A 56836-nucleotide genomic window follows, 5' to 3' on the forward strand; every position below is an offset into this window, starting at 1 on the left:
CCGGCGGCGAGCGCGGTCAGCAGCACGGTGGCGGCGGCGAGGGGGCGGCGCCAGCGTCGGATCGGGCCGGGCATCAGCGTCCTCCCGTCGGCAGGTACGGCTGGAGCAGTCCGCTCACGTACGAGTCGAACCAGCGGCCGTTGCCGACCACGTTGGCGAAGGCGGTCACGAAGGGCGCCATCCGCCGTACGGTCTGCTCCAGCTCGTCGCGGTTGCGTTGTAGGACGGCGACGACGTCGCGCAGCTTGCGCAGCGCCGGTTCGAGCTGCGCGCGGTTGTCGGCGACCAGCCCGGACAGCTCGGTGGCCAGCTCGTCGGTGCCGACGAGCAGCCGGTGGATGGCGTCGCGGCGGCGGCTGACCTCGGCCAGCAGCGCCTCCCCGTCGGCGACCAGCCTGCGGAACTCCTCGTCCCGGGTGGCGAGCACGTCGGTGACCCGGCGGGCCCGGTCGAGCAGGGACCGCAGCTCCGCGTCCCGCTCGGCGACGGTCCTCGACAGTCGGGAGAGGCCGACCAGGGAGGAGTTGACGCTGACCGGGGTGTCGGCGAACGTCTCGGTGAGGGTGCGGAACGCGTCGGCGAGCTGGTCGGTGTCGACGTGGTCGAGGGTGTCGGCCAAACCGGTGACCGCCTGCACCACGTCGAACGGCGCGGCGGTGCGGTCCAGCGGTATCCGGCCGCCCTCCGGCAGTCGGTCCGGTCCGGCCGGGGCCAGCGCGAGGTACTTCTGGCCGAGGACCGTCTTGATGCGGATCGTGGCGCCGGTCTCCCGACCGAGCCGGACGCCGTCGTCGTCGACCCGGAACCGCACCCGCACGTACGGTTGGGGCCCCCGGGCCAGCTCCACCGCGGTCACCGCGCCGACCCGGACGCCGGCGACCCGGACCTCGTTGCCGGCGGCGAGGCCGCTGGCGTCGGAGAAGGCCGCCTCGTACGACCGCCCGGTGAGGGCGGCCAGCCGGTCCAGTTGAAACGCGCCGAGCAGGGTCGCGACGATCACGACCAGCCCGACCGCGCCGACGGCGACGGGGTTGCGTTCGCGGAAGGGTTTCACTGGCTTCCTCCGGTGGCGCAGCGGGCGGCCGGGGCGCTGAGCGTCGCCGGGTTGAGTGGGGCGTGGCCGGCGACGGCGACCCGCCCGTCGAAGTCGCAGAGGTAGAAGTTGAACCAGGAGCCGTAGGAGGCGACCCGGGTCAGCGACTCGTACCGCTCGGGCAGCCGGCCGAGCGTGCCGTCGATGACGGCGGCGTTGCGGTCGAGGGTGCCGGCGAGGTCACCGAGGGCCCGGACGTCGGCGGCGAGCGACGGCCGCGCGTCGTGCAGCAGCCCGGCGGTGACGTCGGTGAGTTCGCCGAGGCTGGTCAGCGCGTCACCGATGGCGGTGCGGTCCGCGGCGAGGCCGGAGACGAACTGCTGCAACTGGCTGATCGTCCGGTCGAGTTCGGCGTCCCGACCGGCGAGCGTGGCGAGCACCTCGTTGAGGTTGGTGACGACCCGGCCGATGACGGCGTCCCGGTCGGCGAGGGTGTTGGTCAGCGAGGCGGTCCGTTCCAGCAGGCTCGTCACCGTGCCGCCCTCACCCTGGAACACCTGGATGATCTCGTACGCGAGCGTGTTGACGTCCTGCGGACTGAGCGCGGTGAACAGGGGCCGGAACCCGTTGAACAGGGTGGTGAGGTCGAGCGCCGGGGTGGTCTGCGCGAGCGGGATCAGGCCGTCCGGCCGCAGTGGACGGCCGTCGCCCGGCCCCTCGGTCAGCGCCAGGTAACGCTGGCCCACCAGGTTCCGGTAACGGATCTTGGCTTGCACGCTGGTGGCCAGCGGCAGGTCGGCGGTGACCGTGAACGCGACCTCGGCGACGGTGTCGCCGACGACCCGGATGTCCTTCACCTTGCCGACTCGGACGCCGGCCACCCGGACGTCGTCGCCGGCGAGCAACCCGGTCACGTCGGTGAACCGGGCCCGGTAGGTGACCCCGCCGGGTCCGAAGGCGCCGAGGGTCTGCGCGAGCAGCGCCGTGAGCAGCACCGTCACCGCCGCGAAGGTGAGCAGCTTGACCAGTGGCGCGGCGCTCCTGCGGGTCATCGGGCGTTCACCACCCCGCCGCGTAGCAGCGGCCCCCAGAGCAGAACCGCGATGTCCGGCACCTCCGCCGGCAGGATGCCGGTGAGCGCGCCGACGAGCGGCTTGACCAGGGCCTGCTCCTCCCCGGTGGCGGCCTGTCCCATCTCGGCGGGGACCCCGTCGCCGGGCGGCGCGGCGCCTCCCGCCGGCTGCTTCACGGGCGCCGCCGGCACCCCGACCGGCAGCAGCGGCCGCGGCCGGTCGCCGGAGTAGTCGTAGCCGTCGTCGATCGGGTGCTCGGGCGCGGGCACCGACGGGTGCGGCAGGCCGTGACACTGCGGGCCGTTCTTCGCGGCGTACACCGGCTCGTCGCGGCCGGGCTCGTAGGCGCCGCCGTCCCGGGTCACTTCGAGGGTGATGTGCATCCGCCCACCGGCGAAGACCTTCTCGACCTGCGGTTGCAGGGTGACCAGGCCGGTCATCAGGCAGGGGTACTCGGGGGCATAGGTGGCGAGCAGCTCCAGCACCGGCCGGCTCACCGTGCCGAGCCGGATGAGCTGGTCGCCGTGCCGGTCGAGGAAACCCTCGGCCGTCTCGGCGGTGCCGGTGGTGTCGGCGAGGAACGCGGCGAGCTGGGTGCGCTGGTCGGTGACCGTACGGGCGGTCGTCGTGACGTCCCGCAGCAGGGCGAGCAGGTCCGGCAGCGCGGCGTCGTAGCTGTCCAGCACGGTGGCGAGCCGCCGCACGTCCTCTTCGATGGTGGGCATCGCCGGGTTGAGTTCCCGCAGGTACGCCCCCAACCGCTCGACGTTCGCCCCCAGCCGCTCCCCCCGCCCGTCCAGCGCGGCGGCGAGCGCGCCCAGCGTCGCGGCGAGCTGGTCGGGGCGGATCGACTGGAGCAGCGGCAACGCCTCGTCGAGCACCCGTTCCAACTCGACGGCGGTGCTGCTGCGGTCCTGGTCGATGACGGCGCCGTCCCGGATCGGTCCGGTGCCACCGCCCGCGGGCGGGACCAGCTCGACGTAGCGCTCCCCGAAGAGGGTCTTCGGCAGCAGGCGCGCGGTCACGTCGGCGGGGATCCGGCCGGTGCGCTCCGGGTTCAGGGCCAGGCGGAGCAGCGCGCCGTCGCCGCCGCTGCGCACCGAGCGCACCTCGCCGACCGGCACGCCACGTACCTTCACGTCGGCGCCCTCGGTGAGGTGCAGGCTGGCGCGGTCGGCGCGCAGCGTGACCCAGGTGACCGGGGTGAACGCCTTGCGGTAGTGCAGCACGGAGCCGGTCAGCGCCGCCGTCAGGACGACGACGAAGGCGATGCCGAGGAGCCGTTGTCTCATGGTCACCCCGCGATCCGGACGGTGGTGGTCGCGCCCCAGATGGCCAGCGACAGGAAGAAGTCGACGATGTTGACCGCGACGATGGCCAACCGGACGGCCCGCCCGACGGCCACGCCGACGCCGGCCGGGCCGCCGCCGGCGGTGTAGCCGTACCAGCAGTGGACGAGCACCACGATCACGCTGAACACCAGCACCTTGCCGAACGACCACAGCACGTCGCCCGGCGGCAGGAACAGGTGGAAGTAGTAGTCGTAGGTGCCCGCGGACTGGCCGAAGTAGAAGACGGCGATGGTGCGGGTGGCCAGGTAGCTGGCGAGCAGGCCGACCACGTACAGCGGGACGACCGCGATGAGGCCGGCGATCATCCGGGTGGTGACCAGGAACGGCAGCGACGGCACGCCCATCACCTCGAGCGCGTCCACCTCCTCGGAGATCCGCATGGCGCCGAGCTGGGCGGTGAACCCGCAGCCCACGGTCGCCGAGAGGGCCAGCGCGGCCACCAGCGGCGAGATCTCCCGGGTGTTGAAGTACGCCGACACGAAGCCGGTGAACGCGCTGCTGCCGATCTGGTTGAGCGCCTGGTAGCCCTGCAACCCCACCTCGGTGCCGGTGAAGAAGGTGAGGAAGCAGATCACGCCGACGGTCCCGCCGAGCACGGCGAGCGGCCCGGTGCCGAAGCTGATCTCGGCGAGCAGCCGCACCACCTCGCGCCGGTAGCGGCGCAGCGTACGCGGGGTCCAGGCGAACGCCCGCAGGTAGAACGCGAGCTGGGCGCCGAGGGCGTCGAGGAGTCGCAGCACCGCCACGTCAGCTTCCCTTCTGCGGTACGACCTGGAAGTACACGGCCGTGACGAGGAAGTTCAGCGCGAACAGCAGCATGAAGGTGATCACCACGCTCTGGTTGACCGCGTCGCCGACCCCCTTCGGCCCGCCCTTCGCGGTCATCCCCTTGTACGAGGCCACCAGCGCCGCCGCCGCGCCGAACAGCAGCGCCTTGACCTCGCCGACCAGCAGGTCGGGCAGTTGGCCGAGGGCCTGGAAGCTGGCCAGGTACGCGCCCGGCGTGCCGCCCTGCAACACCACGTTGAAGGCGTAGCCGCCACTGACACCGACCACGCTGACCAGTCCGTTGAGCAGCACGGCGACCAGCATCGACGCGAGCAGCCGGGGCACCACGAGGCGCTGGATCGGGTCGATGCCGAACACCTGCATCGCGTCCAACTCCTCGCGGATCTTGCGGGAGCCCAGGTCGGCGCAGATGGCCGAGCCGCCCGCCCCGGCGATGATCAGGGCGGTGACGATGGGGCCCGCCTCCCGCACGACGGCGAGCACCGAGGCGGCGCCGGTGAACGACTGCGCGCCGAGCTGGCGGACCAGCGAGCCGAGTTGGAGGGCGATGACCGCGCCGAACGGGATGGACACCAGCGCGGCGGGCAGGATGGACACCGAGCTGATGAACCAGGCCTGCTGGACGAACTCGCGGACCTGCACCGGCCGCCGGCCCAGCGCCCGCAGGGTGTCCAGGCAGAACGCGAAGAACTCGCCGGAGCGGCGCAACGCGGCGACCGGCGCGCTCATCGGGACCGCCCGTCCTGGTCGCCGGACGACGCCGGCTTCGCGAGCGGTCGCGCCGCCGGCTCCGGGAGCGGTCGCGTCGTCGTCTCCGGGAGCGGTCGCGCCGTCGTCTCCGGGAGCGGTCGGTCCGGAGTGTCCGGGCGCGACCAGTCCGGCGCCGACGGACGCGGTCGGTCCGGTGCCGTCCTGGCCCGGCCCTCGAAGGAGCCCGGCGGCGGGAGGACACCGTGGTCGCGGCACCACTGCCCGGGCGGCCGCTCGGCCCGCCGGGGCCGGCCGTCGGACGGCGGCAACTGCGGCGGGATGGGCGGCAGCGGCGGGAGGTCCACGCCGGCCTGCGCCTCCGCCGCCAACTCCTCAGCGTCCTTCTCCTCGGCCATGCCGATCGGGCCGACCCGCTGCGCGTTGAGGAACTGCCGCACCACCGGTTCGGTGCTGGAGAGCAGCATCTCGCGCGGCCCGAACATGGCCAGGTGGCCGTGGTAGATCAGGCCGATGTTGTCCGGCACCGTGCGGGCGGTGTTGATGTCGTGGGTGACGATCAGGAACGTCGCCTCGGTGCGCTGGTTGAGATCGATGATGAGCTGGTTCAGGTACGCGGTGCGGACCGGGTCGAGGCCGGAGTCCGGCTCGTCGAAGAGGATGATCTGCGGGTCGAGCACGAGCGCCCGGGCCAGCCCGGCCCGCTTGCGCATGCCGCCGGAGATCTCACCGGGCAGCTTCCGTTCCGCGCCGACGAGCCCGACCATGTCGAGCTTCTCGGTGACCACCGCACGGATCTCCGCCTCGCTCTTGCGGGTGTGCTCGCGCAGCGGGAAGGCGACGTTGTCGTAGATGGTCATCGAGCCGAACAGGGCGCCGTCCTGGAACAGCACGCCGAACAGCTTGCGGACCTCATACAGGTCGCGTTCGGAGAGTCGGGGCAGGTCGCGGCCCTCGATGACGATCGAGCCGCGGTCGGGCCGGAGCAGCCCGACCAGCGTCTTGAGGAACACCGACTTGCCGGTGCCGGACGGGCCGAGCAGCACGGAGATCTCCCCGGCCGGGAGGTCGAGGCTGATGTCGGACCAGACCGGCTGGCCACCGAAGGACTTGGTGAGCCCCCGCACGGCCACCTCGACGCCCATGGTCCCCTCCTTCCGGTCGCTACTGGGGACATCGCGGCGGACCGTCCGGACGCAACACACTTCTTTCCGGCACGAGGCAGTGACGGACAGTGAGCTAGGCAAAGTGGCGCGTGGCTCGATAGCGTGCCGGTTAACCGGCCGGTAACGAAGGTGCCCCTCCACGCGATGACGACCACCATCGAGCCCCAGCTCGTCCGCCGGGCCGCCCAGGGCGACCGGACGGCCGTCGCGATGCTGCTCGCCGACGTTCGCCCCGGGTTGGTCCGCTACTGCCGGGCGAGACTCGGGCGGATCGGTGGCGCGTACACGACGGCCGACGACGTCGCGCAGGAGATCTGCCTGGCGGTGTTGGGCGCGCTGCCGCGCTACCGCGAGCAGGGCGCGCCGTTCACCGCGTTCGTCTACGCCATCGCCGGCAACAAGGTGGCGGACGCGCAGCGGGCGGCGGTGCGGGCGGCCTCGGTCACCGCCGACGACCCGCTCCCGGAGACCCCGGACGCCGAGCCGGGGCCGGAGCAGCGGGCGGTCGCCACCGACCTCGCCCGCCGGCTGTCCGGCCTGCTGGACCGGCTGCCCGACGCGCAGCGGGAGATCGTCGTGCTCCGGGTGGCGGTGGGTCTGACCGCCGAGGAGGTCGGGACCATCCTCGGCATGTCCGCCGCCGCGGTGCGGGTGGCCCAGTCCCGCGCGTTGGCCCGGCTCCGTACCCTGGCCGGCGACACACTGGACGAGGTGGCGGCATGACCGAGCACGCCCGCGACGGCGGCGACGAGCTGGACCTGGCGACGATCGCCCGGGACGACCAGCTCCTCGACGCGCTCGGCCGGGCCGAGCCCGCGCCGGCGGACGACGACGTCGCGGCGGTCCTGGCCGCCTGGCGCGCCGACCTCGAGGGCGACGACGAACAGCGGCTGCTCCGCGCCGCCACCCAGCCGCCCGCACCGGCGACGGCGGCCGGACCCAGGCCGGTCAGCCGAGGCGTGCTGCGTCTCGCCGCCGCCGTCGTCGCCGTGCTGACGCTCGCCACCGGTCTCGGCGTGGGCAGCCGCGCCGCCGACCCGACCAGTCCCCTGTGGTCGCTGACCCGGGTGCTCCACCCGGAGCAGGCCCAGGTGCGCGGCGTCGAGCACGACATCGCGCGGGCCCGGGCGGCGGTGACGGCCGGCCGGCCCGACGAGGCACGGGACCTGATCGCGCGGGCCCGCCGGGACCTCGCCGAGGTGGCCGATCCGACCACCGCCGCCCGGTTGCGCGCCGACCTCGACGAGGTGGACCGCCTGCTGGCCGCCCTGGTGTCGGCGTCGACGGCATCCCCGGCCGCGCCGACGGACGGCGCACCGGGCGCAGCGACACCGGGCGCGCCGACGGACGGCCCGGTGCCGGGCGGCTCCGCCCCGGCGCCCGACCCCGCGCCGGCCACCCCCGCGCCGGCTCCGACGTCGAACGCGCCGGGGCTGCCCGACCTCCTGCCGTCGCTGCCGCCACTGCTACCCGGTCCGAGCCGCACCGGCGCGGCGCCCGGCCTGCCGTTGCCGTCCCTGCCCGGTCTGCCCCTGCCCACCCTCGTCCCGCTGGGCTGACTCCGGTTCCTTGATGTCGGGGTGTCCGGGGTCCCGGACACCCCGACGTCAGGGAGCGCGTGGGGAGCAAGCTCGGACCGGCGGCGCCGGGGCACGGGACCGGGCGGGCGGCGGTCAGCTCGGCCGGTGGAACAGCCGGTGCCACTCCGCCTTGACGGTGCTGACCACCGACTCCTCGACGACGTCCTCCGCGATCGTGAAGAAGGCCGGGTCGCCGGAGAACTCCGCCTTCATGGTCTGGACGACCTGGTCGCGCACCACGTGCGGCGGGATGAGCGGCACGTCGGCGTCGACCACGGCGTCGATGACGAAGGGCCGGTCCGTGGCGAACGCCTGCTCCACGACATCGGAGATCTGCTCGGGCGAGTCGATGCGGGCGCCGTCGAGGCCGAGCAGGCGGGCCCAGCCGGCGTACGGGACGTCCGGCAGGGACGCCGAGGCCGGGTCGGGTTTCTTGCCGAGCGTCCCGCGGGTCTCCCACGAGACGTACGCCAGGTCGCGGTTGTTGAGCACCAGCACGATGAACCGCGGGTCGGGCCAGTTCCGCCAGTAGCGGGACACCGTGATCAGCTCGTTGACGCCGTTCATCTGCATGGCGCCGTCACCGATGAGGGCCAGCAGCGGGCGGTCCGGGTGGGCGGTCTTGGCGGCGATGGCGTACGGCATGCCGGCGCCCATGGAGAGCAGCAGACCGGCGAGGCTGCCGAGCTGACTGGGCCGCATCTGCAGGTCGCGGGCGTACCAACTGGTGGCGGTGCCGCAGTCGGCGGCCACCATCACGTCGTCGGGGAGCCGTTCGGAGAGCGCCCGCACCACGGCCTCCGGGTTGACCGGATGGGCGCGGGCCCGGGCGCGTTCCGTGGAGTACCGCTCCCAGCGGGACTTCCAGCCGGCGACGTCGTCGCGCCAGGCCGTGCTCGTCCGGGGGTTGAGCAGGGGCAGCAGCGCCGCGAGGGTCGCGCCGGTGTCACCGACGAGGTTGACCTCGGTCGGATAGCGCAGGCCGCACCGGCTCCCGTCCCGGTCGATCTGCACCGCCCGCGCCTGCCCGGGCGTCGGGTAGTACTCCGAGTACGGCATGTTCGAGCCGATGATCAGCAGGGTGTCGCAGCGGCGCATGAGTTCCCAGCTCGCCGTGGTGCCGAGCAGGCCGATCGAGCCGGTCACCCAGGGCAGCCGGTCGTCGAGCACCGTCTTGCCGAGCAGCGCCTTCGCCGCCCCGGCGCCGAGCCGGTCGGCGACCTGCTCCACCAGATCGCTGCGCCCGAGCGCTCCCGCGCCGACGAGGAGGGCCACCCGGGACCCGGCGTTGAGCACCTCGGCGGCCCGGGCCACGTCGGCCTCGGGCGGGGCGCCCGGCGCGCTGCTCGGGGCGGTGCTCGTGTGGTAATAGCCGTGCGCGTCGGGCGACTGCGTCATGGCCGGCCGGTCCTGCACGTCGCTCGGCACGATCAGCACCGTGGGCGCGCGTTCGGCGAGGGCGGTGCGGCACGCGCGGTCGACCATGTGGGTGACCTGCGCGGCGTCCGCGATGGTCTGGATGTACGCCTGCCCGACGTCCTTGTAGACGCTGTGCAGGTCGACCTCCTGGTAGTAGTTGCCGCCGAGCGCGGTCAGCGCGGTCTGCCCGAGGACGGCGACGACCGGCACGTGGTCGAGCAGCGCGTCGTAGACACCGTTGAGCGCGTGCAGGGCGCCGGGGCCGCTGGTGACCACGCAGCAGCCGATCGGGCTGCCGCCGAACTTGACGTCGGCGGTGGCGGCGAAGCCGGCCGTCTCCTCGTGGCGTACCTGGATGAACTCCACGTCGTTGCGGTCGCCGATCGCGGCGATGACACCGCCGATGCCGTCGCCCGGGTAGCCGTAGACGCGGTGCACGCCCCAGTGGCGCAGCCGGTCCACGATGTGTTCGGCGACGTTCACGACACAGCCCTCCGGCGCCGACGACAGGTGCGGCGACGCGACGGTTCGTACCGGTGCGTGCCTGGATCGACCGTAGGACGTGGTTACGGCGCGAGGGGCGACGACGGCGGCATTCACGAGATGGGGTGAACGGGCCCGCCACCGCCGCGGCGGCTCAGCGCGCCGGGGCCCCTTCCCCGGCGGGCTCGCCGGCCACCGCCGCCGCGGTCGGGGGCAGCACCCCGTAGAGCAGGCGCAGGGTCGCGTCGGTGAGGGCGTCCAGCAGCTCGTCGTCGGACTGCTCCTCCGGGTGGCTGTAGGCCTGCGCGAACATCGTCAGCCGCAGGTTGACCGCCATCAGGGAGAGCAGTTTCGGGTCGACGGCGACGGTGCGGTCCGCCCGCGCGTCGCGCTCGATCCGCCGTGAGATCACGGTGCACCCGCTGCCGATGATCTTTTCCCGGACGGTCAGGACCTCGGGCCCCGGGTCCGGGTTCAGGAAGGCCTCCGCGAGCCAGCGACCGTCGGTCTTCCACCGCCGCAGGCCACGGGCGAGGCCCCGGCGCAGGGCGGCGCGGTCGAGGTCCTCGGACTCCACCCACTCGATCATCTCCTGCTCGGAGGTCCCGAGCGTCTCCGCGTAGAGCTGGGCGAGCAGAGCCTGCTTGGACTCGAAGTAGAAGTAGAAGCCGGAGCGGGTGATGCCGGCGGCGGCCGCCACCTCGTCGATGGTGAGCTGCGCCAGGGGCTTGTGCCGCAGCAGTTCGCGCGCGGCGTCGAGGAGGGCCTGCTCGCGTTGATCACCCTTGGTCGGCCGGCGTCGTCCGGTGGAGGCTGCCATGCCGCAAGCATACTCCGCGTCAAGAGTAGTCGACGTCACGTCGAGTTTTTTTGACGCCACGTCGAAAGTGGGCCTAGCTTTGGCGCGTCACCGACCCGAAAGTGAGTCCACCCATGTCCCAATCGGTCGCAGACCGGCCCGCCTCCCGACTGCTGTTGCCGGTCGCCGCCTACGGGGTGCTCCTGCTCACCGCCCTGCAGTCGCTGGTCGTGCCGCTCCTCAACCAGATCCAGACGACCCTGCACTCCACGCCCGGCGCCATCAGCTGGGTGATGACCGCCAACCTGCTGGCCGCCGCCGTCTTCACCCCGATCCTGGCGCGGCTCGGTGACCTGCGCGGCCGACGTACCGTCCTGCTCGGCGTGACCGTCGTCGTGCTGGTCGGATCCGTGCTCGCCGCCACCACGGAGAACCTGCCGCTGCTGCTGGTCGCCCGCGCGATGCAGGGCACCAGCTACGCGCTCCTCCCGCTCGCCATCGGTGTCCTGCGGGACGAACTGCCTCCGGCCCGGCTCACCGGGGCGACGGCCATCGTCAGCGGCACCGTCGCGATCGGCGCCGGGTTCGGCCTGGTCGCCACCGGCCTGCTGGTCGGCGACGGCGGTGACTACCACCGGGTGTTCTGGCTCGCGACGGCGATGGCCGTGATCGCGCTGGTCGCCATCGGACTGGTCGTACCCCGACGGCAGCCTTCCGCCCACGGCCGCGTCGACTGGGCGGGCGCCGCGCTGCTCGGCAGCGCGCTCGTGCTCCTGCTCCTACCCCTGGAGAAGGGGAACGCGTGGGGGTGGGGCTCGGCCCGGGTGGGCGGCCTCTTCCTGGCGGCCGCCGTCGCCTTCGCCGCCTTCGTCGTGGTGGAGCGGCGGGTCGCCCAGCCGCTGGTCAGCCTGCGGATGTTCAGTCACCGGCCGCTGGCCATCGCCAACGTCGCCGGCCTGCTGCTCGGCGCCGCCATGTTCGTCGGGTTCCTCACCGTGTCCGCGTTCGTGCAGACGCCACCGGCCCTCGCCGGGTACGGCTTCCACGCCACGGTCCTCGCCGCGAGCATCGTCTACCTCCTGCCCGGGGCGATCAGCGGCGTCGTCACCGCGCCCCTCGGGGGACGGCTCGTCGCCCGGTACGGCGCGAAGGCGACCCTGGCGCTCGCCCTGGTCGTCTCGGCGGTCGGATTCGCCCTCCTGGCGGTCGCGCACAGCACCAGCTGGCAGGTCATCCTGAGCTCGTTCCTCGTCACCAACGGCGTGACGCTGGGCTACGCGGCCCTGCCCGCGCTGCTGATCGAGAACGTCACCCCGGCCGAGACCGGCGTCGCCAACAGCGTCAACTCGATCGCCCGCTCGGTCGGGAGCGCCATCGCCACCGCCCTGGTGGTGACCATGCTCAGCCGCAACCCGGTGCCCGGGCTTCCGGTGTCGCTGCCCCAGGTGACCCAGTACACCGTCATCGCCGCCATCACCGCCGCCGGCATGCTGCTGGTCGCGCTGCTCGTCGTCGTGGGCCTGCCCCGCCGGTCGCCCGCCAGGCTGACGCCGGCCCAGGTCGAGGCCGACGACGTGTTCGGCGCCGCCGGGCTGGACATCCCCGCCACACTGCGCCCCGCATCGGGGCACTGAGCGACGACGCGTCCGGACGGGACCGGGGCGGCTGCGGCCACCCCGGTCCCGTCGTGCTTCCTGCCGTACGCGGAAAGACCGGCGAGAACACGAAGACCGTTGGCTTTCCCGCGGCGTCGGCCTATGGTGGGCGGATGCTCCCGGCCGTTCAGCGCACCGTCACCGTCACGACACTGACGGCACTGGCGGCTGCCCTCCGGCCGGCGCACACCTGCCCGCCCGGCATCCCGGTCCGGGTGGCCACCCGGGGAGTCCCCTCCCCCGCGGGCCGCGGCCCACCGGCATCCGTCACATCCCAGACGGACGCCAAGGGCGAAGCACACCGCTTCGGCCCTTTTTCTTTTTCCCGGACAAGGAGACCCACCATGAGCACCGGCATGCACCAGCACGCCGAGCAGGACCGGCTCGGCGACCTGCGCACATCCCTCACCAAGCAGTTCGAGGCGCACCAGGCGAGACTGACCGAACTCACCGCGGACACCGGCGACCCGGGCCAGGCGCTCACCCAGGACGCGCTCGTCGCCGCCACCCGGCAGAGCATGGCGCAGATCGGTGACGCGCTGCGGCGCATCGCCGACGGCGGCTACGGGGTCTGCGAGCGGTGCGGCGGCGACATCCCGGCGGAGCGGCTGGAGATCCTGCCGCACGCCCGGTTCTGCGTCCCCTGCCAGCAGAAGCAGAACCGCTGAGGCATCGGCACGCGCTGGTCCCGGTCGTCGGTCGCCACCCGGTCGGTGACCATCGACGTCAATCACCGCGTCGCGAAGATTTTCTTCATGCGCGACGCGGTATGAGCCAGCTGGTATAGAGACATCTCGATTGGGCGCGCGTAGGTTGTCGCTGACCTGCCGCGGCGTATCCACCCGTGTCGCGGCCATCCGTAAGGAGGCACGGATGAGACGAAGCCTGGCCGCCGCGGCAGCAGCGATCCTGCTGCCCGTCGGCGCCCTCACCGTCGCGGCCGCACCCGCCGCCGCGGCGCCGACCAACCCGGGGGTCGCACCCGCGCCCGACGCGGCACCGTCCGCGATGGTCACCGCGATGCAACGCGACCTGGGCCTGACCGCCGAACAGGTCCGCACCCGGATCGCGAAGGACGAGAAGGGCAGCCGTACGGACGCGGCCCTGCGCCGGTCGCTCGGCGCCACGTACGCCGGTGGTTGGCTGACCGACGGCACCCTCGTCGTCGCGGTCACCGACCGGTCGGCGGCCGACCGGGTACGCGCCGCCGGTGCGCGGCCCACCATCGTCGCGCGCAGCGGTGCGACGTTGGACCGGATCAAGTCCACGCTCGACCGGCACGCCGCGAAGGCCCCCGCGGCCAGCGTCCCCGGCTGGTACGTCGACGTCACCAGCAACACGGTGGTGGTCCTCGCCCGCGGCGACGCCCGCGCGGCCACCGCGTTCGTCCGCGCCAGCGGTGTCGACGCCGCCGCCGTCCGCGTCGTACGCACCGCCGAAGCCCCCCGCACCTACTACGACGTGCGCGGCGGCGACGCCTACTACATGGGTGGCCGCTGCTCCGTCGGCTTCTCGGTGACCGGTGGCTTCGTCACCGCCGGGCACTGCGGAACCACCGGCACCGCGACCCAGGGCTACAACCAGGTCGCCCAGGGAACCTTCCGCGGGTCCTCGTTCCCCGGCAACGACTACGCCTGGGTGCAGACCAACTCCAACTGGACCCCGCAGCCCTGGGTGAACAACTACTCCGGTGGCAACGTCACCGTGGCCGGCTCGACCGAGGCGGCGGTCGGCGCGGCGGTCTGCCGCTCCGGCTCGACCACCGGCTGGCGCTGCGGCACCATCCAGGCCAAGAACCAGACCGTCAACTACGCCCAGGGCTCGGTCGGCGGCCTGACCCGCACCAACGCCTGCGCCGAGCCGGGTGACTCGGGCGGGTCGTGGCTCTCGGGTCAGCAGGCGCAGGGGGTGACCTCCGGCGGCTCAGGCAACTGCACCTCCGGCGGCACCACCTACTTCCAGCCGGTCAACGAGATCCTCTCCGCGTACGGCCTGACGCTGCGCACCGGTGGCGGTGGCGGCGAGCCCCCGCCGCCGACCGGGTGCAGCGGCTACGAGGCCACCTACACGGGCTCGGTGTCGTCCGGTCAGAGCGTGTTCCAGCCGAACGGCAGCTACTACTACTCGTCGGTCTCCGGCACCCACCGCGGCTGCCTCGACGGCCCGACCGGCGTCGACTTCGACCTGTACCTGCAGAAGTGGAACGGCTCGAGCTGGGTGGACGTCGCCGGGGCGTACACCCCGTCGCCCGACGAGACGTTGAGCTACAACGGCACCGCCGGCTACTACCGGTTCGAGGTGTACGCCTACAGCGGCTCCGGCAGCTACTCGCTCGGCATCACCAACCCGTGAGACCCCGGTCCGCCGGCCCGTCACCGTACGGGCCGGCGGACCTCGGCGTCGGCGTCGGCGTCGGCGCACCCCCGGACGACCGGGGGTGCGCCGCGCCGGGCGGGCGCTCCGGCCGCGATCTGTCAGACCCGTGCGGCAGGCTGGTGGCCGATCGCGGACGGGCGATCCGCGCGGACGGAAGGACCTGCCATGCCATACGGCTTCGTCGGCTCGATGAGGGCCCGTCCGGGTCAGCGCGGCGAGGTGGTCGCCATCCTGCTCGAGGGCGCCGACGGCCTGCGCTCGGCCGGATGCCGCCTCTACGCGGTGGGCGTCCCGGAGGGCGACCCCGACCTGATCACGGTGACCGAGATCTGGGAGTCCAAGCAGCACCATGACGATTCGCTCCAGCTGCCGGAAACGAAGGCCGCCATCGCCCGGGCCATGCCGATGCTCACCGGCGAGTTCAGCAGCCAGGAGATGACCGTGCTGGGTGGCCTCGGCGTCTGACCCGAGCACCAGGAGATCGTGGTAGGAAAGCGCCCCTCCAGGGGCCGATTTCTACCACAATCGGCTCTTGGTCCCGGCGGGACGGCGGAGCCGCGGGGGCGGTGCCATGATCCATTCGTGACGAGCACGGATCAGTCGAACCACGCCCCAACGCGGCCCGCCACGATCGTACGCGCCGGCCGGCGGGCACGTGCCGTCGTCCTCGCCCTCGCCGGGCTGGTGATGCTCGGCGCCGCGTACGGGCGGCCCTGGGTGGAGGTGCGCGAAGGACGGGACAACGTCGAGCTTCTCCTGGGTCGTCCCCCGTCGGGCGAGGTGCGCACCTTCGCGCTGATCGACCTTCCCGGCTCCCTGATCGCGCTCTGCGTCGGGTGGCTCGCGCTGCTGGCACTCTTCGCCGTCGCCTGGGCGCGTCCACAGTGGCGCGACGTCCTGCGGTTGGCGCTCGGCGCGGCGACCCTCGTGGTGATCGCGCTGACCTTCCTGCCCAACGGCGCCGCGTTGAGCGCGAGCGGTTTCCCGACGAAGGACTATCCGAGCACGCACTACCTCCAGGGGACCTGGCTCGGGTTGTCCGGGCTCCTGCTGCTCTCCGGCGCCGTCTCCGCCCTCCTGGCCGCGCCCCACCGGAGCGCCGTCTCCGCGCCGGGGAAGCCACACACGACGGAGCCACGCACGCCGGAGACGCAGACGGCGGAGACGCAGGCGGCCGAGGTACGCGCGGCGGAGGCACCGACGACGCAGGCACCGACGGCGGACGCCGCGCTCGCGCCGCCCGCCCAGGATGACGACACTCCCCGCACCGACCGCGAGCCCTCCCCCACGTCCGGCCCGGAGGCCACGACGTCCGGCCCGGAGGCCACGCCTCATCACGAACCGGACAGCTCGGTGGCGAGCGAGCCGGAGCTGATCCTGCCGTCCGTGCCGGGGTTGGCACGCCGACAGGCGCCGCCGCCCCGCTGGCACCGGCCGGCGCGCATCACCGCGGTCACCCTCGCGCTGGTCGGCGCGGTGGCCCTGATCGCGGTGGTGAGCTGGAAGATCGCCCACTCACCCGCTCCGGAGGCCGGCCAGGAGAACACCCTGGTCGCGCGGATCGTCGCACCACCGGAGGACGCCACGCCGATCACGGTTCCCGACGCGAACGGCCGGGCCGCGTTCGCGGACATCGTCGCCCTCGACAGCAGCCCGCAGGCACTGCTGGCCGCTATGCAACTCGCCGGAGTGCAGCAGTCCGCCAGGTCCGCCTGGGCGGAGCCGGACTCCGCGTCGATGCGGGTCGTGCTGCTCCAGTTCGAGTCGGCGGAGCCCGCCGAGGAGTTCGTGCGGCTGTACACCGACGCCGAGCGGAGCGTCCGCACCCCGGGTGGGGAGGTCGGCCTGGCGTCGGTTCCCGGCGGGACGGCGTTCATCGGTCCGGCCGGTAACGGATCCGCCCTGCCCGAGGTGCACGCGGTCGCCCAGCACGACGACGTCGTCCTGCTCGTCACGGCCGGCGGCGAGGCGTCGGACGACGTCACGGCGGCGGAGTCCCTCCTGCGACAGCAGTACGAGCGGCTGTGAGCGGCTCCGGTCACGGCGGGTGATCTTCACCATGTCGAGCCGTCGGCGTCGGCGCGCCGCGTAAATTCGGTGCCACCGGAGCCGGCTCACGCGCGGGCGCCGGCCGGAACTGGGGAGGATGGCATGGCGGGGACGAGTCAGGCGCCGTTGCGGGTCGGTCTACTGGGCTACGGCCTGGCCGGTCGGGTCTTCCACGCACCGCTGATCGCCGCGACGCCCGGCCTGCGCCTGCACGCCGTGGTGACCCGCGATCCCGAGCGGCGGCAGCAGGTCCGGCACGACCACCCGGACGCCCGGCTGGTGGAGGACGTGGACGTGCTGTGGCGTACGCCCGACGCCCTGGACCTGGTCGTGGTGGCGACGCCCAACCGGCTGCACGTGCCGATGGCCCGGGCGGCGATCGCCGCCGGCATCGCGGTGGTCGTCGACAAGCCGCTCGCCGCGACCGGGGCCGAGGCCCGGCAGGTGGTCGACGAGGCGGCGGATCGCGGGGTGCCGCTGACGGTGTTCCAGAACCGCCGCTGGGACGGTGACTTCCTGACCGCGCGCCGCCTGGTGGAGGGGGGCGAGCTGGGGCGGGTGACCCGGTTCGAGTCCCGCTTCGAGCGCTGGCGGCCGGAGATCAAGCCGGGCTGGCGGGAGAAGGCCGGCGCGGACGAGGCCGGCGGCGCCCTCTTCGACCTGGGTGCCCACCTCGTCGACCAGGCCGTCCAGCTGTTCGGTCCGGTGCGGAGCGTCTACGCGGAGGTCGACCGACGTCGGCCGGGCGCCGAGGTGGACGACGACGCGTTCGTGGCGCTGACCCACGCCGACGGCGTCCGCTCCCACCTGTGGATGAGCGCGGTGACCCCGCAGCTCGGCCCCCGGCTGCGCGTCCTCGGGGACCAGGCGGGCTACACCACCTACGGGCTGGACCCGCAGGAGGCGGCGCTGCGCGACGGCGGTCGACCGGGCACCCCGGGCTGGGGCGAGGTCTCGCCCGACCGGTACGGCCTGCTCGGTGTCGACGGCGACCTGCGGCGGGTGCCCACCGAGCCGGGGCGCTACGAGAGCTTCTACGCCCAGGTGGCGGCCTCGCTGCGCGGGGACGGCCCGATGCCGGTCGACGCCCGCGACGCCGTGGACACCGTCACGCTGATCGAGCTGGCGCACCGGTCCTCCGTCGAGGGCGTGGTGCTTCCCGTTCCGCCGACGCCGGCGCGCTGACCCACGGGCGCGCCCGGCCCGGGTTACCGTGCCGGGGACGCGCAGGTCAGGTGGTGAGGGAGGCCGGGTGACGATCGGGACGCGGCCCGCCGGGGTGGTGGCGACCGCCGGTCGGTGGGAGCCACCGCTGGACTACTACCTGATCCACGGGCCGCACGCCGGGCCGCGGCCGGCCGCCGGCGTCGAGGCGCTGGTCGTCGAGGAGTTCGTGCGGGCCGCCGACTGGACCACGATCGGCCTGCGAGGCGCGGTCTGGACGCCCTCCGAGCCGGCCTGGTGGAGCGACGCCGCCCATCACCGGGCGCTGCGTGCCGATCCGGGACTGCGCGCCCGGGTGGTGCCGGTCGACCGGGCCGGCGCGGAGGCCACCCACCGGCGGCTCGGCGGCGGGCCGCTGCCCGACGAGGCGTCGCTGCGGGCCCGGTTCGACGACGAGCAGGCGTTCCCGGTCGCGGCCCCGCTGCGGCTCGGCCCCGTCGAGGTGCCCGACGGGTTCGCCGAGCGGCGGGTCTACCGGGTGCTGTTCGCCGGGGAGCCGCCCGCGCGCCGGGTGCCCGACGTGACGGCCACCCAGGGCCGGCGGCAGGTCGGCGAGGACCGGTTCGACTGGACACTGCGGCGCGTCGGGCGGGGTCTCGCCTGGTCCCTCGACCTGACCGTGCTGCTGGCCACCGCCGCCGATCGCGCCGTCGGCCCCGTGCTGCACGAGCTGACCTCGACCGTCCGGCTGTGCGGGCTGGTGCCGGTCACGACCGAACGGTTCGACTGACCGCCCGGGGCGCTCAGGAGGTGAAGGAGTACGGGCCGAACCGGCCCCAGACGAGCACCGCCGACAGCACGAGCAGCACCACGTTGAAGAGCACCTGCGGGTACTCCCGGCGGCGGGCGTGCACCACGACCGCGCCGATCATGATGATCAGCAGGCCGAGCGCGGCGAGCGGCACGAGCACGGGCGCGATGTCGAGCAGCGCCGGCAGCACCAACCCGACGGCGGCGAGCACCTCCAGCGCGCCGATGAGCTTCACCGAGCCGTCGGACCAGCTCTCCGCCCAGCCCAGCCCGGATTCGATCAGCTTCTCCTTGGGCCGCGTGAGCTTCATCAGGCCGGCGCCGAGGAAGGCGACGGCCAAGACGGCCGCGATGATCCACAAGACGATGTTCATTGAGGTCTCCACCCTGTCATCACTTCAAGCGTGAAGGGACGCTACGCGGCAATGACTTCAAGCTGCAAGTGAAGCGTGACCGGCCTCACTTCAATGGTGAAGTTATCCTGGTCGCATGGAGACGTCGGAGGAACCGCGCTGGCTCAACGCCGAGGAGCGAGAGACCTGGCTGTCGCTGGTCAGCCTCCTGATCAAGTTGCCGGGCGCGCTCGACGCCCAACTGCAGCGCGACGCCGGCCTCAGCCACTTCGAGTACCAGGTGCTGGCCGGCCTCTCCGAGTCCCCCGACCGCACGCGGCGGATGAGCGAGCTGGCAGCGCTCGCCGAGGGCTCGCTCTCCCGCCTGTCCCAGGTGGTCAGCCGGCTGGAGCGACGCGGCTGGGTCCGGCGCACCCCCGACCCGACGGACGGCCGCTACACCCTGGCCGTCCTCACCGAGGAGGGCTGGGCCAAGGTGGTCGCGACCGCGCCCGGGCACGTGGCGGCGGTCCGCGCGTACGTGTTCGACCCGCTGACGAAGGCCCAGCAGCGCCGGCTTCGCGAGATCGGCACCCGGGTGACCCGGGCCGTCGACCCCGACGACTCCTGCCCCGGCGGCCGCTCCCGCTGAGGCCGAGGGCACCGGGTCAGTCGGCTCGGAGTGCGCCGAACGCGCGCCGGATCAGGTCGTTCGCGTCCTCCTGCTCGAGGCCGGTGGCCACGATGAGGTCGCTCGCGGTCGTCCGGACCTGCGCCACCACCACCGCCCCGGAGAAGCCCACACCCTCCCGGTACGCGCGACCCGCCGCCGCCACCGCCCGCACCGCCTGCTCCCGGGCCTGGCAAGGGTCGTCCGCGCCGGTGAACTCCCGCTGAAGCGTCCGCACCGCCTTCGCGAGCCCGGCGATCGCCTCCGGCAGCGGGCCGGGCACCGGTTCCCCGTCCTCGATCAGCGTCACCGTCCGCCGGATCAGCGTGCCGCTGTTGCGCATGGCGCGATCGACCGGCTCGACCGCCCGCGCGTACCGGCCGACCGGGCCCTGCCGGTTCTCCCAGCGCACCGGGGACAGGGTGCTCGCCTCCCGGGCCGCCTGCGCCGCCTCCGAGAACGCGTCCATCTCCTGCTTGTTGTCCCGGAGCCGGTCGAGCGCCGCCTGGGCCGCGGGAGCGTCGTGGCGCCGCAGGGCCTCCGCGGTCACCTCCAACTGCTCGACCAGCAGCTCCAGCGCGGGGGTCGCCGCCCGGTTGATCACCCGTAGCGGGTTCAGCGGCAGCAGCACCGCGGTGACCGCCAGCGACACCCCGCCACCGACCAGGGCGGCGAGGAACCTCGGGATCTCCACGTTCTCCACCGCGGGGCTGAGCGTGGCGATGAGCACGGCGGTCGCCGCCGCCTGCACGATCACCGCCGGACTGCGGCTGATGAGCACCGCCACGACGATCGCCAGCACCACGATCGCGCCGAGCTGCCACAGCCCGTTGCCGAAGAGGTACATGAGCACATCTCCGACGAGCACGCCGAGCGACACCCCGACGACCATCTCGATGGTGCGACGCAACCGCTGGCCCACCGACGCGGCCAGCGCGATGACCGCGGAGATCGGCGCGAACAGCGGCTGCGGGATGTGCAGCAGGCCGTCGGCGACCCACCAGGAGAGGCCGGCGGCGAGCCCGGCCTGCACGGCCAGCACCCCGCCGGCGCGTACCCGCCGCAGCCGGTCGCGGAGGGTGTGGGTGGAGCGGCGGCGCAGACCCGCGAGGAGGCGCGCCGCGCGCCCCGGTGGCGCGGCGGCGACCGACTCCCCTCTGCCCCGCGCTCCGGCGTCGACCACGGCCGCACCTACCCGGTCAGGGCGGGATGATTCATGCCCGGCGCCGCCGCGCACCCGGCCGGCGCTGCCTGAGCGACAATCGACGCCGTGCGGTTCGGCATCCTGGGCACGACCCAGGTGTACCCCGCCGACGGCCACCGACTCGCCGTCGGCGGGCCCCGACTGCGCGCGCTGCTGGTGTTGCTCCTGCTCGACGCCGGGCGGATCGTGCCGCGGGACCGGCTGGTCGACGGCCTGTACGGCGACGAACCGCCGACCGGGGTGGCGAACGCACTGCAGTCGCAGGTGTCGCGCCTGCGTCAGGTGCTGTCGGCGGCGGGAGCGGAGCCGGTCGAGTTCCACCCGGCCGGCTACCGGCTGGCGGTGGAGCCGGCGGACGTCGACGTCCACCGGTTCGGCCGGCTCGCCGACGCCGGACGGGCCGCGCTCACCGCCGGTGACCCACGCCGCGCCGCCGACCTGCTGCGGGAGGCCCTCGCGCTGTGGCGCGGAGAACCCCTCGCGGATGTCACGGACGCGCCGTTCGCCGCCGGGCAGGCGGCCCGGTTGCGGGACCGCCGGCTGGCGGCGACCGAGGACCGGATCGAGGCGGAGCTGTCCCTGGCGGCGGCGAAGCCGGGGGAGGTGGCCACCGCGCCGCTGGTGGCGGAGCTGCGGGAGCTGGTCGCCGCCCACCCCCTGCGGGAACGACTGCACGGCCAGTTGATGCGCGCGCTGCACGCCGACGGCCGGCGGAGCGAGGCGCATGCCGTCTTCGCCGAGCTGCGCCGCCTGCTCGCCGAGGAGCTGGGCAGCGACCCGTCCGCCGAGCTGGTCGCCCTGCACACGGGTCTGCTGCGCGACCCGGGGACGCCCGCCGCCGACGCCGCTCCCCGTCCGACCCCACCGCCCAGCCAGCTGACCAGCTTCGTCGGGCGCGAGCAGGAGCTGCGTCGGCTCGGCAAGCAGCTCGGGGAGGCCCGCCTGGTCACGCTGCACGGCCCGGGAGGCGCCGGCAAGACCCGACTGGCGCTGGAGGCCGCCGAACGACACGGTGGCCCGGTCTGCCTGGTCGAGTTGGCCGCCGTGCCGACCGGCGGCGCGGTGGCACCGGCGGTGCTCGCCGCGCTCGGCTTGCGCGACGGCGGCCTGCGCGTGCCGGGCGGCCCGCCGGACGGCACCGAGCGGCTGGTGGCGGCGCTCGCCGACCGCCGCATCCTCCTGGTGCTGGACAACTGCGAGCACGTGGTCGCCGAGGCCGCCGGGCTCGCCGCGCGCCTGCTCGGTGCCGCCCCGGCACTGCGCATCCTGGCCACCAGCCGGGAACCGCTCGGTGTCACCGGGGAGGCGCTCTGTCCCGTGCAGGGCCTGCCGGTGCCGCCGGAGGCGGTCCCGGCCGAGGTGGCCCGGGGCTATCCGGCGGTCCGGCTCTTCGCGGACCGGGCGGCCGACGTCGCACCGGGGTTCGCCGTCGACGCCGGCACCGTCGAGGCCGTGCTGCGCATCTGCCGTACGCTCGACGGCCTCCCCCTCGCCATCGAGCTGGCCGCCGCCCGGCTGCGGGCGTTGCCGGTCGGCGAGGTGGCGGCCCGGCTCGACGACCGGTTCCGGTTGCTCAACCGCGGCAGTCGGGTCGCCGAGCCCCGCCACCAGACCCTGCGCGCGGTGGTCCGATGGAGCTGGGACCTGCTGGACGAGCCGGAGCGGCGGCTGGCCCGCCGGCTGAGCGTCTTCGCCGGGACCCCCGACCTGGCCGCTGTGGAGCGGGTCTGCGGGCTCGGGGCCGACGTGCTCGACGCGGTCACCGGCCTGGCGGAGAAGTCCCTGGTGGACGCCGCCGACGGGCGCTTCCGGATGTTGGAGACGGTCCGCGCCTTCGCGGCCGAGCAGCTCACCGAGTCCGGCGAGACCGACCTGCTGCGCGCGGCGCACGCCGCGTACTTCCTCGATCTCGCCCGCGCGGGGGACGTGGGCCTGCGGGGCGCCGCGCAGCTGGACTGGCTGCGGCGGCTGGACGCCGACCGCGACGACCTGCACGCCGCCCTGCGCCGGGCGGTCGCCGACGACGAGGTGGACACCGCGCTGCGGCTGGTCGCCGCCCTGTCGTTCTACTGGTGGCTGCGGGGCCTTCGGGGTGAGGGCGCCGCGCTGGCCGGGCAGCTCGTCGACCGGCTCGGCGGGCCGCCGCCGGGCCTCGCCGAGGAGTACGCGCTCTGCCTGTTGATCGCCGGCGTGAACGGGGCCGGCGGGTCGGGCGCACGGGACGTCACCCCGGCCAGCGACATCCTCTGGGGCCTCGGTCGGCCCGCCGCGTACCCGTTCCTGCTCTACCTGTCCGGGATGACTGCCGGTCCCCCGTCGCCGGAGCGGATCTCGCTGCTGCACGACCCGGGAACCCGGGCGGTGATGCTCGGCGCCGACCCGTGGAGCCAGGCGCTGGGTTCGCTCGGCATGGGCATGGTGGGCCTGTTCGACGGCCGGTACGACGAGGCCCGCGCCGAACTGGCGGCGAGCCTCGACGGTTTCCGCGCCATCGGCGAACGGTGGGGCATGATCCTGGTCCTCGCCACGATCGTCGAGGGCGCCTACCGGGTCGGGGATCCGCGGGCGGCGGTCGAGCCGATGGCCGAGGCGCTGCGGTTGGCGCAGGAGCTCGGCTCGGCGATCGACATGGCGGAGCTGCTGCGCACCCGGGCGGACGGGCGGATCGGGGTGGGTGACCTGGCCGGGGCCGCCGCCGACTATCGGCGGGTGGTGGAGGTCGCGCAGCCGGCCGGCGCGCCGGAGCTGGTGGCCGCGGCGCACTCGGGGCTGGGCGAGATCGCCCGCCGGCAGGGCGACCCGGAGCGGGCGCGGCTGCTGTGCGAGCAGGCCGTGGCCGAGTGCCCCACCGGGTGGTTCGGCGCCGAGGTGGTCCGCCTGTCGGCGATGGTGACGCTGGGACGGATCGCGGAGGCGGTCGGCGACGCCGAGGTCGCCCGGGCGCACTACCGCCGGGTGCTGGGCGCCACCCTCGGTGTCTGGGACGTGCCGACGGCCGGCGCGGCCGTGGAGGGACTGGTCGGGCCGGTGCTGCGGCGGGGCGACGGCGAGCGGGCCGCGTTGCTGCTCGGTGCCGCGGCGGCGCTGCTGCGGGACACCGGGGCCGGCGGCGCGGCCGAGGTCGCGCCGGTGGCGGCGGCGACCCGGGCGACGATCGGCGACAGCGCGTTCGACCGGGCCTTCGCGCGGGGCGCCGGCCTGGGTCGGGCACAGGCGGCGGAGCTGCTGGACGTCGGCTGACGGCCGCCGTCAGCGCACGGTGCGCGTTCGGTCAGCGCCGCCGGCCACGCTGCCCGCATGAGAGACGAGACGTCGGCCGTGGTGGCCGAGGGACTACGCAAGAGGTACGGGCGGACCACCGCCCTCGCCGGCTTCGACCTGAGAGTGCCCGCCGGCACGATCTGCGGGCTGCTCGGCCCCAACGGCGCCGGCAAGACCACGGCGGTGCGGATCCTGGCGACGCTGCTGCGCTTCGACGCCGGTCACGCCCGGGTGGCCGGGTACGACGTGGCCCGCCGCCCCGACCGGGTCCGCACCCTGATCGGGCTGACCGGTCAGTACGCCGCGGTCGACGAGACGCTGAGCGGGCGGCAGAACCTCGTGCTCTTCGGTCGCCTGCGGCACCTGCCGACCCGGAGGGCCCGCCGACGGGCCGACGAGCTGCTCGACCAGTTCGGGCTGACCGAGATGGCGGACCGGTCGGCCGGCGGCTACTCGGGCGGGCTGCGTCGCCGCCTCGACCTGGCCGCCAGCCTGATCACCACGCCCCGGGTGCTGTTCCTGGACGAGCCGACCACGGGTCTGGACCCGCGCAGTCGCAACGGCCTGTGGGACGCCGTCCGGTCCGTCGTCGCCGAGGGCACGACGGTGTTGCTGACCACCCAGTACCTGGAGGAGGCCGATCAGCTCGCCGACCGGATCGCGGTGGTCGACGCGGGTCGGGTGGTGGCCGAGGGCACGTCGACCGAGTTGAAGGCCCGCATCGGGGCGGACCGGATCGAGCTGGTGGTCCGCGACGCGGCGCAGCTGCCGGTGGCGGCCGGGATCGTCGAGCGGATCACGGGTGCGACGGTGACCGTGGACACGGGGGTGCGGCAGCTGCGGGCGCCGGTCGCCGACCGGATCACGGTGCTCGCCGACGTTCTGCGGGCCCTGCAGGACGCCGCCGTCGCGGTGGAGGACGTGGTGCTGCGCCGCCCCACCCTCGACGAGGCGTTCCTGCGGCTGACCGGGCATGCCGCACAGCCGGCCGAGCGGGCGGAGGGGGCGGCGTGACCGCGACCATCGACACGCGCCGCGCGGCGGGCGACGCGGCGGTGGACCCGGGTCCGGGGGGCCCGCTGGACCGGCTGCGCTGGGCGGTGGCGGACGGCTGGGTGATGACCGGACGCAACATGCGGCACGTGATCCGCTCGCCCGAGGAGATCGTCCTCTACTTCTCCCTGCCGATCATGTTCGTGCTGGTCTTCGGCTACGTCTTCGGCAGCGGCATGGCGGTGCCCGGCGACGGCAGCTACCGCGAGTTCCTGTTGCCCGGTGTGTTCGTGATGACCATGCTGTACGGGCTCGGCGCCACCGCCTCTCAGATCTCCCTGGACGCCGGCCGAGGCGTGGTGGACCGGTTCCGCTCGCTGCCGATGGCCCGCTCCGCCCCGCTGACCGGGCGGGCCGGCGCGGACCTGGTCCGGGCCGTGCTGGAGCTCGCCACCCTGGTGGTCTGCGGCCTGCTGGTCGGGTGGCGGTGGCGCAACGGGCTGGGCGACGCCCTCGCCGCGGCGGGCCTGATCCTGCTGCTGCGGCTGGCGTTCACCTGGGTCGGGATCCTGCTGGGGCTCGCCGTGCCGAACCCGGATACGGTCAGCGTGATCGTCTTCCCGCTGGCCTTCCCGCTCACCGCGCTGTCCAACGTCTTCGTCGCCCCCGACCTGCTGCCCGACTGGCTCGGCGCGGTCGCCGCCTGGAACCCGCTCTCCGCAACCGTGGCGGCGGCCCGGGAGCTGTTCGGCAATCCCGGGATCGGCGGTGAGTCGTGGGCGGCGCAGCACCCGCTGCCGCTCGCGGTGGGCTGGCCACTGCTGATCATCGCGGTGGCCGCGCCGCTCGCCGTACGCCGGTACCGCCGGCTGAGCCGGTGACGCGTCGCCGCGTTCCCGGCCCGGTAGCCGCCGCGGCGGCTACCGGGCCGGCGGGCCGACCGGCGCGAAGGCGACGTCGAGCTGGGTGTCGAGCGCGGCCAGGGCCCGCTCGGCGTCGTACTGGCCGCTGAGCAGGTAGAGGCCGAGGCCCTCCATCAGCGCGAGCAGGGCGGCCGCACGCTCTTCCGGCTGGGGCCCGGGGAGGAGGCCGGCGACGAAGGCCGACAGCTGTCGGGTGTCCTCGCTCAGGCCGGCGGCGACGTCGGGGCGTACGGCGGCGTAGGCGAGGAACGCCAGCGCGACCCGTCCGTCCGCACGGGACTCCTCGGTCAGCGGCAACACCGCGCCGATCAGCGCCCGCAGCACCGACCGCGGCGGCGGCTCCTCGCCCAGCCGGGTGATCGCCTCGGTGACCCTGACCTGGTTGCGCTCCCGCACGACGGCCATGGCGAAGGCCATCATCTCGTCCTTCGTCCGGAAGTAGTGCTGCACCATGCCCGGGGAGACGCCGGCCTCGGCCGCGACGTGACGCAGGCTCACCGCCTCCAGACCCTGCCGAGCGGCGACCCTCATCAGCGCGTCGGCGATGAGGGTTCGCCGCTCGTGGCGGTCGACCTTCTTGGGCATGGCCTCCATGCTGTCACGAGAGGCTCCGGCCGCCGCTCGCCGCGGCCGGTGGGGAGCGGTGGATCCCGGTCAGGCCGCCACGGTCACGGTACCGGCGGCGGCGTCCACGGTGACGATGTCGCCGGTGCGGATCGCACGGGTGGCGTCGGGCACGCAGATGACGGCGGGGATGCCGTACTCCCGGGCCACCGTAGGGCCGTGCGCCATCACGGCGCCGGTCTCGGTGACCAGCCCGGCGGCGGTGAGGAACAGGGGCGTCCAGCCGGGATCGGTGGTGGACGCGACGAGGATCTCGCCCGGCTCCAGGTGGGCGGTGGCCGGGTCGTGAACCACGCGCGCCGGGCCGGTCACCACACCCGCCGCCGCGCCCACCCCGCGCAGGGCCCCGGCGGGGTCGGACGGCGTCGACCGGACCGCCTCCAGGTCGGTGCCGTCGGAGAGCACGGCGACCGGCACGGTCCGACGGCGCAGCTCCCGCCGGTGCACCGCCCGGCGCTCGGTCACCGTGGACCGGTGGTCGACCCGGTCGTCGACGGCCGCTGCCACCTCCTCCAGCGTCAGGAACATGATGTCGTCCGGTCGAGCCAGCAGACCGTGGTCGGTCAGGTCGGCGCCGATCAGCAGCAACTGGCGCCGCATCTCGCGCAGCCGGTACAGGCCGCCGAACTTGCCGGCCTCGCGCAGGCCCGCCAGCGAGCGGGCCCGGCGCAGCAGGAACCCCGCGAGCCGGCCCCGGATCGGCCGCCGGCGGCGGGCCCGCGCCACGAGGTCGTCGAGCGCGGCCTCGGCGGTGGCGGCGGCACGGGCGAAGCGTCGGTCGGGCGCCTGCTCGGGGTCGGTCACCCGCAGGTAGTTGGCGATCGTGGCGAAGACGGGGGTCGGGTCCTCCGCCCAGCGCGGCACGCCGAGGTCGACCTCGGCGACGGCGCGGTGGCCGTACCGGTCGAGGAAGCCCGCGAGCCCGATCTCCGGCAGCGTCCCCCGGTGGTAGCGGCGGGCGAGTTCCGCCGGCGGGGTGGTGAGCAGCAGGTCACGGTGGTCGCGGGCCCGGGTGGTGAGCTGCCACAGTGCGAGGTCCATCTCGATGGTGACGTTGTGCGGCATCCCCCCGAGCACGGTGTTGATCTCGTCGCGGCTGGCCACCCCCTTGAGCAGGTGCGGTGGGAGGGCCGCCGCGAGCATGCCGGCGACGATCGGCCAGACGATGGCGTCCGGGCTCGTCGACGCGTCCTGGGCCCGGACGAACCGGAGCCGGTCGGCGGCGGCCGTGAGTCCGGCCGGCGCGGCGGCGTCCGCCTCCAGCCGGCGGAGCTCCGCGAACAGTCGGGTGCGGGCGGCCTCCGGCCGGGCCAGCGCCCGGGTGACGCCGGTCAGCGCGCGGACGGCGGTCCTCGCGCTCGGCGCGGCACCCCCGCGGCCACGACCACGGCCGGGACGTGGGGCGAACCGCGGATCGTCGAGCACCTGCTGCACCGCCGCCTGGGCGCGCGGTCCGAAGTCGACCGCGAGCAGGTTGACCACGCGCTTGCGGGCGGACCGGTCGCGGACGAGGTCGGTCAGGTCGCCGTACAGCCGGCCACCGATGTCGGTGACCTCGACCCGGAGGCCGAAGCCCGCCAGCATGGCCGAGACGAGCGACTTGAGGGTCGACATGCCCATGGGGGTGACCGGCTGCAGCATGCCCTGCACGTGGCCGAACTCCAGGTAGAGGCGAGGGTCGGCGTCGTCGGCGGCCGGCGGGAGGGGGAACAGGGTGGTGATCGGTCGGGACTGCAGGAGCCAGAGGACGCCGTCCCGGTCGTACGCCCACTCGATGTCCTGCGGGCCACCGCGCTGGTGTTGGAGTCGCTCACCCGTCCGGTGCAGCTCCTCGAGCTGGGCGGCGGTGAGCAGGCCGGCCCCTGCCTGCGGCGTCCCGTCGAGGACGTGCCGCTCGACGTCGCCGGTCCCGTCCACCACGGCCGTGCCCAGACCGGCCGCGGCCTCCACGACCATCTCCGTCCGGCGACCAGTCACCGGGTTGGCCGTGAACAGGACCCCGGCGACCGTGGGGGCCACCATGCGCTGCACCACCACGGCCATCTCGTCGGAACCGTCGGCGAGGTCGCGCGCCTCCCGGTAGGCGAGCGCGCGGGCCGTGTGCAGCGACTGCCGGCACTTCTCGATCGCGGTCAGCAGGTCGGCTTCGCCGGTGACGTCGAGGATGGTGTCCCGCATCCCGGCGAAACTGGCGTCCGGAAGGTCCTCGGCGGTCGCGCTGGAACGGACCGCGACGGGCCCGCCGCCGAGATCCCGGTACGCGGCCGCGATCTCGGCCACTGGCAGGTCACCCGGGCGGAGTGCGGTGGTGGTGACGCAGAACCCGTCGGGCACCCGCTCGCCCAGACGGACCAGCTCGCCCAGCCCGGCGGCCTTGCCGCCGACCAGGGGCGTCATCTCCCTGCTCACCTCGGACAAACCGATCACCCGCACGCCGCTCTCCCCTTTTGCAATACAACTGCATTGCCAACCACCGTACGCGTTTCGCAATACGGGTGCAATGCCAAGGGGGATCAGCGGGCCGGCTGGGGCCTCGACCGGCAGTAGACGTCACCAGAGTTGGCTTCGTGGGGCAGCGACCGCAGGTGCGCGCCCATGCGCGACGCGGACGTCCACTGCGGGAACACGAACCCCATCGCGTCACCGAGTGCGACGTTGAAGGCGTGGAAGCCGAGCGCGGTGAGCCGGCCCAGGCAGCGCTGCGCCACCTCCCGGCCGATCGTCGTGAACTCGAAGGAGAGCGCGGCCAGCGGCCGGGTCAGGCCCGACAGCACCGCGTCCTCGAAGCCCTCGACGTCGATCTTCACGAAGGCCGGTACGCCGTGCGCGGCGATCAGGCCGTCGAGCGTGACCGAGGCGACGTCGATCCGCTCGTCCCACCGCTCGTGCGCCCACCCGGCCGCCCCGCCCGCCGCCGCGATGAACTGCGGGGACGCCGTGGAGATCGTGGGGTTGGCGGTGTTGACGTTGAACGCGACCCGGCCTCCGCGTGCCCCGCAGACCGCCTCGACCACCGTCACGCCGGGGTCCGCCGCGTAGATCGTGTGCAACGCCCGGACGCAGGGCGGCTGCGGCTCGACGGCGACCACGCGGGCGCCGAGCCGGCGGAAGCTGCCGACCCGGTCGCCCACGTGGGCGCCGACGTCGAAGACGAGGTCACCGGGCTGCACGAAGCGCGCGTAGAACGCGTCCATGGCTGCCTCGCGCGCCGGGTCGCCGTAGTAGACCTCCAGCGAGCGCCGGACCGAGACGGTGGCCGGGTCCGCCTTCAGCGCCTCGATCACACCGGTTCGGGCATCCACTGCAAAAATCTAGCCCGCCCGACACCGAGGAATGTTCACTTTCGCGCACCCGGTCAGGGGGCGATGCGCAGCCGCCGGATCCGACCGCCGTCGTACTCCTCGAAGCGGAAGCGCAGGCCGGCGAAGGGGCTGCCGGGGAAGTCGCCGGTGATCGTCGCGGTGACGACCGTGCCCTCCGGCGTCTCCTCGACGTCGGTGATCTCGTACGAGACCAGCGGCACGTCCGCGCGCCAGGCACGGATCTCCTGGATGCCCCGGTAGGTCTTGCCCTCGTCCTGCACGACCGCGTCGTCGGCGAAGAGCGCGAAGTAGTCGTCCTTGTCCGGCTGGCCGGCCAGCTCGAAGTAGCGGCGGATGAGGTCGGGCGTGGTGTTCATGCTGGTGCTCCTTGGCTCGATGCGGGTACGGGCCAGACGGTCGGGATGGTGCCGCCATTCGTACCGCCGGTGACGAGGGCCCGCCGACCGGCGAGCGAGTCCCGGTCGGGCAGGTTCCGCGTCATCACATGTCCTCTCCACGGGCAGCACGAGACGGACGCGCGGCGGCGTCGTATTGTTACTGCTGAACTAGAAGTGAGTCACTTCGACATTAGCACCCACTGGTCGAGGAGCAACATGGCCGGCAAGATCCGCCTGGAGGACCGCGAGTGCCCCCTCTCCGCCACGCTCGGCGTGGTCGGCGAATGGTGGACCCTCCTGATCCTTCACGATGCGTTTGACGGTTACACCCGGTTCGAGCAGTTCCAGGAGAACCTGAAGATCTCGTCGAGCATCCTCACCAGCCGGCTGCGCACCCTGACCGCGAACGGCCTGCTGGAGCGCCGGCGCTACCAGACCCACCCCGACCGCCACGAGTACGTCCTCACCGAACTGGGCCGCAGCCTCCGGCCGGTGATCGTCGCGCTCGCGGCGTGGGGCAACTCCCGGCTGGCGCCCGACCAGCGCAGCATGATCCTCATCGACCGGGAGACCGGCGCCGAGGTCGAGCCGGTCGTGGTCGACCGGGCCACCGGTCGGCAGCTCGACCCGGAGAACTTCGTCTTCGCCGCCGGGCCCGCGGCGAGCGAGATCATGCGCGCCCGGTACGCGGACGTCGTCCCCGAACAGTCCACCTCCGCCCCCCAGCGGTAGCGCGGCCGGGGGAGGCCGACGGCGCACAAGGCGGGGATCGAAATTCGGCACCCCCGACGGTGGCGTGCCGGCGTTTTACAGGGTAGAAACATGTCGATCCCTTTATTCACGGCGTAATACCAGCTCGCAGGCTCAGAGAGCGCTCTCACCTCACACCTCCCCCACCACGTCGCCGCGCCGGAATGCCGTCCGGCGTGGCGGAGAGGACGATCCGGATGAGACAGTCCCTCGGCGTTCGGCGACTCGGCCGGGCGCTCACCGTCGGCCTCGTGCTCACCACCGCGGCGAGCACCACGAGCGCGGCGGCCGTCGCCGGTCCGCCCCGGCCCGGTACGCAGAGCCTCGGGCCGCGCGTCACCGTCTTCGACCCGAGCATGCCGGTCAGCGAGATCCAGGCGACCCTGGACGCGACGTACGCCCGGCAGGTCGGCAACGAGATGGGCACCGACCGGTACGCGTTCCTGTTCAAACCGGGCAGCTACGGCACGCCCGAGCAGCCCCTCCAGATCAAGGTCGGCTACTACACCGAGATCGCCGGTCTCGGCGCCGCCCCCACCGACGTCCGCATCACCGGCAAGATCGAGGCGTACAACCGCTGCCTCCAGGACAACGGCACGAGCAACTGCATCGCGCTGGTCAATTTCTGGCGTACGCTGTCGAACCTCTCGCTCACCGTCAACGCCGCCGGTCAGGACGGCTGCCGCTCCTCGGCGAACTTCTGGGCCGTCTCCCAGGCGGTGTCGATGCGCCGGCTCAACATCGACGGCGGCGGCCTGTCCCTCATGGACTACTGCACGGCCGGCCCCCAGTACGCCAGCGGCGGCTTCATCGCCGACTCGCGCCTGCCCGCCACCACCAACGGCTCCCAGCAGCAGTGGCTGACCCGCAACAGCGAGGTCGCCGGTTGGTCGAACGCCGTGTGGAACCAGGTCTTCGCGGGCGTCGTGGGCGCACCCGACGACGCCACCTTCCCCGACCCGCCGTACACGACGCTCGACACGAACCCGCTCAGCCGGGAGAAGCCGTACCTGTTCGTCGACGGGACGGGCCGCTACCAGGTCCGGGTGCCCGCCGTGCGGCGCGACAGCCGGGGCATCTCCTGGGGCGACGGCCTCACACCGGGACGCACCATCGGCCTGGACGACTTCTACGTCGCCAAGCCCTCCGACCCGGTCCGCGTGATCAACGCCCAGCTGGCGCGCGGCAAGCACCTGCTGCTCACCCCCGGCGTGTACGACATCGCCCGCAGCATCGAGGTCAAGCGCGCGAACACGGTGGTCCTCGGCCTGGGCCACGCCACGCTCACCGCCGTCGACGGGGCGGTGCCGCTGGACGTCGCCGACGTGCCCGGCGTCATCGTGGCCGGCGTGACGATCGACGCCGGCCTGCGGGAGTCACCGGTGCTGCTCCGCGTCGGCTCGAAGCACGGACGCGGCCACGGCACCCCGGCCAACCCGACGACGCTGTCGGACGTGTACTTCCGGGTCGGCGGGCCGCACATCGGCCGGACCACCATCGCGCTGGAAGTCAACAGCGACCACGTGCTGATCGACCACACCTGGGTGTGGCGCGGCGACCACGGCGTCGAGGGCTTCACCGAGGGGGTCAACGGCGACACCGACCGCTGGCGCACCAACACCGGTCGCTACGGCGCGGTCATCAACGGCGACCATGTGACCGCGACCGGCCTGTTCGTGGAGCACTTCCAGCGCTACAACACGGTGTGGAACGGCGACGACGGCACCACGATCCTCTACCAGAACGAGCTGCCGTACGACCCGCCGACGCAGGCCGACTGGCGCAACGGCGACGTGGCGGGCTGGGCCGGCTACAAGGTCGGCGACCACGTGCGGCGGCACACCCTGCACGGCGGCGGGGTCTACGTCTTCAACCAGAACAACCCGTCGATCCACACCGAGAACGGGTTCGAGGTCCCGCGGCGGCCGGGTGTGCGGCTGCACCACATCATGACCGTGAACCTGAGCGCCGGCACGATCGACCACGTGGTCAACGGCGTGGGCGAGGCCGCCGACATGACGCGGGTCGGCGCGCCGGTCTACCTCGCCGAGTACCCGCTCCCGTAACCGGGCGCGCGGGCCGGGGCGTCGCTACGCTCCGGCCCGCCTGCGCCGACGGGACCGCCGGTCGCGCTACGCCGCCGGCTCGAACACCGCCCGCACGCAGCCGTCGCGCCGGTCGCGGAACAGGTCGTAGCCGTCCGGGGCGCCCTCCAGCGGCATGGTGTGGGTGGCGAGGTACTCGGTGACGAGTTCACCGCGGGCCATCCGGTCGAGCAGCATCGGGATGTAGCGCTGCCCGTGCTGGCGGGCGCCGCGCAAGGTGAGGCCCCGGTTCATCACCACGTCGAGCGGGAACTCGTCGACCGCGCCGGTGACGACACCGAGCAGGAACACGTTCCCGCCCTTGCGGCAGTGGCGGATCGCCTCCCGGGCGACGACCGGCCGGTCCGCCCGTGAACGCCACCGCTGCCCGAGCTTCCCGTACCGGCGCCGTGGTCCGCCGCCGTCCACCTGCGTGCCCACGGCGTCGATGCACACGTCCGGGCCCCGGCCACCGCTGCGTTCCCGCAGCTCACCGCCGACGTCCTCGGTCCGGCAGTCGAGCGTCTCCACGTCCAACCGGGCGCGGGCAAGCGCCAGCCGGTCCGCCAGGCGGTCGATGACGATCACCCGCTCGGCGCCGAGGAGCACCGCCGCGCGGGCCGCCAGCTGACCGACCGCGCCGGCGCCCCACACGGCGACCACGTCACCGGGCGCGACTCCGCCGAGGTCGGCGCCCATCCAGCCGGCGGGCGCGGAGTCCGACGCGAACAGCGCCCGCTCGTCGCTCACCCCCTCCGGCACAGTGAAGGCACCCCGGTCGGCGTACGGGACGCGGACGTACTCGGCGTGGCTGCCGGCGAAACCGCCGAGGGCGGGTGGGTAGCCGTAGCAGCCGCCGGATGGGAGCTGCGACGCGGTATCCGCGCCCACCGGGTCGGTGCTGCCGTTGTCGCAGAGCGAGTACTGCTCCTGGCGACAGTGCCAGCAGCGGCCGCAGGAGATGGCCGAGCAGACCACCACCCGGTCACCGACCCGGTGCCGGCGGACCCGCGGGCCGACCTCGACCACTTCGCCGACGAACTCGTGCCCGAGGACGTCGCCGGGTCGCAGGAACGGGAGATGTCCACCCACCAGGTGCAGGTCGGAGCCGCAGGTGACCGTCTTGCGTACCCGGATGATCGCGTCCTGCTCGTTGCGCAGTTGCGGGTCCGGGACCTGGGTGACGGCGAGCTCGTTCGGGCCCTGCCACACGACGGCCTTCACGTGTCGCCCCCCGGCGGCTCCCAGAGATCTCGTCCTACGCCGGCAACCCTGCCACACCGGCCACCGGCGGTCCGGCGATCGACGGATCTTGACCCTTCGGAGTCGCTGACCATAGGCTCCGCTCAATGTGCGCCATTTCCCGAGAAGGGAAGCACCCATGGCCCCGTCGTTTCGTCCTTTCCGGACCCTCCGCTCGCGGCGGCTGGTGAGCGCCACCGCCCTCACCCTCCTGGTCGGTCTCACGCCCGCGCTGGGCGGCACGCCGGCCGGCGCCCGCCCGCCCTCCCCCACCCCGTGCAGCACCGACCCCACCGCCCGCCTGTCCCGCGTACCCAGCCCCGAGGCGACGCTCGGCTTCCCGCTCGGCCTCGGCCAGGAGCGCGTCGTCACCAACGACGAGATCCGGACCTATCTGCGAGCCGTGGACGTCGCCTCCGACCGGGTGGTCACCGGCGTGCTGGGCAGCAGTGCGCTCGGCCAACCGCTGCCGTACGCCGTGGTGTCGAACGAACGCCACGTCCGCCCGGCCGCGCTGCGCAAGATCGCCGAGGACGTACGGGACCTGCGGGACCCCCGCCGGACGAGCCGCAAGGAGGCGGCGCGGACCGCCGCCGACAGCCCGGCCATCGTCTGGGTGACCGGCAACGTCCACGGCGGGGAGAAGAGCGGCGCGGACGCGGCGCTCAAGACGCTGTACGAGCTGGCGGCCGGCCTGTCCTGCGCCGTCGCCGAACGCAACGACAACCTGGTCACGATCATCGTGCCCACCCAGAACCCGGACGGCCGCGACGCGAGCCGCCGGCAGAACGAGTTCGGCTTCGACCTGAACCGGGACTGGTTCGCCCGGACCCAGCGCGAGACCGACGCCAAGCTGGAGCTCCTGCGCCGCTACCCGCCCCAGATCTTCATCGACGCGCACGAGATGGGCGGCGACCAGTACTTCTTCCCGCCCAACGCCGACCCCATCCACCACGAGATCGCCGGCGAGGCGGTCGACTGGATCAACCGGATCGGCGAGGCCAACAAGGCGGGCTTCGGCTACAACGGCGCCTGCGACGACGTCGTCACCAGCGAGTGCTACTTCAACTACGACACCTACGACCTGTTCTTCATGGGCTACGGCGACACGGTCCCGGCGGCCGGGTTCGGCGCCGCCGGCATGACCTTCGAGAAGGGCAGCGCCTCCGCCGTCGCCGACCGGGTGCAGCAGCAGTTCCACACCCAGTGGTCGACGCTCGGCTGGGCGGCCGCCAACAAGCACGAGGTGCTCACCGACTACTTCCGGATCTGGACGGACGCCCTGGCCCAGGGCCGGGCCGGCGCGCTGGAGCCCAACGAGGTGGTGCAACCCACCAACGAGGTCCAGTTCCCGGTGCCGGAGGTGAAGATCCGGTCGTACTTCCTGCTGCCCGACCGGCAGCTCGCCGACGTGCGGCAGCTGGTCGAGCGGCTGCGCCGGATGGACGTCGAGGTGTACGAGGTCCAGCAGCCGACCCGGCTGCGGCAGGCGCGGATCTTCGGCGGGCGCAGCGCCACGAACGTGACCGTGCCGAAGGGCGCCTACTGGATCCCGATGGACCAGCCGCAGAAGCACTGGATCCAGGCGATCATGGGCGAGGACCCGTACACGCCCTTCCCGTACTTCTATGACGTCTCGTCCTGGAGCAACCCGCTGCTGATGGGCGTGCCGACCCTCTACACCGGCGACGACGTCCGGCCGAAGGCGCGGCTGGTCCGCACGATCGAGGGCGGCCGGTCGGGTCCCGCCCGGCACCACGGCTCGTACGGCTACCCGCTGGACTCGGCGGCGGCCGCCGAGTTGACCTTCCAACTGCTCGGCCGGGGCGTACCGCTGGTCCGTGACCCGGCGGGCGTGGTCCGGCTGGCCACGAACCGGCTCAGCCGCGAGGTCGACGAGCTGGCCGGGTCGCTGGGCGTCACCCTCACGCCGGGCGGGCCGGCCACCGGCACCCCACTGACCCGTCCCGACGTGGGCCTGTTCCAGGGCACCGGCATCTCCACCACCTCCGGCTCCCACGGCGAGGCCCGCTACGTGCTGGGCCAGCGGTGGGGGCTGGACCTGAAGCCGGTGACCACGGCCGACATCAACGACAACACGCCGGCCTTCACCGGGCGTACGGTGCTGCTCGTCCCCGACGGCAGCAGCGCGACCGGTGGGCTCACCGCTGCCGGGCAGGCCAACCTGCGCGCCTGGGTCGCCCGGGGCCACACCTACCTCGGGCTGCGCAACGAGGGCACCCGGGTCGCCCGGGCGGCCGGGCTCACCTCCACGACGGAGAAGCCGAAGCCGGCCGGCTACACGGTGATCGGCTCGCACCTGCGGGTCGACGTCGATCACGCCAGCCCGGTCGCGGCGGGCCGCCCGGCCGAGGACTTCGAGTTCAACAACAACGACCCGATCCTCAACCCGACCACGACCGGCACGAACGTGCTCCGCTACCCGACCGGCGACACCTTCTGGGCCAACGGCTACACCGTCGAGGCGGACGCGTTGCGCGGGACGGCGGCGCTGGTCGACGAGCCGACCGGCGACGGCCGGGCGGTGCTGTTCGCGTTCAACCCGCTGTTCCGGGCGTACAACGAGATCGGCCTGCACCTGGTGGCCAACGCGCTGCTGGCACCGACGGGCGCCGACGCGGCGGGCCGCCGCGCCGGCCCGACCTCGGCGGCCGGCGACCCGGCGCGCGCGGCGGCGGCCGCCGCGGCGGTTCCGGAGAACCTCGGCGGTGAGTGGCGGCCCATCACCATCGAGGTGGCCGGCGCCGACCTGACCCGCGCCCGGACGGTCGTCGAGCGGTTCACCGGCACGGCCCGGACGTCCGTGTCGGGCGGCTCGGCCTACCTGGTGATCCCCAACCCGGAGGGTCTGCTCGCCGATGAGCACCCGTTCCTCCGCAACCTGATCCACGCCCTCCGCGACTCCCAGGTCCCCCTCCGCTCCGTCGTGGCCTGACCCGGCCGCACCCCGGCCGCCGGCCCCACCCCGGGGCCGCGGCTGCGGGTCTCCGGGGCTCCGGGGCTCCGGGGCTTCCGGGGTCCGCGGAGCTCCGGGGCTGCGGGGTCGGCGGTGGGAGGTCGCTCAGCGCCTGTCGACCTGCCCCAGATATGGGGCAGGTCGACCTGTGCCGGTGGCTACGCCCGAGGTGGGCAGCGCCGGATGGGGTCGACACACGGATGGGGTCCACGCACGGGCCGGGTCCACGCACGGGCCGGGTCGGCGCACGGGTGGGGCGGTCCTTGGGGTCTACCGAGCGTGCCCCATTTCTGGGGCAGCTCTACAGCGTCCGCACCTACCTACTGACGCCCCGGGTCGTCCATCGCGCTCCGGCGGAACGCGCAGGTCGGCCGACGGCCTGGAGAGCGGGGCGTGTCGCGCAGGTCACGCCGCTGGTGATAGACGCTGTGCGGGGCGAGCGGGACTCTTGGAAAGCTGATTCCAAGATGAGGTGATCGTGCCATGGACCTGCGCTCAGACGCTGTCGTGCTCTTCGGGGCGACCGGAGATCTCGCGGCGAAGAAGATCTACCCCGCGCTGTACGAACTCACCCGGCGCGGCCGACTCGACGTGCCCGTGATCGGGGTCGCCCGCTCCCGCTGGGACGACGAGCAGCTGGTCACGGCGGCCCGCAAGTCGGCGCTGGAGGTCCACGGCCGGGTCGACGACGAGGTCTTCGACCGGCTCGCCGGCAACCTCACCATGATCTCCGGCGACTACGCCGACCCGGACACCTACCGGCGGCTGGCCGAGCGGTTGGCCGGCGCGGAGCGACCGCTGTTCTACCTGGCCATCCCGCCGGCCGTCTTCGGCGCAGTCGTGGACGGCCTCGCCGCGTCCGGGCTGGCCGCCCGTGGCCGCGTGGTCGTCGAGAAGCCGTTCGGCCGCGACCTGCCCTCGTCCCACGAGCTGAACGGGTCGCTGCGGGCCGCGTTCGCCTCGGAGCGGATCTTCCGGATCGACCACTACCTGGGCAAAGAGGCGGTCGAGGGCCTGCGCGTCTTCCGGTTCGCCAACCGGCTGTTCGAGCCGCTCTGGAACGCCGAGCACATCGCCAACGTCCAGATCACCCTCGCCGAGGGCTTCGGCACCGAGGGCCGCGCCGGGTTCTACGACCGGATGGGCGCGACCCGCGACGTGCTGCAGAACCACATGCTCCAGGTGGTCGCCCTGCTCGCGATGGAGCCGCCGGCCGAGGCCGGCGACGACGCCTTCCGCGAGGAGGAGGTACGGGTGCTGCGCCGGGTCGCTCCGCTGTCGCCCGAATCCACGGTCCGGGGTCAGTACGCCGGTTACCGCGACGAGCCGGGGGTGGCGCCGGACTCCAACACCGAGACGTTCGTGGCCACCCGACTGCGCGTCGACTCGCCCCGCTGGGACGGTGTGCCGTTCTACCTGCGTACCGGCAAGTTGATGCCGGGCACGGCCACCGAGGTCGTGGTGGAGTTCAAGGCGCCGCGGCAGAACCTGGTGCCGACCGTCGACGGCTCGCCCACCCCACCGAACCTGCTGCGCTTCCGGCTCGGCCGCGGTGACGGCATCACCCTGTCGATCCAGGCGAAGGACCCGGGCGCCGAGGTGGCGAGCCGGCCGGTGGAGCTGCCGGTGGACTTCGGCGCCGCGCTCGGCCCGCGCCGGGAGGCCTACGAGCGACTGCTCGACGACGCCCTGGACGGCCGGCACCTCCGCTTCGCCCGCGAGGAGGCCATCGAGCAGGAGTGGCGGATCGTGGAGCCGGTCCTGGACCTGGCGGAGCCGGTGCTCTCGTACGCGAAGGGCAGCTGGGGCCCGGCCGAGGCGGACGCCCTCGCCGGCGGCGGGTGGCACGCCCCCACCCTGGGCTGACCTCGTGCGGCGGCCGGGGGCGGCCGCGGCTACTCGGCGGTAGGATCGGCTGATGACGCCGGTCGACACCGCCTCCGCCGGCGGCGTGGCCCCGGCCGCGCCGCGGCTCACGGCCGCCGGTCGTCGCACCCGGGACCGGATCGTGCGCACGGCCGCGGACCTGATGTTCCGCAAGGGCGTGGCCGGCACCAGCATCCCCGAGGTGCAGCAGGCGGCCAGCGTCAGCGCCTCGCAGATCTACCACTACTTCGGGGACAAGAGCGAGCTGGTCCGCGCCGTCATCCGTCATCAGCTGGAGCGGACTCTCGACGGCCAACAGCCACTGCTCGACCGGCTGGACAGCATCGAGGCGCTGCGGGCGTGGTGCGCCGCGGCAGCCGAGATGCAGGAGCAGCGTGGCTGCACGGGCGGCTGCGCCGTCGGCTCACTCGCCAGCGAGCTTGCCGAGTCCTGCGAGGCGATGCGCGGCGACCTGGTGGCGGCGTTCGACCGGTGGGAGGCGCCGATCCGGGACGGGCTGCGGCGGATGCAACAGAACGGCACGCTGACCGCGGCGGCCGACGTCGACCGGCTGGCCACGGCGATGCTCGCGGCCGTCCAGGGCGGGCTCCTCCTCACCCAGGTGCGCCGCTGCACCGAGCCGTTCCGCGCCGCGACCGACGCGGCCATCGGCTACATCGAGACGTTCACCGCCTGAGCAGGCCCGATCCCCCACCGCACGGCCGGGCTCCGACGGGCGGCGCGGCGGAGGGTTATGCGGTGCGCCAATCCCTTGTACGGTCCCATTGATCGCGATCTCCGGCCGTCCGGCCCGGGGTCGCGTGGCATCCGGCCGTACGTCTCAGGGGGCGCGCGTGAAGTTCAGAGCTGGTCTGTGTGCGGTGGCGATGGTCGCGGCGGGTCTGGTCGCCGCGCCGCGGGCCGCCGTCGCCGCCGAGGTGGGCAGCGCCACGGTGGTGCCGATCCAGGTCACCGGGGATCCGGCGAAGCGGTTCAACCTGGTGGTGCTGGGTGACGGCTACACCGAGGCCGACCTGCCGACGTTCCGGTCACACGTGGACAAGCATCTCAACACCCTCTGGACGATCGAGCCGTTCAAGTCGTACCGCAGCTACTTCAACGTCTACGCCGTGGAGATCGTCTCGGCGGAGTCGGGGGTGGACTGCGATCCCGGCCTGTCCGACGCGCGGCGCGACACGGTGCTGGGCATGGGCTTCTGGGGCGGCTGCAACCCGGGCAGCGTGCAACGCCTGCTCACGGTCAACGGCGCCGCGGCGACCCGGTACGCCAACCTGGCCGCCGGCACCAACGCGGGCAACCGCCAGCTCATCGCGCTGGCCAACAGCAACACCTACGGCGGCGCCGGCGGCACCAACGCGACCGCCTCCGGCGGCAACGCACTCTCCGCGCTGATCAGCCCGCACGAGCTGGGGCACTCGCTCGGCGGCCTGCAGGACGAGTACGACTACTACGCGCGTGCGGTGCCGGGCGACACCTACACCGGGGACGAGCCGTCGTCGGTGCACCACACGCTGCTCACCGAGCAGCAGATGCGCGACACGCAGGCCAAGTGGTGGCGCTGGCTGGGTGAGCCGAGCGAGTCCGGCGGCACGATCGGCCGCTACGAGGGTGGGTTGTACCTGCAGAAGGGCGTGTGGCGACCCAGCCAGCACTCGATGATGAAGTCCCTCGGCTTCTACTTCGACCAGGTGGCGCGGGAGCGGATGACCGAGCGGATCGCCGCCAAGGTGGCCATCCTCTCCGGTGGCACGCCGGCGGACGCGCCGGTCGGCGCCGACCGCGTCGTCACGGTGGAGACCCTGCACCCGGTCAGCCACGAGCTGGCCGTCACCTGGTCGGTCGACGGCGGCCCGCTGGCCGACACCGGCAACGCCCGCAGCCTCGACCTGCGTACGCTGCGGCTCACCCCGGGGCGGCACACCGTCACCGCCACCGTGACCGACCCGACGCCGTTCGTCCGCGACCCGGCCGTACGCGAGTCGCCCGCGCTCACCCAGCGCCGCACCTGGACCGTCGACACGACCCTCACCACGCCGCCGGCCGGCGAGCCCCTGGCCGTCACCGCGTCGACCCCGACGGACCGGCCGGTGGGCGCCCGGGACGCGGTGTACGTCCAGACCACCCACCCGACCGACCGGGTGCCGACGGTCAGCTGGACCGTCGACGGCCGCCCGGTCACCAACCCGGGCCACGACGGTGTCCTGGAGTTGGCCGCCCTCGGCCTCACCGGCGGCGGTCACCGGCTCACCGCCACGGTCACCGACCCCGTGACCGCCGAGTCGGTGACTCGGGCCTGGACCGTCGACGCGGCGCTCCCCCAGGTCGACTACGAGGTCTCCACCCCGCTGCTGACCACGTCGAAGCCCGACCGACCCACCGAGTACGTCTACAACGGCCCGTTCACGATGGCGTTGACCGGCTCGGACGACAACGCGGGGCAGGTCACCTCGGAGTTCCGGCTCGACGGCGACGGCTGGCACAACTACTACGGATGGCCCACCGACGCACGGGAACCGTTCCGGTTCACCGCCACCGGCATCGACGTCGACGGCCTGGTCTACGGCAACCTCGGCTCCGGCGGCCTGTCCGTGTCACCGTTCGCCCCGCGTTCCCCCGGCTACGGCCGGCACACCATCGACTACCGGGGCATCGACGCGGTGGGCAACATCGGCTCGGCGCGCTCGTTCGTCGCCACGCTGATCCCCTCGCCGCCGGCCTGCACCACCGTCGTCACCGGCCGGCAGGCGGGCGCGCTGGTGGTGGACTCCGGTGTCACCTGCCTACGTGACGCGACCGTGTCCGGCGCGGTGGTCGTCCGGCCCGGCGCGTCCCTCGTGGCCGAGCGCGCCACCATCTCCGGCGCCCTGGCGGCGACCGGCGCGGCCGCCGTCGAGCTGCTGAACACGAGCGTGCGGGGTGCGGTGACGGTGACCGCCACCAGCGGACACGTGACGGTGGTGGGGGCGCGGGTGACCGGCCCGCTGGTCGTGTCCGGCAACGTCGGGACGACCGCGCCGATCGTCGCGGGCACCGAGGCCGGCACGCTGGTCTGCGCCGGCAACAGCCCGGCCCCGGTCGACCTGGGCACGTCGAACACGGTCACCGGCTCCGCGACGGGACAGTGCCGCGTCGGCTGAGCCCGTCGTCCGACCGACCGGCCCCGTCGCCGACCGACCAGGTGGGTGACGGGGCCGGTTCCTGCGGTGCGTCAGAGCGGCGGGTTCGTCTCCGGGCCGCGCCGGTGGACCAGCCAGTCCGACAGCGCGACCCCGGCCAGGATGGCCGCCACGGCCACGGCCGCGGCGAACGGCGGCAGCCGCAGCGTGACCAGTGCGGCCACCCCGAGGGCCGGCAGGCCGAGGAACATGGCGAGGCCGCGTTCGCGCCCGTCCCGGTCCTCCAGGGAGAACCGGCCGATCAGGAACAGCGCCGGCCCGCCGAAGATGACCACCACCAGCGCCCAGTCGATCGGCGGTTCCGGGTGCTCGACGACCTGTCCCAGGCCGACCGCGGTGCAGATGATTCCGCCGATGATGAGCAGCAGGCTGAAGCTCGACCAGTGGTTCAGTCGCAGGGCGGAGCCGGAGGTGGCCGAGTCCCGCGACGCGTCCGGCCCGACGTGGTAGAAGTAGATCCGCCAGAAGGCGACGACGATGACGAACGCGGCGACGAGCACGGTGCCCCGCACGGGCGACAGGCCCGGGAAGCTCACCGCGGCGCCGGTCTCGAGCACGATCTCGGCGAGCGCGATCATGAAGAACTGGTTGTACCGCTCGGCGAGGTGGTCGTAGGACACCCGGGTGTAGCCGCCCGGGGTCATCCCGAGCCCCGGAAACGGCCAGCTCAGGGCGCTGCCGAGGACCTCGATGGCGAGGGCGAGCGTCCACAGGATGCCGCGCGTCAACCCGCTGAAGGCGCCGCCGACGAGCCAGAAGATCCCGGACACGCTGTGCCAGATCATCACCCGGGTGGGCTGCCGCCACTCGTTCTGTCGGCGTAGCGCGAGGGTCAGGTAGAGCGGGCGTCCGACCTGGACGGCCACGTACGTCACGCAGAAGATCAGGCCCCGTTCGCCGAACGCCTGGGGCAGCGTCACCGCCAGCACCAGCGTGCCGAGCATGGTGGCGAGCAGCGCGATCTGGATGTCGGCGCGGCGGGGGTCGTAGATGCTGGCCATCAGCGCGTTGAGGGACCAGATCATCCACATCGCGACGAAGAAGAGGACGGTCTGACCCGCCTCGGACAGCAGCGTCTGGCGGACGATGTTGAGGTCGTCGGCGACCCGCCCGGCGAGGCGGGCGAGCGCGAAGACGTAGACGATGTCGAAGAGGAGTTCCAGGACCGTCGCGCCGCGCGGGACCACGGCCTCCCCGAACTGGCGGGTCCCGCTGGGCGTCAACATGTCCGTCTTGGACCGGTTCGCGCCTCCATCGCGCTCAGTTCTACCACGACCGATGGGAGGTCTGGGCCGACATGGCACCGGTTTGGCGACGGCCCCGGAGCGCCGACGTGGTGCCACGGAGCGGCGACTCCCGCGACCGGACGTCCCGGCCGGTACGGGTCGAAGGTCCCGCCGTTCCCGGTCCGCCGGCACTGCATGACGCCGCCTTCAGGCGGGTGGAATGGAGATGTAGACGAGAGCTGAGAGGAGCGGCGAGATGACTGCCATCGCCGAGCGCCCGACCATCAACCGGACCCCCACCCGCACCGCCCGTCCGCAGGCCACGCCCCCGGCCGAGACGACCCGGGCGAAGGCCACCCGCTACGTCCTCGCCGGGCTGCGCCTCGCTCTCGGCTGGACCTTCCTCTGGGCCTTCCTCGACAAGATGTTCGGCCTCGGCCACGAGACCGCGAGCGCGAAGGCCTGGATCAACGGTGGCAGCCCCACCGAGGGCTTCCTCGGCCACGCCGTGTCGGGCCCGTTCGCCGACGTCTACCGGTCGCTCGCCGGCGCCGCCTGGGCCGACTGGCTCTTCATGACCGGTCTGGCCGCCATCGGCACCGCGCTCGTCCTGGGTGTGGGCCTGCGGATCGCCGCCGGGGCGGGCGCCCTGCTCCTGGTGATGATGTGGACCGCCGTCCTGCCTCCGGAGAACAACCCGTTCATGGACGACCACCTGATCTACGCCGGGGTGCTCGCCGTCCTGGCCCTGACCGCCGCCGGCGACACCCTCGGACTGGGTCGGTTCTGGGCCCGCCTGGGACTGGTGCGGCGGCTGCCCTTCCTGCGGTGAGCGACGACCGGTGACGGACGACGCGCGAAGGCGGCACCCCCTCGGGTGCCGCCTTCGCCCCCGTCGCCGGTCAGGCGATCCGGCGGATCGCCCGCACGGACAGATAGAGCAGGATCAGGGCGAGGGCGACGAAGATGCCGCTCTCGATGCCCTGGAACAGCCAGAACCGGTCGGCCGGCTGGTAGAGCTGCCAGTTGTAGGCGCCGGGCCGCAGGCCCAGCTCCGCGCCGCACTCCCGGCCCGGCGGCAGCTCCGAGGGGCAGCGGACGGTGCCGTCGGCCAGCACCGTGCTCCCGTCGGCGTTGCGAACCTCGTTCGCCAGGATCCACGCGCCGCGCAACGATTCGGGCTCCGCGTCCCCCTGCACCGGGAAGGTGAGCGTCCGCGCCGACTGGAAGTGCGGCCGGGCCAGCAGGGCCACCGCCGCCCGTGCGCCGATGTAGCCGAACAGGGTGATGGCCATCGCGGGCAGCATCCGGCGGCCGACGGTGCCGGCGAAGACGCCCAGCGCGACGGCGAAGAGGGTGTACGCGATGGGGACGACGCCCTGGAGGTCGAAGACGATGAAGCCGAGCCGACCCTCCCGCGCGGCCGTGGTGAGCGGCTCGACCCACCACGACATGCCGAGCCCGTAGAGCACCGAGGCGACGAGCACGACGATGCCGACCAGCCCGAACTTCACCAGTGCCCACCGCCGCCGGCTGATGCCCTGGGTCCAGGCGAACCGGTGCGTGCCCTGCTCCACCTCCCGGGCGACCAGCGGCGCGCCCCAGAACAGGCCGAGCAGCATCGGCAGGACGACGAGCAGCACGGCCACCAGGTTCAGGCCCTGGTAGCGGTCGGTGAACCGGTGGAAGCCCTGCTCGCAGGCGTCCGCGGTCGCCGCCGCGACGTCGGCGCCGCCCAGGTTGCGGGCGCACTCCGCCAGCCCCAGCTCATCGAACGTGTGCCGCATCGAGAGCCCGATCGGGATCATCAGGGCGGCGAGGGCCAGGAACCCGAGCGCGGTCACGAGCACCTGCTTGCGGTGTTGTCGCCAGGCCATCCAGATCATGCCGGCACCCCCCAGGCGGCGTGGCTGGCGCTCGTCTCGCCGTCGGCGAGGTAGGCCAGGATCAGGTCCTCCAGGCTGACCTCGCGGACCGTCCAGGCCGGATCGGTGATCTCCCCGTCGACGCGGACGAGGAGCGTCGACTGTCGGTCCGTGTGGCTGGCCCGGATGACCGCGGCGACGCCGCCGATCGGGCCGCCCGTGTGTCGGGGACCGATGAGCTGGCGGTGCTCGGCCACGATGTCGTCGACCCCGCCGACCAACTGCACCCGGGCGGCGTTGAGCACGATCAGGTAGTCGCAGACCCGCTCCAGGTCGGCCAACAGGTGCGAGGAGAGCAGGACGGTGGTGCCGGCGTCGGCGACGCTGCCCATCAGCGACTGGAGGAACTCCCGCCGGGCCAGCGGGTCGAGGCTGGCGACCGGCTCGTCGAGCAGGAGCAGCCGGGGACGCTTGGCCAGCGCGAGCGCGAGCGCCACCTGGGCGCGCTGTCCTCCGGAGAGCCGGCCGACGGGCAGGTCGGGTGGTATGCCGAGCTGGGCCAGCCGGTTGCGGGCCAGCGCGTCGTCCCAGCGCCGGTTGAGCTTCCCGCCCGCGGTGACCAGCTCGGCCGCGCTGAAGTCCCGGTAGAGCGGGGTGTCCTGCGCGACGAAGCCGACCTCGGCGGAGCACGTCAGGTTGTCGTACGGCCGTTCGCCGAACACCCGGACCGCCCCCGCGTCGGGCCGGAGCAGACCGACCGACAGGTGCAGCAGGGTGCTCTTGCCGGCGCCGTTCGGGCCGACCAGGGCGGCGATCCGCCCGGCCGGCAGGCGCAGGGAGCAGTCCCGCAGCGCCCAGGTGCGTCCGTAGCGTTTGCCGAGCTGCTCGGCCTCCAGGACCACGTCCATCTTCGTCCTCTCATTCCGCTCGCGCGGGCTCAGGCTGCGGCGTCTCGTCGGCGAGCTGGGCCCGCACGGTGGTCTCCACCAGGGCGATCACGTCCTCGGGCGTGAGCCCGGCGGCCCGCGCCCGGCGCAGCCAGGTGACCAGGTCCTCGCGCAGCTCGGCCTGGTTGGGCAGGGACGCGCCGGCGAGCGTGCGCTCGACGAACGTGCCGACGCCCGGACGCCCGGCCACCAGCCCCTCGAGCTCCAGCTCCCGGTAGGCCTTGAGCACCGTGTTCGGGTTGATCGCGAGGGACTGCGCGACCTCCCGGACCTTTGGCAGCTGGTCGCCGGGCACCAGCAGGCCGACGCGCAGTGCCTGTCTGACCTGCTGCACGAGCTGCATGTAGGTGTTCACCTTCGACCGGCTGTCCAGCACGAACTCGATCACGCGCGACGATCCTCTCTATTGTCCTACGCCAGTAGGACAAGTCCGAGCTTGGCCTCCCCCTGAGCCGCTGTCAAGAGCCGCCCCGGCGCGTCGCACCGGACTCGCGGACGCGTGCGGCGGTCCGGGCAGCAAGCACCCCCGCCCGCGCTCCCCCACCGACGACGACGGGGCCGCCCCCGTCGCTCGGACAGGGGCGGCCCCGGATCGTGGTCGGGCGTCAGCCGCGCGTCGGCGCGCCCTCCCGGGTCGGGCCGACGTCCACCTGGTCGATGGCGGGAGCCCCGTCGACCGCGTCCGCGGCGACGGCCGCCGACCGGGCGCTGTCGGGCAGGTCGAGGCTGTTGCGCAGGGTGACCGGCTTGAGCAGGAGTGCGGCGATCACACCGACGACGGCGATGGCGGCCGAGATCAGGAAGATGTGCCCGGTCGCGTCGCCGTACGCGGCCCGGACGATGTGCTGGACGGCGTCGGGCAGGGCGGTGATGTTGAGGTTGCTGCTGCCGCCCCCGTCGCCGGAGGTGGGCACGCCGGCGGCGGCCAGATCGTGGGTGATCTGGTCGGTGACCCGGCGAGCGAGCACCGCGCCGAGCACGGACACGCCGATGGTGCCACCGAGGGACCGGAAGAACGCGACGCTCGCGCTGGCCGCGCCGATGTCCTTGAGCGCGACGGTGTTCTGCACGGCGAGGACCAGGTTCTGCATGGTCATGCCGACACCGGTGCCGACGATGAACATGGCCGCGCCGACGAGGTAGAGCGAGGTCTCGTGGTCGATGGTGCCGAGCAGGGCGAAGCCGGCGACCAGCACGATCGAGCCCACCACGATGTACGGCTTGATCCGCCCGGTCCGGGTGATGAGCCGGCCGGCGACGATCGAGGAGAGCAGCACGCCGGCCATCATCGGGATGGTGAGCAGGCCTGCCTCGGTCGGGCTGTAGCCGCGGCCGATCTGGAAGTACTGGCCGAGGAAGACGGCGCCGCCGAACATGGCCATGCCGACCGCGAGGCTGCCGAGGATGGCCAGCGCGGTGGTGTGCTGGCGGACGATGCTGAGCGGCACGACCGGCTCGGCCGCGCGGGCCTCGACCCAGACCGCCAGGGCGAGCAGCACCAGCGAGCCGCCGACCATGGCCGCGGTCTCCCAGGAGACCCAGGCGAACGAGCTGTCGACGAACGAGATCCAGATCAGCAACACGCTGACGCCGGCCGCGATGAGCGAGGCGCCGAGGTAGTCGATCTTGACGTTCTGCCGGCGTACGGTGGGCAGGTTCAGGGTGGCCTGCAGCAGGACCAGCGCGAGGATCGCGACGGGCACGCCGACGAAGAAGCACCAGCGCCAGCCGAGCCAGGACGTGTCGACGATCAGGCCACCCAGCAGCGGGCCGCCGACCGTGGCGAGGGCCATGACGCCACCCAGGTAGCCGTTGTAGCGGCCCCGCTCACGCGGCGGGATCATCGCCGCGATCGCGACCTGGACGAGGGCCTGCAGACCGCCGACCCCGATGCCCTGGAAGGCGCGGGCGGCGATGAGCTGGCCGGCGCTCTGCGAGAAGCCGGCCACGATCGAGCCCAGCAGGAACACCACGATGGCGAGCTGGATCAGGACCTTCTTGCTGAACAGGTCGGCGAGCTTGCCCCAGATCGGGGTGGTCGCGGTGGCCGTCAGCAGGGTGGCGGTGACCACCCAGGTGTACTGGGTCTGCGACCCGTTCAGGGCGCCGATGATCTTCGGCAGCGCGGTCGAGACGACCGTGCTGCTGAGCATCGCGACGAAGAGCACCAGCAGCAGACCGCTGAGTGCCTCGAGCGTCCGCCGGTGGCTCATCGGCTCGGCGCCGGCGGTGGTGGTGGATGCGCTCATCGCGCGGCCTCCAGGTTGTCGTTGTTGGCGAGGGCGGCGGTCTCGTGGGTGGCGAGGGCGACCTCGATGTCGCGGGTGAGCCGGTCGAGGGCGGCGGTGAACGCGGTCACCTCGCCGGGGGTCCAGGTGGCGAGCGCCTTGGCGAGCACCTCGCCGTACCAGCCGTAGGTGTCGCTCAGCGCGGCCCGGCCCGCCGGGGTGACGGCGAGGAAGCTGGCCCGCTTGTCGGTGGGGTCGGGCCGGCGCTCGACCAGGCCGTGCGAAACGAGCGCGGCGACGGCGCGGCTGACGGTCGACGGGTCGAGCCGGGTGCGGGCGGCCAGCTCCCGGGCGTGGCAGCCGGTGGCGAGGCGGTCGATCTGCAGCAGGATGCCGACCAGCCCGACGGGCACCGCCGGCCGCTCGACGGCCCGGCGCTGGCGCAGCAGGCGGACGCTGCGGCCCAGGTCCTGCAGCCGGAGGCCGAGATCACGCACGCTGTCGTCCACGGTTCCCTCCCCTGCCCAAGATGGTTGCCTCACGCAATCATTCACCGATCTTGCCCATCCGGCAAGTTTGCGCATTGAGAAGACGGTCACGTACCCTCGGTCGGATGGACGAGAGCGGTGGGCTGCGGGAACGCAAGAAGGCCGCGACCCGGCTCGCCCTGCACGAGGCCGCCCTGCGGCTCGCCGCCGAACAAGGCATCGACCGGGTGACGGTGGAAGTGATCGCGGACACCGCGAACGTGTCCCGGCGCACGTTCTCCAACTACTTCTCCAACAAGGAGGAGGCCCTCTTCTACGGCGACACCCTGCGGCTGCGCCGCCTGCTGGAGCTGATCCACGAGCGGCCCGCCGACGAGGAGCCGTGGACGGTGCTGTCCCGGGCGGCCCTGCGTCTGACGGAGGAGGCGTTCCTCGACGCCGACCCGGCCTGGCTGACCCGACGTCGGCAGCTGCGCGGGCACCCCGGGCTGGCCGCCCACCAGGTCGCCGCGTACGCGACGATCGAGCGCGAGGCGGCCGCGGAGCTGGCGACCCGGCTGGGCGGCGACGACGTGGCGCTCCGCTCCCGGGTCCTGGCGGCGCACTTCCTGACCACCGTGCGGGTCGCCATCCAGCACTGGATGGACCACCCCGAGCGGCCGCTGCTCGACACCGTCCGTGCCGCGCTCGCCGCCGCAGCTCCCTCCACCGCCCCGGGTCCGGCCCACGTCTGACGCCCGCACCGCAACGGCCGCTGGTCCCGGTCAGCGCCGCCAGACCGGAGGCGCGTGCCACTCGATCAGGGCCAGCACCACCCACGCCAGCGCGACGAGGGCCACCGTCACGGTCGGCGGAAGGCCACCCAGCCCGATCAACACGGCCGCGACGACCAGTCCGGCCTGGGCCACCACGACCCGCCGCCGCACCCGTACGTCGAACCCGCGGTAGACGATGACGCAGCCCAGCATCAGGACCAGCTGAGCGCCGCCGAGCAGCGGCCCGGCCACCCCGTGTCCGCCGTGCACCGCCTCCCGCGCGGCCACCTCGACGGCGACACCGGAGGCCACGATCGCGCCGTACACCAGCAGGTGACCGTACGCGTAGAGGTAGCTGCGGATGATCAGAGCCCGCCCGGCCCGCACCGCCCGGTTGCCCGCCTCGGCGTCGAACGTCGAGGCGAAGTACACCCACCAGATGCAGCAGGCGATCACGAACCCGCCGATGCCGACCGCCACCGCCGCCGGCTGCCAGCCGGTCTCACCGATGCCGTTGGCGACCGCGAGTACGGCCTCGCCGAGGACGACGATGGTGAACAGCCCGAACCGCTCCGGCATGTGCGACTGCTGGGTCGGCGCCCGGCCCGCCCGGGCGTACGCCAGGGGCCCGGCCAGTGCGGCGTTGACGGCGAGGCCAGCGCCCCAGAGGACGTACCGCCCCTGAGTGGGTACCGCCAGCGACGCGAACCACAACGACGCGCCGGACAGGAAACCGGCCCCGTTCCACCAGCAGAACTCCCGCGCCTCGGGGTTGCGCCACCCGACCACCGCGTACAGGCCGCCGAGCAGGACGAGCAGCAGCCCGTAGATCACCGTGTACCGGACGGCGTCGTCGGCCACCCCACGGTCCAGCGAGGCGGCCAGGGCGAGGACGCCGAGCATCGCGGTCAACTGCGGAAACCGGCTGCGCGGGCGGTCGTCGTCGAACAGGTCGGCGAAGTAGGAGAAGCTGAACCACAACCACCAGATCGTGGTGATCAGACCGGCGAAGACCAGCACCCCGTGGAGCGTCGGGTCGGCGTTCAGCAGTTGGCCCAGCTCGAAGACGGCGACGACGAAGACCAGATCGAAGAAGAGTTCCAGCCAGCTCGACCGGCGCGCCGTTGCGGCGACCCTGACCCCGGCGCCGGGACCGCCCGCACCGCCCACCGGAGCAGGCTACGGTCGCCGGACGGGCGAGCGGACCCTGTCGCCCGCCGCTCACCCGTTCGACTGGCTCAGGCCCGGCTGGAGATCTGCTGCACCGCCCAGGCGTTGCCGTCGGGGTCGCTGAAGAAGACGAAGCCGACGTTGTCCAGCGGGTCCGGCACCGGGCGGGGGTTGGCACCGACGACCTGGATCTCGCTGACGTCGACACCCCGCTCCACCAGCTGCGCCCGTGCCTTCTGCAGATCCGGCACCACCAGCTGGAGCCCCTTCAGCGAGCCGGGCGGCATCTCCGGCACGACGCCCTTGCCGATGACGATCGAGCAGCCGGAGCCCGGCGGGGTCAGCTGCACCAACCGCGCGTCGTCGCTGATCACCGTGTCGTGGTCCACCACGAACCCGAGCCGGTCGGCATAGAACTCCTTGGCCCGGTCCAGATCCGACACGGGCACGATCACCACTTCCAGGGTCCAGTTCATGCCGTCGCTCCTCACGCGCGGTGCGCACCCCGGGCGGGACGCCGTCCCGTCGCTTGTATCCCGGAGCCACGGGCGGGTCAAGACGCCTCGCGCGGGTGGAGTATCGGCGGCGTCAAAACGGGGCCGCCGGGCGTACGGAGCGCGTGAAGATCCTTGCCTGGGCTGGTCCGGTCGCGCTGTGCTGGACGGCGTCGAGGTCACGGAACCCTCGACCGAGGTGGGAGGGACGACGGTGGCCAGGTCCGAGCGTGGCATCCCGGCGGGCGTGTACGAGCCCGGCCGCGGTGCACGGACGGCCCGTGTGGCCCAGACAGCGCACGAGCGTCCCCCGCGACCGGGTGGCCTACGCCCGTAGCCCGTCGCCCTCACCGCCCGCGCGACGGGTCCCCGTCGGTTCGACCCGGACCCGTCGCGCCCCTCCCCCCGGCTGGACGCGGCCGGACCGCCGCGCGAGGCGGAGACCGGCCGGGGGGACGCCGTCACCGCCGGGACCGGACCGGCCGGAAGGAGAACCATGATCGACGTACCCGGGACCGCGCTGGTCACCGGCGCCACCAGCGGGATCGGTCGCGAGGTGGCCCGGCAGTTGGCCGTCAACGGCTGGCAGGTCCTGCTGCACGCGCGCACCGACGGTGAGGGACGGGAGGCCGTCCGGGGGCTCGCCGAGTCCGGCGTCGATCCGGCGCGGCTGGAGCCGGTGGTCGCGGACTTCGCCCGACTGTCCCAGGTGCGCTCCCTCGCCGCCGCCGTCGCCGCCCGCCCCGGTGGGCTGCGTCTGCTGGTGAACAACGCCGCCCTCGTCGGTCCGCCGCGTCGCACGCTCACCGTCGACGGCAACGAACTGTCGTGGCAGGTCGACTACCTCGCCCCGTACCTGCTCACCCGGTCGCTGGTGCAGGTGCTGCGTGCCGCCGACGGGGCGCGGGTGGTGAACGTGTCGTCGAGCCTGCACCGGGTGGGCACCCTGGCGTGGAGCGACCTGAACTCGTCGGTCCGATACTCCCCGATCGCCGCGTACGCCCAGGCGAAGCTCGCCCTCACCATGTTCGGCGTGGCGCTGGCCGGCCGGACCGGCGCGGAGCTGACCGTGGCGAGCGTCCATCCGGGCGTGGTGCGGACCCGACTGCTGTCCGCCTACGGGCGTGCGGGCGCGCCGGTCGTCGACGGTGCGGAGGCGGTGCTCCACGCGGCCACCGCCGCGGTGTCGCCGACGAGCGGCGGCTACTACGAGGGGCTGTTGGCGGCGGCGCCGGCCCACCTGGTCGGCGACCGGGCGGCGGTGGAGCGGCTGTGGCAGCTCACCGAGCGCATCCTCGGTCTGCGCGCCTCCGCCCGGGCCGCCTGACCGTTCGGCGGTAGGCACGGCGGCGGCATGAACGCCGCCCGTCCGGGAAGTCCGGCCCCGAGGATGTGGGCGGGAAGGCGGTCCGACGGGTGGCACGGCGGTGATGGGGCCGGGTGCCGGCCGGGCCGACGAGCGTGCCCTGCCCCGTGCGACGGTGGTCCGGCTGCTCGTGGTGCTGGCCACCGCGTCGGGTCTCCTCGACGTGTTCTGCGTGACCCAGCTCGGCGGGCTTTTCGCCAGCGTCATCACCGGCAACCTGGTGCAGCTCGGTCACGGGGTCGCCACGACCACCGCCCACCTGGTCACCGGGGGAGTGGTGGCGGTGGGCGGGTTCGCGGTGGGCGTGGCCGTCGGCACGCTGCCACTTCGTCGGGCGCGGCCGGGCTGGCATCGCCGTACGGGAATGGTGGTGGCCGCCCAGTCGCTGCTGCTCGTCGCCGTCGCGGCGGCCTGGTGGGAGAGCAACGGCACGCCGGGGCCCGCCGAGAGCCTGGCCCTGCTCGGCGGCGCGTCGGCGGCGAGCGGCATCCAGAGCGCGGTCACTCTCAGCGTCGGGCTGCACGGCGCCTCCACCACGTACCTGACCGGCACGCTCACCCAGGTGATGCGCGGCCTGGTGCTCGACCCGCACCACCTCACCGCCCACGCGGGTGGGGTGAGCCGGCTGCTCGGGGTCTTCGCCGGCGCGGTCCTCGGCGGTCTGGTGTCGTGGACGGCGCCGCGCTGGACACCCGCGCTGGTGGTGGTGCTGGTGGCGGCCGTGGCGGTCACCGCCGATCTGGTACTGCGGCGGGTGCCCGCGAGCGGGTGAGAAGGCGGTTGCGCGTCAGCGGCGGCGGATGCGGCGCAGCGCGACCAGGCCCGCGACCACCACCCCACCCAGCACGAGGGCCGCCGCGGCCAGCGGCACCGCCGGGTGGACGTCTCCGCCCCGGCGACCGGCCCCGACGACGGCGGTCGGGGCGGCCCCGGTCGGGGCGTCGGTCGGCTCCCGCGTGCCGCCAGTCGGCGCCGCCGCCGGGCCGGCCAGCGGGTAGCGCAGGATCCGGGGCACCGTCCCGGGCGGCTGGTCGGCCGTCTCGGAGACGGTGAGCACGGACCGGCCGTCCCGGTCGTACGTGATCGACTCGCCCTGCGGTTCGTCGGGCAGCGCGGTGGTCCGGGGTGTGCCGGTGGTGAGCGCGGCGATCACGTCGCCGCCGGTCACGTCGAACTCGAACGCGTCGGCGTACGTGCGCAGCACCACCCGGCTCCCGTCGGGCGCGGTGGCCGCTCCGGTGATCGCGCTGCGGCCCAGGACGCCGAAAGGGTTGCTGGTCGTGGTGGCGGGCAGGCGCACCTGGCCCACCCGGGTCAGCGGCACCGTCGCGCCGGGTCGCGGGGCGGTGGTCGGCGCGTACAGGGCGCCGGAGAACTTGGTCACGATCACCGGCCGGCCGTCGCCGGTCACCAGCAGCGCCTCCGCGTCGTGCGGCCCGTCCGGGTAGCTCAGGCGGTGCAGGACCGGCCGGGCCGCGCCGGGCGGGAGCCGCCACACGGCGACCGTCGTCCGCGAACGGTCGTTGTCGCCGACGTCCGCCACCCAGACCGTGCCGTCCGCCGTCACGGCCACGTCCTCGGTGTCGCGGGGCCGGGAGGGGTACGGCACGTCCCGCACCACCCGGCAGTCCGGCCCGAGGAAGAAGATGCGCCGCCGGGCCTCGTCGTCGGCGCCGTCGTTGACCAGGACGTACCCGCCGTCGGTGGCGGCCAACCCGGAGATCTCGTTCAGCCGCCGGTCCCGCACGGCGCAGACCGGCGTGGCGGTCCCGGGCGTCGGCGCGCCGAGCGCGGGAACGGGGAGGCCCGTCGCGCCCACGAGGAGCGCCGCGACGCCCACCACGACCCGCCGCCGTCCGCGCGTCCCGCCCGCTGCCCGCATCGCCGCCTCCCCCACGTCCGCACCATCCCGCCGCCCACCAGCCGGGGCCACCGGCACGGCCGTCCCCATGATCCGCCAAGGCGGCGTCCGGTGCGGGGACCGGCCGCCGTCCACCTTCTCGTACCGAACCGCCCATCGGCGCATTACCGGCCAGGATCGGGGAACCCCCGGCCGGTGCCGGATCCGACCGCCCTGCCCTGGCCCCTGCCGTGGACCGCCGGGGTGTTCCTCGTGGCCGGGGCGATCACGGTGGCCGGCAGCATCCGGCTCGCCGGGCTGGGTGACGCGCTCGCCGACCGCACCGGCTGGGGTGAGGCCCTGTTCGGCGTCGTCTTCTTCGGCGTCGTCACCGGCCTGTCCGGCATCATCATGACCGTCGTCGCCGCCGGCAGCGGCGAGGCCGGCCTCGGCTACAGCAACGCGGTCGGCGGCATCGCGGCGCAGACCACCGCCGTCGCCGTCGCGGACGCCTTCCACCGGCGCGCCAACCTGGAACACGCCGCCGCCTCGCTGTCCAACCTGCTCTCCGGGTGCCTGCTGATCGGGCTGCTCTCCCTCGCCCTGCTGGCCAGCTACGTCCCGGAGACCACCGTCGGCGGCGTCGACCCGATGTCCGGGGTCATCGTCGCCGCGTACGTCGGTGGGCTGGTGCTCATCCGGCGGGCCGGCGCGCAGCCGATGTGGCAGGCGATCTCCACGGCGGAGACCGAACCGGACGTTCCGCACGACGACAGCCCGCTCAACCGCCGCTCGTCCCGGTGGCTGTGGAGCCGCTTCGCCGTCGTCGGCCTGCTCGTCGCGGCCAGCGGGTGGCTGGTGGCGCTGGCCGCGGAGAGCCTCGTCGCCATCACCGGCCTCACCACCGGGTTCGTCGGCGGGGTGCTCATGGGTGTCGTGAACGCGCTGCCGGAGACCGTCACCGCCGTCGCCGCCGTCCGGCGCGGCGCGGTCACCCTGGCCGTCGCCGCGGTGCTGGGCGGCAACATCGTCGACGTGCTCACCCTCGTGGCCGGCGACATCGCCTACCGGCAGGGGTCGATCTACCACAGCGCCGGTCACCACGAACTGCTCGCGACGACCACCAGCCTCTTCATGACCGCCACGCTGCTCGGCGGCCTGCTGATCCGGCAGACCTGCGGCTGGGGCCGCCTCGGCTTCGAAGGTGTCCTGCTGCTGGTCAGCTACGCCGCCATGACGGCGCTGCTCGCGCTCTGAGCGCCGCACCGCCCACTCCCCCGGCCGCCGCGCTGGCGGACGGGGGCCATGCTGGAAGAGTGATTCGCTTTCTGCTGAACGTGCTGTGGCTCATCTTCGGTGGCGGGGCGGTGCTCGCCCTCGGCTACGGGATCGCGGCGCTGATCTGCTTCCTCCTGGTCGTGACCATCCCGTTCGGGGTGGCGTCGCTGCGCCTCGCGTCCTACTCGCTGTGGCCGTTCGGCCGCACCCTCGTGCCGAAGCCCGGCGCGGGCGTCGCCTCCGGTCTCGCGAACGTGCTGTGGGTCGTGCTCGCGGGCTGGTGGCTCGCGCTGTCCCACATCGTCGCCGGCATCGCCCTCTGCGTGACGATCATCGGGATCCCGTTCGGGATCGCCAACTTCAAGCTCGTGCCCGCGGCGTTCTGGCCGCTCGGCCGCGAGGTCGTCGACGCCCCCTAGCAGGGCCGGGACGCAAGCACTCGTGACATCAACGATTTCGCATCCATCGTGAATACGACCATGATCTGAATCGCCCGTCAGACGGTACGGTCCTTACTACCGCGGCGTGCGACACGCCCCGAAGCACGCCGGCCACCAGTGGGGGCGCTGTGTGAAGGGCGTACGCATGATTCGATCGAAACCCTCCCTCAGAAGACGTCGACTGATCGGCGCGGCGGCCGTCGCCGCGCTGGTCGTGGCCCTGGTGCCGGGGGCGGCGTCGGGCCAGGAGCCCGGCCCCGACCCCCGGATCGGGCTCGGCCCGGGCTGGTTGGACGCGCAGAGCGCGATCAGCAACCTCGACCTGCTGGCCCACCGCGACAAGCCCGCCGGCTTCGTCAACCCGGCCAACCCGGGCGACTTCGGCTTCGTCGCCTCCGACCTCGCCTTCGGTGGCGACCACGCCTTCGTGGGCAACTACAACGGGTTCAACATCTACGAC

At 73.6% G+C, this 56836-nt stretch carries 51 protein-coding genes (2 of these 51 cut by a window edge); 26 read left to right on the forward strand and 25 right to left on the reverse strand.

Translation table 11 applies throughout. From position 1 onward, the window contains the following. The 7 genes in view from ACIBTV_RS14130 to ACIBTV_RS14160 are tightly spaced (at most 2 nt apart) and all read right to left on the reverse strand, a layout consistent with a single transcriptional unit that may run on beyond the window. Positions 1-74: the 5' portion of an MCE family protein gene (locus ACIBTV_RS14130; RefSeq protein ID WP_396704768.1), read on the reverse strand. The gene continues 1177 nt to the left of window position 1, outside the view; 74 of the gene's 1251 nt are visible here — the first part of the coding sequence; its start codon is at positions 72-74; its stop codon lies beyond the left edge, outside the window. Next, positions 74-1054, reverse strand: coding sequence for an MCE family protein (locus ACIBTV_RS14135; RefSeq protein ID WP_396704770.1), 981 nt, complete (start codon positions 1052-1054; stop codon positions 74-76). Before ACIBTV_RS14135 ends, ACIBTV_RS14130 begins: the two co-directional genes overlap by 1 nt. Then, positions 1051-2085, reverse strand: a complete 1035-nt coding sequence (locus ACIBTV_RS14140) for an MCE family protein (protein WP_396704772.1) — start codon at positions 2083-2085, stop codon at positions 1051-1053. The genes ACIBTV_RS14135 and ACIBTV_RS14140 overlap by 4 nt, the downstream gene beginning before the upstream one ends. After that, positions 2082-3398, reverse strand: coding sequence for an MCE family protein (locus ACIBTV_RS14145; RefSeq protein WP_396704774.1), 1317 nt, complete (start codon positions 3396-3398; stop codon positions 2082-2084). Before ACIBTV_RS14145 ends, ACIBTV_RS14140 begins: the two co-directional genes overlap by 4 nt. A 2-nt stretch (positions 3399-3400) precedes the next feature. Further along, complete coding sequence (locus ACIBTV_RS14150; protein ID WP_396704776.1) at positions 3401-4204, reverse strand: MlaE family ABC transporter permease; 804 nt, start codon at positions 4202-4204, stop codon at positions 3401-3403. A gap of 1 nt (position 4205) precedes the next feature. Further along, positions 4206-4976, reverse strand: coding sequence for an MlaE family ABC transporter permease (locus ACIBTV_RS14155; RefSeq protein ID WP_396704778.1), 771 nt, complete (start codon positions 4974-4976; stop codon positions 4206-4208). Further along, positions 4973-6100 (reverse strand): ATP-binding cassette domain-containing protein, encoded by a 1128-nt coding sequence (locus ACIBTV_RS14160; RefSeq protein WP_396704781.1) that lies wholly within the window; start codon positions 6098-6100, stop codon positions 4973-4975. The genes ACIBTV_RS14155 and ACIBTV_RS14160 overlap by 4 nt, the downstream gene beginning before the upstream one ends. 165 nt (positions 6101-6265) lie before the next feature. Between ACIBTV_RS14160 and shbA the strand changes: the two genes are divergently transcribed. After that, positions 6266-6844: an RNA polymerase sigma factor ShbA gene (shbA, locus tag ACIBTV_RS14165; RefSeq protein ID WP_396704784.1), complete on the forward strand. Its 579-nt coding sequence runs from the start codon at positions 6266-6268 to the stop codon at positions 6842-6844. Then, positions 6841-7680, forward strand: a complete 840-nt coding sequence (locus ACIBTV_RS14170) for a hypothetical protein (RefSeq protein WP_396704786.1) — start codon at positions 6841-6843, stop codon at positions 7678-7680. The genes shbA and ACIBTV_RS14170 overlap by 4 nt, the downstream gene beginning before the upstream one ends. A gap of 114 nt (positions 7681-7794) precedes the next feature. Here ACIBTV_RS14170 and ACIBTV_RS14175 read toward each other — a convergent pair whose 3' ends face one another. Further along, positions 7795-9603 carry a thiamine pyrophosphate-requiring protein gene (locus tag ACIBTV_RS14175; protein ID WP_396704788.1) on the reverse strand — a complete coding sequence of 603 codons (1809 nt, stop codon included), beginning with the start codon at positions 9601-9603 and terminating at the stop codon, positions 7795-7797. Positions 9604-9757: 154 nt separating this feature from the next. After that, complete coding sequence (locus tag ACIBTV_RS14180) at positions 9758-10423, reverse strand: TetR/AcrR family transcriptional regulator (RefSeq protein ID WP_396704789.1); 666 nt, start codon at positions 10421-10423, stop codon at positions 9758-9760. Positions 10424-10536: 113 nt separating this feature from the next. Between ACIBTV_RS14180 and ACIBTV_RS14185 the strand changes: the two genes are divergently transcribed. The 7 genes from ACIBTV_RS14185 (at position 10537) to ACIBTV_RS14215 (ending at position 18436) form a co-directional block, all read left to right on the forward strand. Then, complete coding sequence (locus ACIBTV_RS14185; RefSeq protein WP_396704791.1) at positions 10537-12036, forward strand: MFS transporter; 1500 nt, start codon at positions 10537-10539, stop codon at positions 12034-12036. A 365-nt stretch (positions 12037-12401) separates the two neighbouring features. After that, positions 12402-12725: a TraR/DksA family transcriptional regulator gene (locus ACIBTV_RS14190; protein WP_396704793.1), complete on the forward strand. Its 324-nt coding sequence runs from the start codon at positions 12402-12404 to the stop codon at positions 12723-12725. Between the two features lie 205 nt (positions 12726-12930). Continuing rightward, the gene (locus tag ACIBTV_RS14195) at positions 12931-14409 is read left to right on the forward strand and encodes a S1 family peptidase (RefSeq protein ID WP_396704795.1); all 1479 of its coding nucleotides are present in this window, start codon (positions 12931-12933) and stop codon (positions 14407-14409) included. Positions 14410-14598: 189 nt separating this feature from the next. Next, positions 14599-14898 carry a putative quinol monooxygenase gene (locus ACIBTV_RS14200; protein ID WP_396704797.1) on the forward strand — a complete coding sequence of 100 codons (300 nt, stop codon included), beginning with the start codon at positions 14599-14601 and terminating at the stop codon, positions 14896-14898. A 117-nt stretch (positions 14899-15015) separates the two neighbouring features. Beyond that, positions 15016-16461 (forward strand): hypothetical protein, encoded by a 1446-nt coding sequence (locus ACIBTV_RS14205; protein WP_396704798.1) that lies wholly within the window; start codon positions 15016-15018, stop codon positions 16459-16461. A 123-nt stretch (positions 16462-16584) separates the two neighbouring features. Continuing rightward, a complete protein-coding gene (locus ACIBTV_RS14210; RefSeq protein WP_396704800.1) occupies positions 16585-17667 on the forward strand; it encodes a Gfo/Idh/MocA family oxidoreductase in 1083 nt (360 codons plus the stop codon). Between the two features lie 67 nt (positions 17668-17734). After that, positions 17735-18436, forward strand: a complete 702-nt coding sequence (locus tag ACIBTV_RS14215) for a hypothetical protein (RefSeq protein WP_396704802.1) — start codon at positions 17735-17737, stop codon at positions 18434-18436. A 13-nt stretch (positions 18437-18449) separates the two neighbouring features. Here ACIBTV_RS14215 and ACIBTV_RS14220 read toward each other — a convergent pair whose 3' ends face one another. Continuing rightward, on the reverse strand, positions 18450-18830 hold the full coding sequence (locus tag ACIBTV_RS14220) for a DoxX family protein (RefSeq protein WP_396704804.1): 381 nt from the start codon (positions 18828-18830) through the stop codon (positions 18450-18452). Between the two features lie 115 nt (positions 18831-18945). On the opposite strand from ACIBTV_RS14220, the gene ACIBTV_RS14225 reads away from it, so the two are divergent. Next, positions 18946-19440, forward strand: coding sequence for a MarR family winged helix-turn-helix transcriptional regulator (locus tag ACIBTV_RS14225; protein WP_396704805.1), 495 nt, complete (start codon positions 18946-18948; stop codon positions 19438-19440). A gap of 16 nt (positions 19441-19456) precedes the next feature. On the opposite strand, the gene ACIBTV_RS14230 is transcribed toward ACIBTV_RS14225, so the two are convergent. After that, positions 19457-20641 (reverse strand): aromatic acid exporter family protein, encoded by a 1185-nt coding sequence (locus ACIBTV_RS14230; RefSeq protein WP_396704807.1) that lies wholly within the window; start codon positions 20639-20641, stop codon positions 19457-19459. 87 nt (positions 20642-20728) lie between these two features. On the opposite strand from ACIBTV_RS14230, the gene ACIBTV_RS14235 reads away from it, so the two are divergent. From ACIBTV_RS14235 to ACIBTV_RS14245, 3 genes are all read left to right on the forward strand, one after another. Continuing rightward, entirely contained in the window at positions 20729-23902 is a 3174-nt protein-coding gene (locus ACIBTV_RS14235; protein WP_396704809.1) for a BTAD domain-containing putative transcriptional regulator, read from the forward strand. A 57-nt stretch (positions 23903-23959) separates the two neighbouring features. Beyond that, positions 23960-24937 carry an ATP-binding cassette domain-containing protein gene (locus ACIBTV_RS14240; RefSeq protein ID WP_396704810.1) on the forward strand — a complete coding sequence of 326 codons (978 nt, stop codon included), beginning with the start codon at positions 23960-23962 and terminating at the stop codon, positions 24935-24937. Between the two features lie 104 nt (positions 24938-25041). After that, the gene (locus ACIBTV_RS14245) at positions 25042-25797 is read left to right on the forward strand and encodes an ABC transporter permease (RefSeq protein WP_396704913.1); all 756 of its coding nucleotides are present in this window, start codon (positions 25042-25044) and stop codon (positions 25795-25797) included. A gap of 39 nt (positions 25798-25836) precedes the next feature. Here the strand turns inward: ACIBTV_RS14245 and ACIBTV_RS14250 are convergent, their stop codons facing one another. The 4 genes from ACIBTV_RS14250 to ACIBTV_RS14265 all read right to left on the reverse strand — a co-directional run bounded on the left by ACIBTV_RS14250 (position 25837) and on the right by ACIBTV_RS14265 (position 30142). Beyond that, on the reverse strand, positions 25837-26424 hold the full coding sequence (locus ACIBTV_RS14250) for a TetR/AcrR family transcriptional regulator (protein ID WP_396704812.1): 588 nt from the start codon (positions 26422-26424) through the stop codon (positions 25837-25839). Positions 26425-26493: 69 nt separating this feature from the next. Beyond that, on the reverse strand, positions 26494-28896 hold the full coding sequence (locus ACIBTV_RS14255) for a PEP/pyruvate-binding domain-containing protein (protein ID WP_396704814.1): 2403 nt from the start codon (positions 28894-28896) through the stop codon (positions 26494-26496). A gap of 80 nt (positions 28897-28976) precedes the next feature. Then, positions 28977-29765 carry an FkbM family methyltransferase gene (locus ACIBTV_RS14260; RefSeq protein WP_396704816.1) on the reverse strand — a complete coding sequence of 263 codons (789 nt, stop codon included), beginning with the start codon at positions 29763-29765 and terminating at the stop codon, positions 28977-28979. Positions 29766-29818: 53 nt separating this feature from the next. Continuing rightward, entirely contained in the window at positions 29819-30142 is a 324-nt protein-coding gene (locus ACIBTV_RS14265) for a nuclear transport factor 2 family protein (protein ID WP_396704817.1), read from the reverse strand. Positions 30143-30379: 237 nt separating this feature from the next. Here ACIBTV_RS14265 and ACIBTV_RS14270 point away from each other — a divergent pair, with 237 nt between their 5' ends. Beyond that, on the forward strand, positions 30380-30895 hold the full coding sequence (locus ACIBTV_RS14270) for a winged helix-turn-helix transcriptional regulator (protein WP_396704819.1): 516 nt from the start codon (positions 30380-30382) through the stop codon (positions 30893-30895). 215 nt (positions 30896-31110) lie between these two features. Further along, positions 31111-32979: an adenylyl cyclase gene (locus tag ACIBTV_RS14275; protein ID WP_396704821.1), complete on the forward strand. Its 1869-nt coding sequence runs from the start codon at positions 31111-31113 to the stop codon at positions 32977-32979. 66 nt (positions 32980-33045) lie between these two features. On the opposite strand, the gene ACIBTV_RS14280 is transcribed toward ACIBTV_RS14275, so the two are convergent. Next, a complete protein-coding gene (locus ACIBTV_RS14280; RefSeq protein WP_396704823.1) occupies positions 33046-34221 on the reverse strand; it encodes a zinc-dependent alcohol dehydrogenase in 1176 nt (391 codons plus the stop codon). 205 nt (positions 34222-34426) lie between these two features. Here ACIBTV_RS14280 and ACIBTV_RS14285 point away from each other — a divergent pair, with 205 nt between their 5' ends. From ACIBTV_RS14285 to ACIBTV_RS14300, 4 genes are all read left to right on the forward strand, one after another. Continuing rightward, positions 34427-37195, forward strand: coding sequence for a M14 family zinc carboxypeptidase (locus ACIBTV_RS14285; RefSeq protein WP_396704825.1), 2769 nt, complete (start codon positions 34427-34429; stop codon positions 37193-37195). Positions 37196-37699: 504 nt separating this feature from the next. Continuing rightward, a complete protein-coding gene (gene zwf / locus ACIBTV_RS14290; RefSeq protein ID WP_396704827.1) occupies positions 37700-39082 on the forward strand; it encodes a glucose-6-phosphate dehydrogenase in 1383 nt (460 codons plus the stop codon). A 52-nt stretch (positions 39083-39134) separates the two neighbouring features. Further along, complete coding sequence (locus ACIBTV_RS14295; protein ID WP_396704829.1) at positions 39135-39779, forward strand: TetR/AcrR family transcriptional regulator; 645 nt, start codon at positions 39135-39137, stop codon at positions 39777-39779. A 157-nt stretch (positions 39780-39936) separates the two neighbouring features. Next, on the forward strand, positions 39937-42240 hold the full coding sequence (locus tag ACIBTV_RS14300) for a M64 family metallopeptidase (protein WP_396704830.1): 2304 nt from the start codon (positions 39937-39939) through the stop codon (positions 42238-42240). A gap of 71 nt (positions 42241-42311) precedes the next feature. Here the strand turns inward: ACIBTV_RS14300 and ACIBTV_RS14305 are convergent, their stop codons facing one another. Continuing rightward, complete coding sequence (locus ACIBTV_RS14305; protein ID WP_396704832.1) at positions 42312-43505, reverse strand: low temperature requirement protein A; 1194 nt, start codon at positions 43503-43505, stop codon at positions 42312-42314. A 256-nt stretch (positions 43506-43761) separates the two neighbouring features. Here ACIBTV_RS14305 and ACIBTV_RS14310 point away from each other — a divergent pair, with 256 nt between their 5' ends. Then, positions 43762-44337 carry a hypothetical protein gene (locus tag ACIBTV_RS14310; protein WP_396704834.1) on the forward strand — a complete coding sequence of 192 codons (576 nt, stop codon included), beginning with the start codon at positions 43762-43764 and terminating at the stop codon, positions 44335-44337. Between the two features lie 70 nt (positions 44338-44407). Here ACIBTV_RS14310 and ACIBTV_RS14315 read toward each other — a convergent pair whose 3' ends face one another. From ACIBTV_RS14315 to ACIBTV_RS14335, 5 genes are all read right to left on the reverse strand, one after another. Then, on the reverse strand, positions 44408-45391 hold the full coding sequence (locus ACIBTV_RS14315) for a transporter (protein WP_396704836.1): 984 nt from the start codon (positions 45389-45391) through the stop codon (positions 44408-44410). Next, on the reverse strand, positions 45388-46278 hold the full coding sequence (locus ACIBTV_RS14320; RefSeq protein ID WP_396704838.1) for an ABC transporter ATP-binding protein: 891 nt from the start codon (positions 46276-46278) through the stop codon (positions 45388-45390). Before ACIBTV_RS14320 ends, ACIBTV_RS14315 begins: the two co-directional genes overlap by 4 nt. 10 nt (positions 46279-46288) lie before the next feature. Continuing rightward, positions 46289-46705 carry a GntR family transcriptional regulator gene (locus ACIBTV_RS14325; RefSeq protein ID WP_396704840.1) on the reverse strand — a complete coding sequence of 139 codons (417 nt, stop codon included), beginning with the start codon at positions 46703-46705 and terminating at the stop codon, positions 46289-46291. A 217-nt stretch (positions 46706-46922) separates the two neighbouring features. Continuing rightward, positions 46923-48566, reverse strand: a complete 1644-nt coding sequence (locus ACIBTV_RS14330; protein WP_396704842.1) for an MDR family MFS transporter — start codon at positions 48564-48566, stop codon at positions 46923-46925. Continuing rightward, positions 48563-49054 carry a MarR family winged helix-turn-helix transcriptional regulator gene (locus ACIBTV_RS14335; RefSeq protein ID WP_396704844.1) on the reverse strand — a complete coding sequence of 164 codons (492 nt, stop codon included), beginning with the start codon at positions 49052-49054 and terminating at the stop codon, positions 48563-48565. Before ACIBTV_RS14335 ends, ACIBTV_RS14330 begins: the two co-directional genes overlap by 4 nt. A 104-nt stretch (positions 49055-49158) precedes the next feature. Here ACIBTV_RS14335 and ACIBTV_RS14340 point away from each other — a divergent pair, with 104 nt between their 5' ends. Further along, positions 49159-49767: a TetR/AcrR family transcriptional regulator gene (locus ACIBTV_RS14340; protein ID WP_396704846.1), complete on the forward strand. Its 609-nt coding sequence runs from the start codon at positions 49159-49161 to the stop codon at positions 49765-49767. 30 nt (positions 49768-49797) lie between these two features. Here ACIBTV_RS14340 and ACIBTV_RS14345 read toward each other — a convergent pair whose 3' ends face one another. After that, entirely contained in the window at positions 49798-50958 is a 1161-nt protein-coding gene (locus tag ACIBTV_RS14345; protein WP_396704848.1) for a low temperature requirement protein A, read from the reverse strand. A 68-nt stretch (positions 50959-51026) separates the two neighbouring features. Then, a complete protein-coding gene (locus tag ACIBTV_RS14350) occupies positions 51027-51434 on the reverse strand; it encodes a VOC family protein (protein ID WP_396704850.1) in 408 nt (135 codons plus the stop codon). A 514-nt stretch (positions 51435-51948) separates the two neighbouring features. Between ACIBTV_RS14350 and ACIBTV_RS14355 the strand changes: the two genes are divergently transcribed. Continuing rightward, positions 51949-52779 (forward strand): SDR family NAD(P)-dependent oxidoreductase, encoded by an 831-nt coding sequence (locus ACIBTV_RS14355; RefSeq protein ID WP_396704852.1) that lies wholly within the window; start codon positions 51949-51951, stop codon positions 52777-52779. A 100-nt stretch (positions 52780-52879) separates the two neighbouring features. After that, a complete protein-coding gene (locus ACIBTV_RS14360) occupies positions 52880-53590 on the forward strand; it encodes a YoaK family protein (RefSeq protein ID WP_396704854.1) in 711 nt (236 codons plus the stop codon). Between the two features lie 15 nt (positions 53591-53605). Here ACIBTV_RS14360 and ACIBTV_RS14365 read toward each other — a convergent pair whose 3' ends face one another. After that, positions 53606-54700, reverse strand: coding sequence for a hypothetical protein (locus tag ACIBTV_RS14365; protein ID WP_396704856.1), 1095 nt, complete (start codon positions 54698-54700; stop codon positions 53606-53608). Positions 54701-54874: 174 nt separating this feature from the next. Here ACIBTV_RS14365 and ACIBTV_RS14370 point away from each other — a divergent pair, with 174 nt between their 5' ends. The 3 genes from ACIBTV_RS14370 to ACIBTV_RS14380 all read left to right on the forward strand — a co-directional run. Further along, entirely contained in the window at positions 54875-55915 is a 1041-nt protein-coding gene (locus ACIBTV_RS14370) for a sodium:calcium antiporter (protein WP_396704858.1), read from the forward strand. A 59-nt stretch (positions 55916-55974) separates the two neighbouring features. Further along, positions 55975-56355, forward strand: coding sequence for a YccF domain-containing protein (locus ACIBTV_RS14375; RefSeq protein WP_091590179.1), 381 nt, complete (start codon positions 55975-55977; stop codon positions 56353-56355). A gap of 166 nt (positions 56356-56521) precedes the next feature. Then, positions 56522-56836 carry the 5' portion of an LVIVD repeat-containing protein gene (locus ACIBTV_RS14380; RefSeq protein ID WP_396704860.1) on the forward strand. The gene runs 1698 nt beyond the window's last position, so 315 of the gene's 2013 nt are visible here — the first part of the coding sequence; the start codon lies at positions 56522-56524; its stop codon lies beyond the right edge, outside the window.

Origin of the sequence: Micromonospora sp. NPDC049366, assembly GCF_044466625.1 — a bacterium.
Classification (GTDB): Bacteria; Actinomycetota; Actinomycetes; order Mycobacteriales; family Micromonosporaceae; genus Micromonospora.

Bases quoted from the DNA above. Each gene is read 5' to 3' on its own strand.
- ACIBTV_RS14140 (WP_396704772.1), bottom strand. From the start codon at position 2,085: ATGACCCGCAGGAGCGCCGCGCCACTGGTCAAGCTGCTCACCTTCGCG.
- ACIBTV_RS14145 (WP_396704774.1), bottom strand. From the start codon at position 3,398: ATGAGACAACGGCTCCTCGGCATCGCCTTCGTCGTCGTCCTGACGGCG.
- ACIBTV_RS14155 (WP_396704778.1), bottom strand. From the start codon at position 4,976: ATGAGCGCGCCGGTCGCCGCGTTGCGCCGCTCCGGCGAGTTCTTCGCG.
- ACIBTV_RS14160 (WP_396704781.1), bottom strand. From the start codon at position 6,100: ATGGGCGTCGAGGTGGCCGTGCGGGGGCTCACCAAGTCCTTCGGTGGC.
- shbA (WP_396704784.1), top strand. From the start codon at position 6,266: ATGACGACCACCATCGAGCCCCAGCTCGTCCGCCGGGCCGCCCAGGGC.
- ACIBTV_RS14170 (WP_396704786.1), top strand. From the start codon at position 6,841: ATGACCGAGCACGCCCGCGACGGCGGCGACGAGCTGGACCTGGCGACG.
- ACIBTV_RS14180 (WP_396704789.1), bottom strand. From the start codon at position 10,423: ATGGCAGCCTCCACCGGACGACGCCGGCCGACCAAGGGTGATCAACGC.
- ACIBTV_RS14185 (WP_396704791.1), top strand. From the start codon at position 10,537: ATGTCCCAATCGGTCGCAGACCGGCCCGCCTCCCGACTGCTGTTGCCG.
- ACIBTV_RS14190 (WP_396704793.1), top strand. From the start codon at position 12,402: ATGAGCACCGGCATGCACCAGCACGCCGAGCAGGACCGGCTCGGCGAC.
- ACIBTV_RS14195 (WP_396704795.1), top strand. From the start codon at position 12,931: ATGAGACGAAGCCTGGCCGCCGCGGCAGCAGCGATCCTGCTGCCCGTC.
- ACIBTV_RS14200 (WP_396704797.1), top strand. From the start codon at position 14,599: ATGCCATACGGCTTCGTCGGCTCGATGAGGGCCCGTCCGGGTCAGCGC.
- ACIBTV_RS14210 (WP_396704800.1), top strand. From the start codon at position 16,585: ATGGCGGGGACGAGTCAGGCGCCGTTGCGGGTCGGTCTACTGGGCTAC.
- ACIBTV_RS14220 (WP_396704804.1), bottom strand. From the start codon at position 18,830: ATGAACATCGTCTTGTGGATCATCGCGGCCGTCTTGGCCGTCGCCTTC.
- ACIBTV_RS14225 (WP_396704805.1), top strand. From the start codon at position 18,946: ATGGAGACGTCGGAGGAACCGCGCTGGCTCAACGCCGAGGAGCGAGAG.
- ACIBTV_RS14240 (WP_396704810.1), top strand. From the start codon at position 23,960: ATGAGAGACGAGACGTCGGCCGTGGTGGCCGAGGGACTACGCAAGAGG.
- ACIBTV_RS14245 (WP_396704913.1), top strand. From the start codon at position 25,042: ATGACCGGACGCAACATGCGGCACGTGATCCGCTCGCCCGAGGAGATC.
- ACIBTV_RS14250 (WP_396704812.1), bottom strand. From the start codon at position 26,424: ATGCCCAAGAAGGTCGACCGCCACGAGCGGCGAACCCTCATCGCCGAC.
- ACIBTV_RS14265 (WP_396704817.1), bottom strand. From the start codon at position 30,142: ATGAACACCACGCCCGACCTCATCCGCCGCTACTTCGAGCTGGCCGGC.
- ACIBTV_RS14270 (WP_396704819.1), top strand. From the start codon at position 30,380: ATGGCCGGCAAGATCCGCCTGGAGGACCGCGAGTGCCCCCTCTCCGCC.
- ACIBTV_RS14275 (WP_396704821.1), top strand. From the start codon at position 31,111: ATGAGACAGTCCCTCGGCGTTCGGCGACTCGGCCGGGCGCTCACCGTC.
- zwf (WP_396704827.1), top strand. From the start codon at position 37,700: ATGGACCTGCGCTCAGACGCTGTCGTGCTCTTCGGGGCGACCGGAGAT.
- ACIBTV_RS14295 (WP_396704829.1), top strand. From the start codon at position 39,135: ATGACGCCGGTCGACACCGCCTCCGCCGGCGGCGTGGCCCCGGCCGCG.
- ACIBTV_RS14305 (WP_396704832.1), bottom strand. From the start codon at position 43,505: ATGTTGACGCCCAGCGGGACCCGCCAGTTCGGGGAGGCCGTGGTCCCG.
- ACIBTV_RS14310 (WP_396704834.1), top strand. From the start codon at position 43,762: ATGACTGCCATCGCCGAGCGCCCGACCATCAACCGGACCCCCACCCGC.
- ACIBTV_RS14315 (WP_396704836.1), bottom strand. From the start codon at position 45,391: ATGATCTGGATGGCCTGGCGACAACACCGCAAGCAGGTGCTCGTGACC.
- ACIBTV_RS14320 (WP_396704838.1), bottom strand. From the start codon at position 46,278: ATGGACGTGGTCCTGGAGGCCGAGCAGCTCGGCAAACGCTACGGACGC.
- ACIBTV_RS14330 (WP_396704842.1), bottom strand. From the start codon at position 48,566: ATGAGCGCATCCACCACCACCGCCGGCGCCGAGCCGATGAGCCACCGG.
- ACIBTV_RS14340 (WP_396704846.1), top strand. From the start codon at position 49,159: ATGGACGAGAGCGGTGGGCTGCGGGAACGCAAGAAGGCCGCGACCCGG.
- ACIBTV_RS14350 (WP_396704850.1), bottom strand. From the start codon at position 51,434: ATGAACTGGACCCTGGAAGTGGTGATCGTGCCCGTGTCGGATCTGGAC.
- ACIBTV_RS14355 (WP_396704852.1), top strand. From the start codon at position 51,949: ATGATCGACGTACCCGGGACCGCGCTGGTCACCGGCGCCACCAGCGGG.
- ACIBTV_RS14365 (WP_396704856.1), bottom strand. From the start codon at position 54,700: ATGCGGGCAGCGGGCGGGACGCGCGGACGGCGGCGGGTCGTGGTGGGC.